Source organism: Bradyrhizobium sp. B025 (assembly GCF_042257955.1).
Taxonomy (GTDB): domain Bacteria; phylum Pseudomonadota; class Alphaproteobacteria; order Rhizobiales; family Xanthobacteraceae; genus Bradyrhizobium; species Bradyrhizobium diazoefficiens.
The window spans coordinates 7,404,169-7,458,201 of record NZ_CP170150.1; the positions used below are offsets into that span (position 1 = coordinate 7,404,169).

Below are 54,033 nucleotides of genomic sequence, written 5' to 3' on the forward strand. Positions count from 1 at the left end.
ATTTCATGCCTCCGGATTCAAGCGACGGATACACCGCGCAGGAAATCAACGCGTGGAAAACGGAATACGACGTGGTGAGCACCTTGCGCGCGGCCGGCCACGAGGTTCGCGCCCTCGGCGCGCAGGACGAAATCAAGCCGGTGCGCGAGGCGATCGAGGAGTTCAAGCCGCACGTGGTTTTCACGTTGCTGGAGGAATTCCACAACAACGTCGCCTACGACCAGCACATCGCCAGCTATCTCGAGCTGATGAAGGTCCCTTATACCGGGTGCAATCCGCGCGGCCTGATCCTGGCGCGCGGCAAGGATTTGTCCAAGACGCTGGTGCATCACCGCCGGATCGCGGCGCCGGCCTTCGCCGTCTTCCCGATGCGCCGCAAGGTGAAACGCCCGACGCGCCTTGCGCTGCCGCTGATCGTCAAGAGCCTGAACATGGACGGGTCCTTCGGCATCTCGCAGGCATCGATCGTCGATACCGACGAGAAGCTCGCGGAACGGGTCGCCTTCATCCACGAGCGGGTCGAATCCGCCGCGATCGCCGAGCAGTTCATCGAGGGGCGCGAGCTTTACGTCGGCGTGCTCGGCAACAACCGGCTGCGCGTCCTGCCGATCTGGGAACTGAAATTCGGCAGCATGGGCGGGCGCAGGTCACGGCACATCGCCACGGAGAAAGCCAAGCACGACACCGACTATCAGGAGAAGGTCGGCATCGTCGACGGGCCGGCGAAGGACCTCGCGCCCGAAGTCACCGCGCGCATCCAGCGCGCCGCGAAACGCATCTACCGAGCGCTTGGCCTCGACGGCTACGCGCGTATCGATTTTCGTCTCGCCGCCGACGGCACGCCGTATTTCATCGAGGCCAATCCCAACCCCGAGATCGCCAAGAGCCAGGAGTTCGCCACGGCGGCTCAACATGCCGGGCTCAAATATCCGGATCTCCTGCAGCGCATCCTGGCTCTCGGAATAAGCCGGGCCAAGGCGGGGGTGTCGCTGGGGTGATGCAAGATGGCAGCGATCATAGAGTAACCCCTCATCCTTCGAGACGCGCTACGCGCTCCCTGGGATGAGGGGTGATGGTCGTTGCGTTGGGTTAGGCAATTCCCGCCGCGACCTGGCCGCGCAAACGCTCCAGGCCTAGCAGCGTGTTGGCGCAGGCTTCCGCGACCTCGACGCCCTTGATCGCAAAATGCCTGCGGAAGAAATCGTAGTGCACTTCGGTCTCGTGGAATTGCTGCGGCGTCAGCACCGCCGAGAACACCGGCACCTCGGTGCGCAGCTGCACGTCCATCAGCGCCTTGATCACGGTGTCGGCGACGAACTCGTGGCGATAGATGCCACCGTCGACGACGAGGCCGGCCGCGACGATCGCGGTGTAGCGCCGCGTCTTGGCGAGGATCTGCGCGTGCAGCGGGATCTCGAACGAGCCCGGCACCTCGAATACGTCGACATGGGTGAGGTGGCGCGCCTCGGCCTCCTTCATGAAGGCGATGCGGGCCTCCTCGACCACGTCGCGGTGCCAGCAGGCCTGCACGAAGGCCACCCGCTGCGGCTTTGCAAAACGCGGATGCTCGATTGCCGGCGGGTCCACGGGAACCGGCGGCTGGGTCGTCTCGGCAGTTTCGGCTTGGGAAGTTTGGACTTGGGAAGTTTGGACTTGGGGATCTTGCAACATCTGATTCATGGCTTTCCTCAGTTAAGGACCAGAATCAGGGCACACGGAACGACAAACAGCCGCACCTTGCGATGCGTCTGCCACCGACCGTTCTCTTTCATCCGGACTTTAACCGTCGGCTTCGGAGTTGCACCGAATCTGCTGACCCTTCCCTCCGAGGGGTCCCCGAGGGAATCCCTATCAAGGAGAAGGCGCTCGCGGGCTTAGGCCTTTCGGCCCTTACCGCCGGTGGGGACTTTCACCCCGCCCTGAGAACTTATCCACCCGATATGGGTGGACTATTTCGAATTATGACGAACAGGGAGGCGGCCAGCAAGAACCTTCCTTATGGGTACTACGCATGTGCCTATGACGTCAGGGCGAAACTCTGCGAAAATCCTGCGGGGCAGAAGGTCGAACAGGGCGGGACCGATCCGGACCCGCAAGGAGGGCACCGGCACATGGAACGCAGCAGGCGCCGGCCGATCCGATTCCGGTTTGTTCTCCTCCGTTAAGAATTGTGGCGGAGATGAGCTGTGGACGAACGAGTCCTGACTTGTGGACGGACTCGGCAGCCAGTTGCGCAGATTCCGCAAATCACATCAGTTGATCCGCGACAAGCCCGCGCTGATCCCGGGATCGCGAGAGCGACGCCAAGGGGATCGCCTTAGCAACATTAAGGGAGCGCGCGCCGGACCAACCGCGTGCGTATCAAAGACAACAAGAAGGCAAGAGGTCGAGACGGCATGTCCCTGCTCGAAGGCGCTATCGATTCCAGAAATCACCCGCTCGCGGTGGTCGAGGATATCGCTGCCAGCAACAACTGGCCGTTCGAACGCTCCGGCGAAGACGAACTCACGATTGTCTCGAAGGGACAATGGACCGACTACCAGCTCTCCTTCACCTGGATGGGCGGGATCGAGGCGCTGCATCTGGCCTGCGCGTTCGACATGAAGATTCCGGTCGCGCGGCGGAGCGAAGTGCAGCGGCTCGTCGCCGCCGTCAACGAGCAGTTGTGGGTCGGCCATTTCGACCTGTGGACCAACACCGGCATGGTCATGCACCGCCAGGCCCTGGTGCTGCCGGGCGGGCTTACCGCCTCGACCGCGCAATGCGAAGCCATGCTCGCCGGCGCCATCCACGCCTGCGAGCGCTACTTCCCGGCGTTCCAGTTCGTGGTGTGGGCGGGCAAGACCACGACGGAAGCGATGGACGCGGCGATGTTCGACACGGTGGGAGAGGCGTAGGGCCTCTCGTGACGTAACGCCGCTCCCTCCCCACGTCATCCCGGACAAGCGCGCCCAAAGCGCGCGCAGATCCGGGATCCATACCGCGTGATTTCGTTTGTGGCACGCGGCTTGTTGCCAACAGCTGCATCCACTAGAAACATTCGTGGTTATGGGTCCCGGCCTTCGCCGGGACGACACCGAATTTGTGGTGACCACAGTGGCGAACAGCACTCTTCAAAACATCACAGGCACCATCCTTCTCGCCGGCGCCGGCAAGATGGGCGGCGCGATGCTGACCGGATGGCTGGCGGGCGGACTCGATCCGCGCCGCGTCGCGGTGGTCGACCCCCACATCGCACCTGAGATCAGCGCGCTTGCCGCCAAGGGCGTGGCGCTCAATCCCGATGCGAAGGCGGCAGGCCAAGTCGAGACGATGGTCGTCGCGGTGAAGCCGCAGATGTTCCGCGAGGCCGGCGCGAAGCTGAAGTCCTTCGTCTCGGAGAAGACCTCCGTGGTCTCGATCATGGCGGGAACTACGATCGCCTCGCTTCAGGAGGTCTGCGGCGGCGCTGTCGTGCGCGCGATGCCGAACACGCCGGCCGCGATCGGCCGCGGCATCACGGTGGCGGTTGCGGCGAACAACGTCAGCACCGCGCAGCGCGCGGTGGCCGATGCGCTGCTGCGCGCCACCGGCTCGGTCGAATGGGTCGAGGATGAGAGCCTGATGGATGCGGTGACCGCGGTGTCCGGCTCGGGGCCGGCCTACGTGTTCCTGCTCGCCGAGGAACTTGCGCGCGCCGGTGTCGAAGCGGGATTGCCCGAGGCGCTGGCGACGAAGCTCGCGCGCGAAACGGTGGCAGGCTCGGGCGAGCTGCTGCATCAATCCGAGCTGCCCTCCGGCACGCTGCGCCAGAACGTCACCTCGCCCGGCGGCACCACGGCCGCAGCGCTCGGCGTGCTGATGGGCGAGCCCGGCCTGCGCGACCTGATGATCCGTGCAATCGCAGCGGCGACGCAGCGGTCGAAGGAATTGGCGAAGTAGCAAGATGCCGTAGGGTGGGCAAAGCGAAGCGTGCCCACCACATCTCTGTCTCGCACGCTGAGCAATGGTGGGCACGGCGCTCCGCGCCTTTGCCCACCCTACGATTTCGAGCCTGCCCCGAGCCGCTTGTTGAACATCTCGACATTGACAAGGCCGCGCGCGTGGCGGCCCTCGCCGAGCTTGCGCGTGCCCTCGAACGCCTCGACTTCGAAACGGATGACGCGGCGCTCGACCGCGACCACCTTCGCGGTGGTCCGCACCGTCGCGCCGACCAGGGCGGCTGCGAGATGGCGGATGTCGACCTCGGTGCCGACCGTGACCCAGCCCGGCTGAAGCGCAGGGCGGATCGCATCGCCCGACGTCATCTCCATCTCGAGGATCATCATCGGCGTCGCATAGACAAAAGGCATGCCCGGCACGAAGTGCCCGACCGTGCGCTCCACTGGGACCACCAGCGTGCGCTCCGCGCTCATGCCTGTCGTGATGAAGTCGCGTGCGTCCATGGTGCTTGCTCGTCATTCCGGGGCGAGCGAAGCGCGAACCCGGAATCCAGAAGTTTGTGGCTCGAGATTCCGGGTTCAGCCCTGACGGGCTGCCCCGGAATGACGCTAACGCGTCACTTCTTCGCAGCCGCCGCGCGCTCCACGAACGTCTTGCCGCCCTTCATCTTGTGGCGGAGCGGGGCTTCGTTGATCTGGATGACGACGGCATCGGCGTCGACGCCGAGATTCTTCACCAGTGCCTGCGTGATGTCACGCATCATGCCGGCCTTCTGTTCATCGGTGCGGCCTTCGGCCATGCTGACGGTGATCTCAGGCATCGTTTTCTCCCTGCTGCTGTCGTCATGATCGGGCTTGTCCCGATCATTCAAAGTCGTGTGCATCAAACAGGACGTGGATGCCCGGGACAAGCCCGGGCATCAGGCGATGCGCGAATAGCTAGCCCCAGCTCACGTCATGGCGCGCCAGCACCTCGCGCACCTTTGCGACGAGATCGGCTTCGCTGCACGAGAACTGCGCCGGGCGGGTCTCGCGCCATTCCTGGTTGGAAGCAATCGCAGCGGCCGCTTTCGCGCCTTCGATCAGGTCCTTGATCTGCAGCTCGCCGCGCGCCTTTTCGTCCGAGCCCTGGATGATGACGCAAGGGCTGTTGCGGCGGTCGGCATATTTGAGCTGGTTGCCCATGTTCTTGGGATTGCCGAGATAGAGCTCGGCGCGGATGCCGGCGGTGCGCAGGCTTGCCACCATCTTCTGGTAGTCGGCGACGCGGTCGCGGTCGAACACGGTGACGACGACGGGACCGAACTCGGGCCGCGTGTCGAGCTTGCCGAGCAGCGTCAGCGCGGCCTGAAGCCGCGAGACGCCGATCGAGAATCCGGTCGCCGGCACCGGCTCGCCGCGGAAGCGCGAGACGAGGCCGTCGTAGCGGCCACCGCCGCCGACGGAGCCGAAGCGTACCGGGCGGCCCTTTTCGTCCTTGGTGTCGAGCAGGAGTTCGACCTCGTAGACGGGGCCGGTGTAGTATTCGAGGCCGCGCACGACGGAGGGGTCGATCTTGATACGGTCCGCACCGTAACCCGACGCCATGACCAGCTTGGCGATCTCTTCCAGCTCGCTCACGCCGGCCTGACCGACTTCGCTCTTGGCGAGGTAAGTTTCCGCCGCGGCAATGGCTTCTTTCCAATCGTCGCGCGGTTTGGTGATGGCCAGAACAACCTCGGCCTCCGCCGCGCTCAAATTGGCGCCTTTCGTGAAGTCGCCCTTGCCCTCTTCGCCACCATCCCACCTGCCGGGACCGAGCAATTTACGCACCTCATCGGCGGGAAACTTGTCGAGCTTGTCGATTGCGCGCAGCACAGTCAGCCGGCGTGCGGCATTCTCGTCGCCGGCAAGTCCAATGGCTTCCAGAACACCGTCGAGCACTTTTCGGTTGTTCACCTTCACCACGTACTGGCCGCGCTGAACGCCAAGCGCCTCCATCGTGTCCGCGGCCATCATGCAGATCTCGGCATCCGCCGCCGGCGTTGCCGAGCCGACCGTGTCGGCATCGAACTGCATGAACTGGCGGAAGCGGCCGGGGCCGGGCTTCTCGTTGCGGAAGACGTAGCCGACGCGGTAGCTGCGGTAGGGCAAGACCAGACCGTCCGTCCCGTAGCGCTCGCCGACATAGCGGGCGAGCGGCGCGGTCAGATCGTAACGCAAGCTAATCCACTGCTCGTCGTCGTCCTGGAACGAGAACACGCCCTCGTTCGGGCGGTCCTGGTCGGGCAGGAACTTGCCGAGCGCGTCGGTGTATTCCATCGCCGGCGTCTCCACCGGCTCGAAGCCGTAGAGCTCGTAGACGGCGCGGATCTTCTCGACCATCTCGCGCGTCGCCCGGATCGCGGCGGGATCGCGATCCTCGAGCCCGCGCGGCAGGCGCGCCTTCAGTTTCTGGGGTTTTTTGGGTTTTTCGGCCATGCGCGGCGTTTACCAGCCGACGCGCGAGGCGGCAACCGGGGCGGCAAGCCGGGGGGCCCCAAGTCCACCCGCCTCGGCGTCATTCCGGGGCGATGCGCAGCATCGAGCCCGGAATCTCGAGATTCCCCGGTGCGCAACTGCGCACCTCGGGTCTGGTCCTTCGGACCATCCCGGAATGACGACTGCTTCCCTACGGCTGCTCCATGCGCGCCCGGAGGGCGTCCGCATCCGCCTTCGGCAGCGACTTCAGCGTCGGCTTGATGGTTTCGCCGCCGACGATCTTGCCGTTGCGCATGAACATCCAGTCCGAGATGTCGGCTTCGCTGAATGTGACCTTGTCGCCTGCCCGCTTGCCGGGCAGATCACGCGGTTCGTTGGCGAACACGCCCGAATAGGCCCCGTTCGGCAGTTTCTTCACCTCGGCGATCCAGATGTGCTCGCCGCCTTTGCGGGTGAAAAAGCGCACTTTCAGGGCGTGCCCGGTTTCCGACGGCTTGGGCGCCTCATAGGACGCCCAGAAAGTCGGGAGGGTGCCGCGGGCGCGTGCGATCGCGGTGTTCATCTCGGGGTCGGTGGTGCGCACATCGACAACGGGCGAGCGGTCTTCGGCTGCGACCTCCGGCTTGGGGCCGATGGTCAGGATGCCGAAGACGGTGATGCCGGTGATTGCGGCGAGGACGACCCATTTCAGGGGCTGGGAAAGCGTGGATGCCATGATCGCGATGTCCGGATGCGTCAATATCTCCGGGCTTTGTCGCGGGATCGTGGCGGGGCGTTCATGATGTCCGCTCTTCGCCTCTCCCCGCTTGCGGGGAGAGGCCGGAATGCGCGCAGAACGCGCGGATTCCGGGTGAGGGGACTCTCCGCGAGTCCAACTGCCAGCGTCCCCGTGGAGACTCCCCCTCACCCCGACCCTCTCCCCGCAAGCGGGGAGAGGGAGAAAAATCAAAACACCTTGCGGATCCAGTTGTGGGGATCGTTGGTGCGGCCGTACTGGATGTCGACGAGCTGCTTGCGCAGGCCCATGGCGACCGGGCCGGCGACGCCGCCGCTGATCTCGAAATCGCCGCTCACCGAGCGCACCTTGCCGATCGGCGAGATCACCGCCGCGGTGCCGCAGGCGAAGGCTTCCTTCAGCTTGCCGCTGGCCGCATCCTTGCGCCACTGGTCGAGCGAGTACGGCTCCTCGCGCACCGTCTTGCCGGCATCCTTCGCCAGCGCGATGATGGAGTCGCGGGTGATGCCGGGCAGGATCGTGCCGAGCGGCGGCGTCGACAACGAGCCGTCCTCGAACACGAAGAAGATGTTCATGCCGCCGAGCTCCTCGACGTAGCGGCGCTCGATCGCATCGAGGAAGACCACCTGATCGCAGCCGTGCTGAATGGCTTCCGCCTGCGCACGCAGACTCGCGGCGTAATTGCCACCGCACTTGACGGCGCCGGTGCCGCCGACCGCGGCGCGCGTGTAGTTCTCCGAGACCCAGATCGACACCGGCGCAGGCCCGCCCTTGAAATAGGAGCCGACCGGTGAGGCGATCACCGCGAAGATGTATTCGGACGACGGCTTGACGCCGAGGAAGGTCTCGCTCGCGATCATGAAGGGGCGCAGGTAAAGGCTGCCCTCGCCGCCCGGCATCCAGGCGCGATCGATGCGCACGACCTGCTCGACCGCCTCGATGAAGACGTCTTCGGGCAGCTGCGCCATCGCCATGCGATCGGCCGAGTCCCTGAAACGCCGCGCATTGGCGTCGGGGCGGAACAGGTTCACGCCGCCGTCGTCGCGCTTGTAGGCCTTGAGGCCCTCGAAAATTTCCTGGGCGTAGTGCAGGACGGCGCCGGCCGGATCGAGCTGGAAGTTGGCGCGCGCCTCGATGCGCGCCTCGTACCAGCCGCCCTTGGCCTGGTTGTAACGGACGATCGCCATGTGGTCGGTGAAGACCCGCCCGAAGCCGGGGTCCACCAGCTTGGCGACGCGGTCCTTTTCTGGAGTAGGATTGGATGCGGGCTGGATGTCGAATTTCATGCTCATGTCCTTGGCTCCCGCTGCCGGTAGCGGCGCTGTTCTGGCGCCCGCCTGCCCTGTTTCGGGTCCGGCTGGCTTGATTAGAGTTGTGGCCGGGCCACCGCCAGCCTTGTTACGGCCGGTTTCCGTGGCCAGCATGTCGCCGAGGACATGCTTTTGCGGAAGGCGGAAGTCCAGTATGTTTTGTCGAAATGCCGCTCGACAATCGCACGGTAGATCTGATCCGGCCGTCGCTGCCTGTCCGACTCTCTCCGGCCGCCTCAGCTTCGATGCCACCCGACGCGAAACGATCTAAAATTTCGTGCGGGCTGATCGTTTTGTAACATTGAACCCAAGATACGTCAATATGCCTGACATAAATTTCGCGACTCCCCCTCAAGACGCTGCCGAGCCCCGGCCGGCGGCAGGCGATGGAGGCAATTTGCGCTGGGATATCATCGAGCTGCTGTTCTTCGCCTATCGCGACTTCGTCGGCGATCCCGACCAGGAGCTGGAGGCGTTCGGCTTCGGCCGGGCCCATCACCGCGTCATGCACTTCGTCTACCGCTATCCCGGGCTCAAGGTCGCCGATCTCCTCGACGTCCTGCGCATTACAAAACAGTCGCTCGGCCGGGTGCTCAAGCAGCTCCTGGACGAGGGCTATATCGTGCAGAAGACCGGCGACAATGACCGCCGCCAGCGCCTGCTCTACGCAACGCCGAAGGGCGAGGCGCTGGTGCAGAAGCTCGCCGGGCTCCAGACCACGCGGATCACCAAGGCGCTCGCCGAGATGGCGCCGCAGGATGCGGAGACCGTCAAGCGCTTCCTGCGCGCGATGATCGACCGCGACGATCCGGACAAGGTGCTGGAGACGATCTTCGCCTCCGTCAATCAAGACGCAAAGGAGTGACCGTGCCACTCGCTGCCACGCTCGCCCGTCCGCCGGTGCAACCGGCCGACGACGCCCCGCATCTCCTGCTGGTCGACGACGACCGCCGCATCCGCGATCTGCTGTCGCGCTTCCTCGCCGGCGAAGGCTATCGCGTCTCGACCGCGGCGAGCGCCAGCGATGCGCGTTCGAAGCTCATGGGCCTGCATTTCGACCTCCTGATCCTCGACGTCATGATGCCTGGCGAGACCGGCTTCGACCTCGCCCGCTTCATCCGGACGTCCTCCTCGGTGCCGATCGTGATGCTGACGGCGCGCCACGAAGCGGAAGCCCGCATCGAAGGCCTTCAGATCGGCGCCGACGACTACGTGGCAAAGCCGTTCGAGCCACGCGAGCTCGCGCTGCGCATCAACAACATCCTCAAGCGCGCCGCCCCGCCGCCGCAGGCAGCGGTGGTGGAGAAGATCGCGTTCGGCCCCTACGTCTACCATCTCGATCGCGGCGAATTGCGCCAGGGCGAAGAGGTCATTCACCTCACCGACCGCGAGCGCGAGATGCTGCGGATTCTCTCTGAGACGCCGGGCGAGACCGTGCCGCGCAGCGCACTGACCGGCAATGGCAGCGTCAACGAGCGCGCCGTCGACGTGCAGATCAACCGCCTCAGGCGCAAGATCGAGACCGATCCCGCCAATCCGCTGTTCCTCCAGGCGGTGCGCGGCATCGGCTATCGCCTGGTGGCCTCGCCTTAAACCGCAGTGAAACGCGACCGATGAGCACGATCGATACCGGCCTGACGCTGCTGAAGAGCGCCGCCGGCCGCGTCTCCGCCGCCAATGGCTGGATGGGCAATGCGTTCAAGGGCTGGATGCCGACCGGCCTCTATGCCCGCGCGCTCCTCATCATGATCGTGCCGATGGTGATCCTGCAATCGGTCGTCGCCTTCGTGTTCATGGAGCGGCACTGGAACACGGTGACGCGCCGCCTGTCGGCCGCAGTGGTGCAGGACATCGCCGCGCTGATCGACATCTACAAGGGCTATCCGCAGGACAAGGACCGCGACCAGATCCGCCGCATCGCGCAGCAACGCCTCGGACTCGTGGTCGACTTCCTGCCCGCCGGCGACATGCCGCCGCCAGGACCAAAGCCGTTCTTCTCGCTGCTCGACCAGACGCTGTCGGTGCAGCTCGGCCGCCAGATCGGGCGCTCGTTCTGGATCGACACGGTCGGCCGCTCCAACCTCGTCGAGATCCGCATCCAGCTCGACGACGCCGTGATGCGCGTGTTCGCGCAGCGCAGTGCCGCTTACGCTTCGAACTCGGAGATCTTCCTGTTCTGGATGGTCGGCACGTCCTCGATCCTCTTGATCGTCGCAGTGCTGTTCCTGCGCAACCAGATCAAGCCGATCCTGCGCCTTGCCGATGCCGCCGAAAGCTTCGGCAAGGGCCGCGAGGCGCCGAACTTCAGGCCGCGCGGCGCGCGCGAAGTGCGGCGCGCGGCGGTCGCCTTCCTCGAGATGAAATCGCGCATCGAGCGCACGATGGAGCAGCGCACCGCGATGCTGGCCGGCGTCAGCCACGACCTGCGCACCATCCTGACCCGTTTCAAGCTCGAGCTGGCGCTGATCGGCGACAGCCCGGAGCTCGAAGGCATGCGCAAGGACGTCGACGAGATGTCGATGATGCTGGAGGACTACCTTGCGTTTGCCCGTGGCGATTCCGGCGAGCAGTCGCAGCCGACCGACATGGCGCAGGCGCTCGAGGAGCTGCGCAGCGATGCCGAACGCCACGGCCACGCTGCAACCGTCGCATTCAACGGATTGCCGGTGGTGACGGTGAAGCCGGCCTCGTTCAAGCGCTGCCTCGCCAACCTCGTCACCAATGCGGCGCGCTACGGCAAGAGCATCGCCATCACCGGCCAGCGCGATCACCGTTATCTGACCGTCACGGTCGACGACGACGGCCCGGGCATCCCCGCGCATCTGCGCGAAGAGGTGTTCAAGCCGTTCCTGCGGCTGGACAACGCCCGCAACCAGGACGAAGGCGGCACGGGCCTTGGCCTCGCCATCGCCCGCGACATCGCCCGCTCGCATGGCGGCGACATCACGCTGGGCGATAGCCCGATGGGCGGATTAAGGGCGAGCGTGCGGATACCGGTGTAACTGCCGTAGCCCGGATTTCGCTACGCTCCATCCGGGCTACAATCTCGCCTACTTCGGCAGCAGCGCCTTCAGCTTGTCCATGTCGCGCACGTTCATCTTGAAGCCGCCGGGCATCACGATGTCGCCGGGCTTCTGGTCCGGCTTGCAGGCGCCGAGCCATTTCGCTTCGAGCGTCATGGTGGTGTCGCGCCCCGCGGCGCCGGCGGCGCCGCCTTGCGCGTGTGACGACGTCTTCACCGTGTAGGCCGAGTTGAAATCGCCGGTGATCTCGGCGTGCGAGGTGGTGCTGATGCCGGCGACGCTGCACTCGGAATCGCTGACATAACCGGTCGCGGTCTTCTTGATGTCCTGCTTGGCGCAGATCTGCTTGGCCATCGGGGAGACGTTGTTGTTCATCTCCTTGTCGACGGTCTCGTCGGTGCAGTGCTGCATGGTCATTTCCGGCATCTGCGAGCCGGTCCTGACCATCTTCAATTCCCACAGGCCGGCCTTGCGCACCGGCAGATCGTCGGCACTGGCGCCGCCTGCCGACACCACAAGGCAAAGGGCCGAGCCGAGCAAAGCAAGTTTGCGCGTCATGTGGGAAGCTCCCGGCTGAGAGATCGCTGCGTTACGAAAACGCCTCAGTACAGCGTGCGGATCGGCTGGTTGGCGGCGCCATAGGGCACCCAGCGGCAGGAGAACGAGATGTAGCCGCCCTCATAGGCCTGCACGCCGAGGAATTTGACGACCTTGCCGTACCGCGCGCAATGATCGACCGCGACCTGCCGCGCATCGACCTGATTGGCCATCGAATAGGCGATGATGCCGCCGGTGTCGTTGCCCTTGAACGGGGGCACAGGAAGGATATCGGCGCGCGCCGACTGGCCCGCCATCATACCCAGGGCAAGAAGGCCCGCGGCCGCAATGATTCGCATTCCCGTTACTCCAATTGGTTGGCGCCAGTTTACGGTGCCGGGACGGAAGTGAAAAGAACTGAAGCCCTGTCGGATGCGACGTTCTGGTCAACTCCTGGCCAAGTGTTGCCGCGCTGCACTTGACCTCACCCGCCCTTCGCGGCACCGTCCGACCTCCGCAGATCATCTGTCTGGATTGCCCATGCGCGCCTCGACCTCCCTGAAATCGCTCCGCTTTGCCGCCGTGCTCGGCCTCATGTTCGGGGCGCTGTCGCTCGGTGAGGCCAGGGCCGCCAATCCGCTGGAGCTGAATTTCTGGCTGAGCGGACCGCGCTATGACGGCAATGTCGCCGATTGCGACAAGGCGCTGCCGACGATCGCCACCCAGTTCTGGGAGAAGGAAAGCGCCTTCTGGAATTCCTCGTTGAAGATCACCGGCTTCTCCGCCGTACACGAGACCGCGTTCCGGCCCTGGCAGTCGGACAATATTCCGCGCCGTTATTGCACCGGCGAGGCCATGCTCAACGACGGCAAGGTGCGCAAGGTGCATTTCTCGATCATCGAGGATGGCGGCTTCGCCGGTTACGGCAATGGTGTCGAATGGTGCGTGGTCGGGCTCGACCGCAACTGGGCCTACAATCCGGCCTGCCGCGCCGCCAAGCAGTAATTCGACAGCCCTGATTCGGACCGAGCCAGCGGCCCGACACGGGCGCCGCCCGAATTTTGTTCTTGAAATGTTCTCATCGCCTGCTAGGCTCGATTGCACAGTCTAGTTGAGGGGCGTCGCCATGTTTCATTCCAGATTGCATTCGTTCTCCCGCCTGATGATCTCGCTGACCTTGGCCTTGACCTTTGCCCTGCCCCTTGCCGCCGGGCTGGTCTTGCCGGCGGGCGTCGCGAAAGCCCAGGACAGGCGGCAGAACGCGCCCGGCGAATTCGATTTCTATGTGCTGTCGCTCTCGTGGTCGCCCTCCTTCTGCGAGGAGGCGGCGGAGCGCGGCGGCCGCTCCCAGATCCAGTGCAGCGGCCGGCCCTATTCCTTCGTGGTGCACGGGCTGTGGCCGCAATATGAGAACGGCTTCCCGGAATATTGCCAGCGGCCGGCGCCGCGGCTGAACCGCAGCATCGTCTCCTCGATGCTCGACCTGATGCCGGCGCCGGGCCTGATCTTCAACGAGTGGGACAAGCACGGCACCTGCTCGGGGCTCGCCGACCGCAGCTATTTCGAGACGATCAGGAAAGCGCGCGCCGCCATCAAGATTCCGGCCGAATATCTCGAATTGTCGCAGGCCAAGACCGTGGCGCCTGCCGAGGTCGAGGAGGCCTTCATCAAGGCCAATCCGGGCCTCGGCAGCGCCGCCGTCTCGGTCACCTGCAACCGGACGCGGCTGTCCGAGGTCCGCATCTGCCTCAGCAAGGACCTGCAATTCCGCGCCTGCGAGGAGATGGACCGCCGCGCCTGCCGCCGCGACCAGGTGACGATGCCGCCGATCAGGGGTGGGTAGCTGCTAAATCAGCTCCGTCATTCCGGGGCACGCGAAGCGTGAACTATGGTGCGCAGTTCGGTGCTACGTACCGCCCCGGAATGACGGGAGTTACTTTCATCGCGCGATGTCGTAACTCTCCGCCATGAACTACCGTCACGCCTTTCATGCCGGCAACTTTGCCGATGTCATCAAGCACATCGTGCTGGCGCGCATCCTCACTTATTTGCAGGACAAGCCGGGGGCGTTCCGCGTCATCGACACCCATGCCGGCGCCGGCCTCTACGATCTCGAAAGCGACGAGGCGCGGCGCGGTGGCGAATGGCTAACCGGCATCGCGCGACTGATGCAGGCGCGCCTGTCGAACGAGACCGCGGCGCTGACAAAGCCTTATCTCGACATCGTCCGCGCCTTCAATCCGAAGGGCGAGCTCAAGGCCTATCCGGGTTCGCCGCTGATCGCGCGCGGCCTGCTCAGGCCGCAGGACCGCCTCGTCGCCTGCGAACTCGAGCCGAAGGCACGCAAGGCGCTGATCGACGTGCTGCGCCGCGACGAGCAGGCACGCGTGGTCGATCTCGACGGCTGGGTGGCACTGCCGGCCTTCGTGCCGCCGAAGGAGCGGCGCGGGCTCGTGCTGATCGACCCGCCGTTCGAGGCAAAGAACGAGTTCGAACGGCTGGGCGAAGCCTTCTCGGAGGCTTTCGCAAAATGGCCGACCGGTATCTATGTAATCTGGTATCCGGCCAAGAGCCGGCGCGCCACCGATGCGCTGGCACAGCTCGTGGCGCGGCTCGCAGCCGCAGCAAAGCCACCGGGCAAATGCCTGCGCCTCGAGTTCAGCGCCGCGCCGCAAGCCGACGGCGCGGCCCTCACCTCCGCCGGGCTGCTGATCGTCAATCCCCCTTACACGCTGCACGGCGAGCTCAAGACGATCCTGCCCGAACTCGAAATGCCGCTCGGCCAGGGCGGCGCTGCCAGATTCCGATTAGAGGTGCCGAGGCCGTAACACTCCGGCATTCTTGGGAAAAATATGCAGGAGCGGTAGTCAATCTGCAAAGAACCGTATTATGCTATTTCCGTGACTGGCTTTACGTTCCGCTTCCGCGAATGGTTGCGGCGGAGTGAAGGCCTAAGAAAGATCCGGCCGGACCGAAAGGTCCGCCCAAGGATGGCCAGCTCCCGGGCTCCGTACGGCCCGGTCATGTCGTGACGTGAGTCTGCGTCACGACGGAGGAGCAATGAGGGGGAGTTTCCCGATGGCCATGACGGGAACGGTCAAGTTCTTCAACGGCGAGCGCGGCTACGGCTTTATCAAGCCGGATGACGGCGGTCGCGATGTCTTCGTTCACATCACTGCTGTGGAGCGAGCGGGACTGAAGGACCTTGCCGAAGGACAGCGTATTACTTTCGAAGTCGAACCGGACAAGAAGGGGAAGGGACCGAAGGCGGTCAATTTGGTCATCCTCTCCTAGCGGGCCTGACGCAAAAAAACCTGGCGCAAAAAAAGTCCCGGCCGCGAGCGGCCGGGAGGTTATTGTCCGGTATTTTCTTATTTGGCTATCAGAAGTGATAGTTGACGCCTGCGCGCACAACGCTGGCGGTATAGCCGTTTGACACGCCTGTAATTGCGAACTGACTCGTCGACAGATCGATGTAGAGATATTCGAGCTTGGCGCTCCAGTTCGGCGCGAGGCCGACTTCCGCACCGGCACCGATGGTCCAGCCGGCGCTGGTGTGCGACTCCGTCCAGCCGAAGGTCTGCGCGCGCAGTTCGCCGAAGGCGAGGCCGGCGGTGCCGTAGAACAGCACGTTGCTGAAGGCATAGCCGGCGCGGCCGCGCAGGGTGCCGAACCACGGATTGGAGAACTTCCAGGGCGCGAAGGTGTCGTCGGCGCCAGCGGCCTGGATGTCGCCCTCGACGCCGAACACCCACGGGCCGTTCTGGAAATTGTAGCCGGCCTGAATGCCGCCGACGAAGCCGGACGGCTTTGAGGGATTGTTGTCGACCGAGCCCCACTCATAGCCGATGTTGCCGCCGAGATACGGACCGGCCCAGCTATACGCGTTCAGCGGCTGGTTGACGGTATAGGGGGCACGCTGCCCGTAACTGAGATCGGCGGCCTCTGCCGAAGCTGTCCAGCCGGCGGCAACCAACGCGGCTGCGCCCACAACGAGCCTCTTCATCACACACTCCAACGCAACTGCCGCAACCGGTGCGATGCCGGCGCCGCCGCGCCATGTCGCATGGTTACGGAACCAAGACTTTTCGCGTAAGATTTATCGAGAGTTTTAAGTTAAAGGGCTGTTAAGACCCGTTACCGCGCGCTTAACAGACTTAAGGAAGCGTTACCGGGAACTGCGCCGCCATCCTGTGCGTGCAGCATGGCCGGAACTTCAAATCGGTCCCCCCAGCGCCTAAATTCGTCCCATGGTTCACGATTCCACCGACGATCCGGACGACACCCGCGTTCGCAAATCAAGGCGCGGCACGGCACCGGACGCCCCGTCCCAGGAGACGGCACCGCCCGACCTCGATCCCGCCACCACGGGCGGCGACGACGAGGACGACGCGCTTCTGCCTGACATCCTGGAAGAGAGCGGCGCAGTCGGCGAAGAGCCGCTGGCGAGCGGCCATGAGGCGATCGAGCGCGCGGTCCGGCTCGCGCCGACCTCGCCCGGCGTCTATCGCATGCTCAACGCGAATGCCGACGTGCTCTATGTCGGCAAGGCCAAGAACGTCAAAAAGCGCCTGTCCAACTACGCGCGCCAGAGTGCGCCGCAACCGGCGCGCATCCTGCGCATGATCGCCGCCACGGTGACCGTGGAGATCGTCTCGACCAACACCGAGACCGAAGCGCTGCTGCTGGAAGCCAACCTCATCAAGCAGCTCCGGCCGCGCTTCAACGTGCAGCTGCGCGACGACAAGTCGTTTCCCTATATCCTGATCACCGGCGACCACTGGGCGCCGCAGATCCTGAAGCACCGCGGAGCGCAGACCCGGCCCGGACGCTATTTCGGCCCGTTCGCCTCCGCAGGCGCCGTCAACCGCACCATCACGGCGCTGCAGCGCGCGTTTCTGATCCGCTCCTGCACCGATTCCTTCTTCGAGAGCCGCAGCAGGCCCTGCCTGCTCTACCAGATCCGCCGCTGCGCCGGTCCCTGCACCCGCGAGATTGATTTCCCCGGCTATACGACCCTGGTGCGCGAGGCGACCGACTTCCTCTCCGGCAAGAGCCATGCGGTGAAGCAGGAGCTCGCCGGCGAGATGGAGAAGGCGGCCAATGAGCTCGAATTCGAGACCGCCGCGCTCTACCGCGACCGCCTAGCCGCGCTGTCGGCGATCCAGTCGCAGCAGGGCATCAATCCGCGCACGGTGGAGGAAGCCGACGTGTTCGCCATCCACCAGGAGGGCGGCTTCTCCTGCGTCGAGGTGTTCTTCTTCCGCACCGGCCAGAACTGGGGCAACCGCGCCTATTTCCCGCGCGCGGAGAAGACCTTTACGCCCGAAGAAGTGCTCGGCTCCTTCCTCGCCCAGTTCTACGACGACAAGCCGCCGCCGAAGAACATCCTGCTTTCGCATGAGATCGAGGAGAGCGAGCTGCTTGCCAACGCGCTGTCGATCAAGGCCGGCCACAAGATCGAGGTCACCGCGCCGAAGCGCGGCGAGAAGAAGGAGCTCGTCGCCCATGCGCTGACCAATGCGCGCGAGGCGCTGGGCCGGAAGCTCGCGGACACCGCGACGCAGGGCCGCCTGCTCGATGCCATGGCGACGACGTTGAGCCTGCCGCATGCTCCCAAGCGCATCGAAGTCTACGACAACAGCCACATCCAGGGCACCAATGCGGTCGGCGCCATGATCGTCGCCGGCCCGGACGGCTTCGTGAAGAACCAGTACCGCAAGTTCAACATCAAGTCGGAAGGGGTCACGCCCGGCGACGACTACGGCATGATGCGCGAGGTGCTGGAGCGCCGCTTCAAGCGCCTCATCAATCCGCCCGAGGAGGGCGCCAAGGTCAAGGACGACGATTTTCCGCAATGGCCCGACCTTGTCATCATCGACGGCGGCCGCGGCCAGCTCAACGCCGTCCGGGAGATCTTTGCAAATCTCGGCCTGACCCAGGTGTCGCTGATGTCGGTCGCCAAGGGGCCGGACCGGGATGCCGGCCGCGAGACCCTGTTCATGCCGGAGCGCGAGGCGATCAAGCTCGAGCCGCGCGACCCCGTGCTCTATTTCATCCAGCGCCTGCGCGACGAGGCCCACCGCTTCGTCATCGGCTCGCACCGCAAGCTGCGCAAGAAGGACATCCGCGAGGCCGGTTTGCAGGAGATTCCGGGCATCGGCCCGTCACGCAAACGTGCCTTGCTGCATCATTTCGGAACCCTGAAGGAGATCGAACGGGCCTCGATCGCCGATCTCGGCAAGGTTCCGGGGGTGAGCGCCGAAAGCGCCCGCAGGATTTTCGAGTATTTCCATCCCCAGCCGGGGTGAACTAAGGGGTCCGCAGTCATATGGTCGTCGCATCCTGCACCCCATTTGGGAGCGGGACGGTTGACCTTCAGGCTTGAGCGGTATTGGTAGGACGGATGAACATCGCCACGACACGAGGGACGACCAGCCGCGCGATGTCCCTCCCGAACATCCTGACCTATGGCCGGATCGCCGCGATCCCGGTCGTGGTCGGGTGCATCTACGCGCAGTCGATTCTGGATCAGCCGTTGTGGCTGCGCTGGGTCGCGGTCGCCATTTTCATCGCGGCGGCAGTCACCGATTACCTCGACGGCTATTACGCGCGGATCTGGAATCAACAATCGGCGTTCGGCCGGATGCTCGATCCGATCGCCGACAAGCTGCTGGTCGCCTCCTGCCTACTGATGCTGGCCGCCGACGGTATCATCCATGGCTGGTCGCTGTGGGCCGCCATCGTGATCCTGTGCCGCGAGATCCTGGTCTCGGGCCTGCGCGAATATCTCGCCGCGCTGCGCGTCAGCGTGCCCGTCACCAAGCTTGCCAAGTGGAAGACCACGGTCCAGCTCGTCGCCATCGGCTTCCTGCTCGCGGGCGAGGCCGGCGACCAGGTCGTGCCCGTCGTAACCCAGATCGGCCTCTTGCTGCTGTGGGCCTCGGCGATCCTCACCATGTACACCGGCTACGATTATTTCCGCTCCGGCATCCATCACCTCATCAAGGAGGATGAGGTATGAAGGTGAAATATTTTGCCTGGGTGCGCGAACGCGTCGGCAAGGCCGAGGAAACCATCGAGCCGCCCGCGACCGTGCGCACCGTCGAGGAGCTGATCGCCTGGCTGTCCGGCCGGAGCGAGGCCTATGCCTATGCGTTCGAGAAGCCGAAGGTCATCCGCGCCGCGATCGACCATGCCCATGTCAAGTCGGACGCCGCAATCGCGGGCGCCCGCGAGATCGCGTTCTTCCCGCCGATGACCGGCGGCTAGGCCCATGACTTCCCCTGCGACCACCGGCCCCGTCACCATCCGTATTCAAGAGGACGATTTCGACATTGCGCGCGAGATCGCGCTCCTGACCAGGAGCCGGACCGACATCGGCGCGGTCGTGAGCTTCTCCGGCATCTGCCGCGGCGACGAGGATAGCGCGAAGATCGCCGCGCTGACGCTCGAACATTATCCCGGCATGGCCGAGGAAGAGATCAAGCGTCATGTCGACGAGGCAACCACGCGCTGGCCGCTCAACGGCGTCACGGTCATCCATCGCGTCGGGCGGTTCGTGCCCGGCCAGAACATCGTGCTGGTGCTGACCGCCTCGCAGCATCGTCAGGCCGCATTCCAGGCGGCCGAGTTCCTGATGGACTATCTCAAGACCAGCGCGCCGTTCTGGAAGAAGGAAGAGAGCGCCACCGGCACCGGCTGGGTCGAGGCCCACGCCCGTGATGACGAGGCCGCCGCACGCTGGACGAAATCCTGATGGCAAGAGCTTCGAAAAAGACCGCGCGCGGCCGCGCCGCGCCAAAACTTGCGAAGGTCGGCCGCGGCGAGCTTGTCACGCTCATCGACTACGTCCGCTATGCCGTGAGCCGCTTCAATGAAGCCAAGCTCGCCTTCGCGCACGGCACCACCGATCCGGTGGCGGAAGCGGCCTTCCTGGTCTGCGAGGCCCTGCATCTTCATCCCGACCAGTTCGAGGCCTTTGCCCACGCCCGCGTCGCCGCCGCGGAAGGCAAGACCCTCCTCGACCTGATTCATCAGCGCGTGACCACGCGCAAACCGGCCGCCTATCTCGTCAACAAGATCTACATGCGCGGCCTGCCCTTCTATGTCGACGAGCGCGTCATCGTCCCGCGCTCCTACATCGGCGAACTGCTGGATTCGCATTTCGGCGGCGACGGCGAGGCCGGCTCGCTGATCGACGACCCCACGGCCGTCGAGCGCGTGCTCGACCTCTGCACGGGTTCGGGATGCCTTGCCATCCTCGCCGCGTATCACTTCCCGAATGCAACGGTCGATGCCGTCGACATCTCCAAGGGGGCGCTCGAAGTCGCCGCGCGCAATGTCGGTGAGCACGGGCTCGATGAGCGGGTCACGCTCCATCGCGGCGACCTGTTCGCCCCGCTCGGCGATAACAGATACGACCTTATCATCACCAACCCGCCTTACGTCGATGCGGAAGGCATGGCGGCCTTGCCGCCGGAATGCCGAGCCGAGCCGAAGCTTGCCTTCGACGGCGGCGTCGACGGTCTCGACGTGGTGCGCCGGATCCTGCGCGACGCCCCTGAGCACCTGACGCCGGACGGCGGGTTGATCTGCGAGATTGGCCGCGGCCGCGAATTGGTCGACGAGGCCTTCCCGGAACTGCCGCTGCTCTGGCTGGACACCGAAGACTCCGAAGGCGAGGTATTCTGGATCGCGGCCGCCGATCTCGACTGATCGGCCGCCGCGGCGGCACTCCGCGCGGAACAAGTCAAATCCCGTCACGTTCATCCCCGACGAATGTCTCGCTCTCGGAGGATGTCCGCATGCTCGCGCCATCGGGCGAATTGCTGCGCGTCGGCGTGGCGCTGAAACTCAACCATCTCAAGCGTGCCGCCCGGTCCTACTTGCGTGACCGCACCAGCCAGGCCACGGGACGGGCGACGTCCTATGCGGTCGCGGCCGGCCTGTTCGCAGTGGCCGGGCTGTTCCTGATCGCGGCCTTCTTTGTCGGCCTGGTCGCCCTGTACCGCTGGATCGCGATCACCTACGGACAGTTCTGGGGCTTCGGTGCCGTCGGCGCCGTGCTGTTGGTCCTGGCTGCATGCTGCGGCGGCGCGGCTCTGGCCCAGATGAACCGTCGGGACAAGCCGATCGTGCCGCTGGCCAGCCGCCTGCGCGTTGCGATCGCCACCCCGCGGATTCCGCGCGGAACGGTCAAGCAGGCGGTGAAAGAGGTCGCGACGACGATTCCCCTGGCGCCGCTCGCACCCGGCGAACGCAGCCATGGCGGCAACACCCGGCCCGTGCGCGCCAACCGTCCCGTGCAGCTGGGTCTGATGCTCGCAGCCGTCGGGCTGCTGGGCTTCACGGCCGCGCGTCGGAGACGGCACGGGCACGGATTGGACGCTTGAGATGCCCGCGCGGCGCTCAGGGCAGCTCGACTCCTGGCTACTGATCGCCACCACGGCCGTCTTCGTGCTGACCGCCGAGCGCTACTTCCAGGACCCCGGCGTGGTCCGGCCGGGGCCTCCGCAAGACCACCACAATGGCGAGGCGAATGCACCGGAAACGAGCCCGGCGCGTGCGGCCGTCCAGCCCGGCCATGGCCGCGGTGCGAAGAGTCCCCTCGCTATCCCCTGGGCCGGCTGGAAGGATATCTTCTGGCGTACCTATCAGCGCATCGACGACGATCGCCTGCTCGCCACGGCGGGCGGTGTCGTGTTCTTCGGGCTGCTCGCGATCTTCCCCGCAGTCACCGCGCTGGTCTCATCGTACGGCCTGTTCGCCGATCCCTCGACGATCAGCGCCAACCTGCAAACGCTTGCGACGATGCTGCCCGAGGGCTCGTTCCAGATCGTCGAGGACCAGGTCGCGCGCGTGGTGTCGAAGGGCAATACAACGCTTGGTGTCACCTTCCTGCTCGGCCTCCTGCTTGCGATCTGGAGCGCCAATGCCGGCGTCAAATCGATCTTCGATGCCCTCAATGTCGCCTATGAGGAGCGCGAGAAGCGCAGCTTCATCCGGCTGAACTTGGTGTCGCTGGCCTTCACGGCCGGCGGCATCGTGGCACTGCTGCTGATGGTGGGCGCCGTCGTCGCCTTCCCGCTCGCGCTCGATCATCTCGGCCTGGCGCCCGAAAGCAAGCTGATCGTGGCGCTGGCACGATGGCCGCTCCTGTTCCTCATCCTGCTCGTGGCGCTTGCCATCCTCTACCGCTTCGCACCCAGCCGCGATGCGCCGCGCTGGCAATGGCTGAGCCTCGGCGCGGTGGCGGCCGCCCTGCTCTGGATTGCCGGCTCTGCCTTGCTGTCCTGGTATCTGTCCGAGTTCACCAATTACAACGCCACCTACGGCTCGCTCGGCGCGGCGATCGGCCTGATGATGTGGATGTGGATGTCCGCGATCGTTATCATGTTCGGCGCCGAGCTGAACTCGGAGATCGAACGGCAGACCCTGCGCGACACGACCACCGGGCAACCGAGGCCGCTCGGAAGCCGCGAGGCGGTCTCTGCGGATACGGTCGGCGCCGCCGCTCCGGCCTGACCTCGCCGCGAACGGACCGCTATCCCCTAGAATCAACAATGATGTTAGGGTCACGCGGCTTGGGGGAGCATGAGGCGTGACGGGTTCGCACAGTAACCCGTGTTTTCCCGGGTGAGGCAGTCAGCTCTTGAGGCGTAACGCGCGGCATGATTCGCATTTCGACGATCTTCATCGCCATCTGCATGGTTCTGGTCGCGGCCTCGCTCGGGCTGGCGCTCTACGCGGTCGCCGGCATCAGCGGAACCGAATCCGCGATCGTGGCGCTGACCGCGCTGACCTTCCTGATCCTCTACAACGCGGTATCGATGCGGCTGCGCGACCGCAGCGACGTCGGCGGCCAGATCGCCGACCTCTCGCGCGGCACCGCCGACCTCGCCCGCCAGGTGGCCGAATTCGGCCGCCGGTTGGCTGCGATCGAAGGGCGCATCGCCTCGTCCAATTCGACCAATTCCGACCGCATCCAGTCGGTGGTCGGCGAGATCAACGAGCTCGGCGGGCTGGTCAAGCAGCTCGCGTCCACCGTGTCGACCCATGAGGACCTGCTGGCCGGCGCGACGCCGCCCTCTCCCGCTCCGGTCGCAAGGGCGGAACCGGAAGCACCGATCGACCTGATCGCGCCGCTCGGGGAGCGGCCGGTGGCGCCGCCACCGCTTCCCGCGGCTCCCCCGCCTCCCGCAGCGCAGCCGCGGCCGGCACCGTCAGTTCAGGCCCAAGCCGCCCATCCGGTTCAGACTCCCAACGGACGCAACCAGACCCAATTGCTGGCGACGCTGCGCAGCGCGATCGACGAGAACCGCGTCGACATCTTCCTCCAGCCGATGGTGACGCTGCCGCAGCGCAAGGTGCGGTTCTACGAGGCGGTGACACGGGTCCGCGACGAGCGCGACCAGTTGATCGCCGCCGAGGAGTTCATCAGCATCGCGGAGGCCTCGGGCCTGATCGGGCGTGTCGACAACATGGTGATGCTGCGCTGTGTGCAGGTGCTGCGCCGCCTGATGGTCCGCAACAAGGACGTCGGCGTGTTCTGCAACGTCGCGGCCTCCACGCTCGGCAATTCCACCACCTTCGCGCAATGCCTCGACTTCCTCGAAGCCAACCGGGCGCTGGCGCCGTCGCTGGTGCTGGAGTTCAAGCAGTCGACCTTCCGCAATCTCGGCCCGGCCGAGTCCGAGAACCTCGCCGCGCTCGCCCAGCGCGGCTTCCGCTTCTCGATCGACCATGTCACGGATCTGCGCATCGAGCCGCGCGAGCTCGCCGACCGCGGCGTGCGCTTCATCAAGGTGCCGGCCACGCTGTTGCTCGATCCGAGGCAGGCCTCGACCTCCGACATCCACCCGTCCGACCTCTCCGACCTGCTCGGCCGCTTCGGTATCGACCTGATCGCCGAGCGGATCGAAGGCGAGCGCGCCGTGGTCGATCTGCTCGACTATGACGTGCGGTTCGGCCAGGGGTTCCTGTTCGCGCCGCCCCGGCCATTGCGGCCGGAGGGGGCATCTGCTACCGGCGGGGCCTCGCCGAACCAGGCGCAGGACATTCAGGGATCCAATGTCTCCGGCACACCCAGCCCAGGCGCGACGTCAGCCGCTCCTCCAGCACAACGCATCACCGGCAACGCGGCGCTCGCGCGCCGTATCTGATCGGCCGTGCGCATCATGACCACGCTGCATTTCGCCGAAAGCCTGCGCGAGCTCGTGGGCGATGTGGACGTCGTGCTCAGCGACATCTGGGGCGTGGTTCACAACGGCCTGGAATCTTTCCCCGAAGCCTGCGAAGCGCTGCACACCTATCGCAGCCGCGGCGGTACAGTAATCCTGATCACCAATGCACCGCGCCCCGCCGACTCCGTGCAGCGGCAATTGCGCAAGCTCGGCGTCGCCGACGAGACCTATGACGCGATCGTCTCGTCGGGCGACCTGACCCGGCTCTATGTCGCCGAGCATCCCGGCCGCAAGATGTTCTGGCTGGGCCCCGAGCGCGACAACTCGATCTATCGCGGCCTCGATGCGGTGACCGCACCGCTGGAAGAGGCCGACTACATCGTCTGCACCGGCCTCTATGACGACGAGACCGAGACGGCGGAAGACTATCGCGGCATGATGCTGAAGGCGCGCGAGCGCAAGCTGACGCTGGTCTGCGCCAACCCGGACATCGTGGTGGAACGCGGCGACCGGCTGATCTATTGCGCCGGCGCGATCGCCGAGCTCTATCGCGAGCTCGGCGGCGAGGTGATCTTCTACGGCAAGCCGCACCGGCCGATCTACGAGCGCGCGATGGCGCTCTCCGGCGAACGCCAGGGCCACCAGATCGACCGCAGGCGCGTGCTGGCGATCGGCGATTCCGTCCGTACCGACCTCACCGGCGCGCGCGAATTCGGCATCGACTGCCTGTTCGTCACCCGCGGCATCCATGCCGAGGAGTTCGAAGGTCTCGACCAGCTCGACCCGGCTTCCGTGATGGAATTGTTCGGCCACCCGCCGAAGGCGCTGATGCGTGAATTGAAGTGGTGACGGCATAGCCGTCATCCCGGGATGGTCCGAAGGACCAGACCTCAGATGCGCAATTGCGCATCGGGGGATCTCGAGATTCTCAGGTGCGCAATCGCGCACCATAGTTCGGTGCTGCGCACCGCCCCGGAATGACACTCGCAATGCAGAAGGCCCGGGACGAGCCCGGGCCTTGCGAATTCAACCGATAGCCCAGGCGCGCTTACGCGCTCGCCATGTCCGGGAAGACCGCCTCGATCTTGGTCTTCAGCGTCGCCGCGTTGAACGGCTTGACGATGTAGTTGTTCACGCCGGCCTTCTTGGCCGCGATCACGTTCTCGGTCTTCGATTCCGCCGTGATCATGATGAAAGGCGTGGTGGCGAGGTTCGGATCCGCGCGCACTTCGCGCAGCAGGTCGTAACCCGTCATCGGCTCCATGTTCCAGTCGGAGATCACGAGGCCGTACTTCTTGCCGCGCATCTTGTTCAGCGCCGCCGAACCATCGCTGGCATCGTCGATGTTCTCGAAGCCAAGCTGCTTCAGCAGATTCCTGATGATACGGATCATGGTGCTGTAGTCATCCACCACCAGAACCGGCATCGACAAATCAACCGCCATCTCGACTCCCCCAACGCAAACCCAGGAATATTACGATTGGAGCCGCCAGGCCGGAGGCCCGTGCAGTTCCACGTTTCAAGGACTAGCACCAAGGCGTTAAACAGCGCGTTAACTGCCGCCGCCCCCGAAGAATTGAAATGGCGTTCAATGCCGCCGCCTCCCCCCGCTTGACTTCGCCGGGCGGGTCACGCCACGGTCCCGGCCGGTCCCGCCGGCTCGAGAATTTCCCCTGATGGCCCCGCATTTTACCGTTATCCGCGACACCACGCCGGATTCCGCGATCCCCCGGGGCGCCGTGGTCGCCATGGGCAATTTCGACGGGGTTCATCTCGGCCATCGCGCGGTGATCGCAGCGGCCCTGGAAATGGGCCGGGCGCATGGCCGCCCTGCGCTGGCGTTGACCTTCGAGCCGCACCCACGGCGGTTTTTCAGCCCCAACACCCCGCAATTCCGCCTGACGGACGAGCGGGCCAAGCTGCGGCTTCTGGCCGGGACCGGGCTCTCCGGCGCCGTGGTCATGACCTTCGACAAGGCGAGAGCCGGCACCAGCGCGCAAGATTTCATTCACCATGACCTGATCGGGCGTCTCGGCGTCAGCGCAATCGCGGTCGGCTACGACTTCCATTTCGGCAAGGGACGGGTCGGCTCGCCGAGCCTGCTGGTCAACGAGGCGCCCCGGCTCGGCATCGAGGTCGACGTGCAGCCGCATGTCGATTTCGACGAGCGGCCGGTTTCCTCCAGCGCCATCCGGATTGCGCTCGCCGAGGGCCAGCTTGACGAAGCCACCACCATGCTCGGCGCCCCCTGGTTCATCACCGGCGAGGTGATCCATGGCGAAAAGCGCGGCCGCGACCTCGGCTACCCCACCGCCAATATCCGCCTCGACGCCAATTGCGGCCTCAAGCATGGCATCTATGCGGTGCGGGTCGGCCGCGGCGCCGAGCGCCTGGACGGCGTGGCGAGCTTCGGCCGCCGCCCGACCTTTGACAATGGCGCCCCGCTGCTGGAAATCTTCCTGTTCGACTTCAAGGGCGACCTCTATGGGCAGGCGCTCGACTGCGCCTTCGTCGGCTTCATCCGCGAGGAGCTGAAGTTCGACAGCCTGGAGGTCCTGATCCGCCAGATGGACGACGATTCCGCCCGCGCCCGCGCCATGCTGGCCACCGCGCCGGACGCATTTCCGCGGCTGGGCGTCATCGATTGAGGCCGAAAACCGGCCTGCCGGACCTTTGCGCTTCCTCCGCCCGGCTGCTATGGAGTGCCCATGTTTGCGCGGCGCATCATAGGGATTAGCGGCCCGGCTTCCGCCTGAGCCTGAAGGCTCGGCGCAAGACCGGGATTTCGTCGTTTCACCCCGCGATTCCGCATCGCCATCCGTTTTCCCGCGCCCTTCCGAGCCAGTCAGCCTCATGTCCGAAAAGCCGCAAAAGTCCCAAAAGTCCGAAGTCAAAGACTATTCGAAAACCCTGTTCCTGCCGCAGACCGAATTCCCGATGCGCGCCGGCCTGCCGCAGCGCGAGCCGGAGATCCTGAAATACTGGAACGACATCGGCCTCTACGACAGGCTGCGCCAGGAAGCCGAGGGCCGCACCAAATTCGTGCTGCATGACGGCCCGCCCTACGCCAACGGCAACATCCATATCGGCCACGCGCTGAACAAGATTCTCAAGGACGTCGTGACCAAGAGCCAGCAGATGCTCGGCTTCGACTCCAACTACGTGCCCGGCTGGGACTGCCACGGCCTGCCGATCGAATGGAAGATCGAGGAGGAGAACTACCGCAAGAAGGGCAAGCAGAAGCCCGACTTCCGCGACTCCGCCGCGATGGTCGCGTTTCGAAAAGAGTGCCGCGCCTACGCGACGCACTGGATCAACGTGCAGCGCGAGGAATTCAAGCGCCTCGGCATCATCGGCGACTGGGATCATCCCTATCAGACGATGAGCTATCCAGCCGAAGCGCAGATCGCGCGCGAGCTGATGAAGTTCGCCGCGAACGGCACGCTCTATCGCGGCTCCAAGCCGGTGATGTGGAGCGTGGTCGAGAAGACCGCGCTTGCGGAAGCCGAGGTCGAGTACGAGGACTACACCTCCGACATGGTCTGGGTGAAATTCCCGGTCACCTCGCCAGCGCACGGCGCGCTCGCCTCGGCCAGCGTCGTGATCTGGACCACCACGCCGTGGACGCTGCCCGGCAACCGCGCCATCTCGTTCTCACCGAAGATCGCCTACGGCCTCTACAAGGTGACGGATGCGCCTGCGGACAATTGGGCGAAGACCGGTGATCTGCTGATCCTGGCCGACGCGCTGGCCGCAGAAGTGTTCAAGCAGGCCCGCGTCACGACCTATGAGAAGGTGCGCGAGTTGCCGGCGGACACGCTCGACGCGGTGGAATGCGCACATCCGCTGAAGGGCTTTAGCGGCGGCTACGAATTCACGGTGCCGCTGCTGCCGGGCGATCACGTCACCGACGATACCGGCACCGGCTTCGTGCACACCGCGCCCGGCCACGGCCGCGAGGACTTTGACGTCTGGATGGCGAATGCGCGCGAACTGGAAGCGCGCGGCATCAACACAACGATCCCCTACACCGTCGATGAGAACGGCGCTTTCACCGACCACGCGCCGGGCTTTGTCGGCAAACGCGTCATCAACGACAAGGGCGAGAAGGGCGATGCCAACGAGGCCGTGATCAAGGCGCTGATCAACGCCGGCAAGCTGCTGGCCCGCGGCCGCCTCAAGCACCAATATCCGCATTCCTGGCGCTCGAAGAAGCCGGTGATCTTCCGCAACACGCCGCAATGGTTCATCGCGATGGACAAGGACATCAGCGCGAACGGCCATGCGAAGAAGGGCGACACGCTGCGCGCCCGCGCGCTGCACGCGATCTCGGTCACACAATGGGTGCCCCCGTCGGGCGAGAACCGCATCAACGGCATGATCGCCAACCGTCCGGACTGGGTGATCTCGCGCCAGCGCGCCTGGGGCGTGCCGATCGCCGTGTTCGTGCGCGAGAAGAGCGACGGCTCGGCCGAGATCCTGCAGGACGAGATCGTCAACCAGCGCATCGCCGAGGCCTTCATGGAGGAAGGCGCCGACGCCTGGTACATGGACGGCGCCCGCGAGCGCTTCCTCGGCTCCCGCGCGAGCGAAGACTGGAAGAAGGTCGACGACATCTGCGACGTCTGGTTCGATTCCGGCTCCACGCATGCCTTCGTGCTCGAGGATCGCCAAAACTTCCCGCAGCTCGGCAACATCGTCCGCAAGGTCGACGGCGGCAGCGACACCGTGATGTATCTCGAAGGCAGCGACCAGCATCGCGGCTGGTTTCATTCCTCGCTGCTGGAGAGCGCGGGCACGCGGGGCCGCGCGCCCTACGACATCGTGCTCACCCACGGCTTCACGCTCGACGAGAACGGCCGCAAGATGTCGAAGTCGCTCGGCAACACGGTCGAGCCGCAGAAGGTGATCAAGGATTCGGGCGCGGACATTCTGCGCCTGTGGGTCTGCGCGACCGACTATGCCGACGACCAGCGCATCGGGCCCGAGATCCTGAAGAACACCATCGAGACCTATCGCAAGCTGCGCAACTCGATCCGCTGGATGCTTGGAACGCTGCATCACTTCAAGCCGAGCGAGAAGGTCGCCTATGCCGAGATGCCCGAGCTCGAGCGGCTGATGCTGCACGAATTGGCCGGCCATGCCGAGACCGTTCGCAACGCCTATGCCGCCTTCGACTACAAGACCGTGGTCGCAAGCCTCGCGGCCTTCATGAACTCGGAGCTGTCGGCGTTCTATTTCGATATCCGCAAGGACACGCTCTATTGCGATCCGCCGTCCTCGCCGGCGCGCAAGGCCGCGCTCACCACGATCGACCTGTTGTGCGACGCCATCCTGAAATGGCTCGCGCCGATTCTGAGCTTCACGACCGACGAAGCCTGGCGGATGTTCCGCCCCAACGCGGAGCCCTCGGTCCATTTGACCCTGTTCCCGGCGGACATCGAAAAGCTCCGCGACGACAAGCTCGCCGCGAAATGGGAGACGATCCGCAACGTCCGCCGCGTCGTCACCGGCGCGCTCGAGCTCGAACGCGCCGCCAAGAACATCGGCTCGTCGCTGGAGGCATCGCCCGTGATCTATGTCGCCGACCGCGACATGCTGGCGACGCTGTTCGACATCGACCTCGCCGAAGTCTGCATCACCTCGAACTACGAGGTGCGCGAGGGCGAGGCGCCGGCTTCGGCGTTCCGTCTCGATGCGGTGCCAGGCGTTGCCGTCGTGGTCGAGAAGGCGGTCGGCACCAAATGCGCCCGCTCCTGGAAGATCTCGCAGACGGTCGGCGAAGACCCTGAGTATCCCGACGTCACCCCGCGCGACGCCCAGGCGCTACGCGAATGGAAGGCGCTGGGGGTGGGGGTCTGATAGTCGTCCCGGCGAAAGCCAGGACCCATCACCACCGCCGTCAAAGGTGAACAGAGATCGATGACCCCGAGTCTTTCAAACGATTACCGCGTGGGGTTATGGGTCCTGGCATTCGCCAGGACGACGGCGGAGTATGCCGCGGCGGCGTTGGGTCACGCACGATGACCCCCCTCCGCGCCGGCATCCTCTCGGCCATCGCCACGGTCATCCTCGACCAGGCCTCGAAACTCTGGCTGCTGAACGGGTTCGACCTCGCCCATCGCGGCGCGGTGCGGGTGACGCCGTTCTTCGACCTGGTGCTGGCCTGGAACATCGGCATCAGCTTCGGCTGGCTCCAGAACGACAGCCAGGCGGCGCAGCTCGCGCTGATGGCGGTCAAGGCCATCGCGGTGGTCGCGCTGGCGATCTGGATGGCCCGCTCCCACACCCTGCTTGCGACCGTCGCGCTCGGGCTGATCATCGGGGGCGCCATCGGCAACGGCATCGACCGACTGGCCTATGGCGCGGTGGTCGATTTCGCCCTGTTTCATCTCGATATCGGCGGAAATACCTATAATTGGTACGTGTTTAACCTCGCGGACGTAGCCATCGTTGCTGGGGTGGCGGGGCTATTGTATGATTCCTTCCTGGGGGTACCCGCCGCAAAAGCGCCCTGATCCCGGCCGATACGGACCGGCAGGTGGAACCCGGCCTTTTGCGAGGGTTGGCCGCGCGCGAGCGGCAATCTGCCACAATATGGAACAGGTACAGTGATGCGCAGCTCGAAGACCAGCGGTTCGATGGTTCGAGACCCCAAATGGGGGTTCGTGCGGGCATTGAAATTGTCCGCTGTCGCGCTCGGCATCGGTCTCGTCATGTCGGCAGGCCCGGTCCGCGCCGGTGACGACGGCGACGATGATGACGACATGACCTTCGAAGAGAAGCTCATCGACAATCTGATGTCCGGTATCGGCGCCAAGAGCATGGAGAAGAAAGGCATCGAGTACCGCGAGCGGTCGCCGCTGGTGGTGCCGCCCAAGCTCGACCTGCCGCCGCCCGCCGGCACCGAAGCCAAGAACGCGCCGAACTGGCCGAAGGACCCCGACGAGAAGCGCCGCAAGGAGGCCATCGCTCAGAGGAAAAAGGCCGTCAAGGCGACGGAGAACTGGCAGGCGGCCCAGCCGCTGACGCCCGCCGAGATGAGAGCCGGCACGGCAGCTGCCCCGGAGCGCACCAGCAACGATCCGATTCAGCCGGGCACCAACGGCAACCCGTCGCTCAGCCCCGCCCAGCTCGGTTTCTCCGGTGGCCTGTGGAACATGATGAAGGGCGGCAACAGCTCCGAGGAAAAGCAATTCACGAGCGAACCCCCGCGCCAGTCGCTGGTCGAGCCCCCGCCGGGCTATCAGACGCCGTCGCCGAACTACGCCTATGGCGCCGGTCCGGACAAGTCGCGGCGGACCTATTTCGACATCATGTCGGGCAAGGACAAGGAGCAATAGCCCCCCTCGCTCGCCGCGACGTCCTGACATTAGCGAACCTGGCGCCGGCGGCTCATGCGCGCCGGACGCGGCCCTTGAATTGCTTATCAGTAACTTGCCTACGCGTTGAGTTCTCTGCTTCGTGACGCGAAGCCTCAGCCGCACGGTGTAGCATGCCGTGCCTCCGAGCCGGACATCCGGGCTCGGCCTTTTACCAGGGATCATGATGTCCGCAAACCGATCGGTTGCCTGCCTTTTTACCGCGCTGCTTTCGACGAGTGTCCTGACAGCCAACGCCGCCCTCGCCCAGACCACGGTGACATCGGCCCCGCCCGCCAGCTTCACGCTCAGCAACGGCCTCCAGGTCGTGGTGATCCCGGACCACCGCACGCCCGTGGTCACGGAGATGATCTGGTACAAGGTCGGCTCGGCCGACGAGACGCCGGGCAAGTCCGGGCTCGCGCACTTCCTCGAGCACCTGATGTTCAAGGGCACCGAGAAGCATCCGGTCGGCGAATTCTCGCAGACCGTGCTCCGTGTCGGCGGCAACGAGAACGCCTCGACCTCGGTCGACTACACCAACTACTACCAGCGCGTGCCGAAAGAGCAGCTGCCGACCATGATGGAGTTCGAGGCCGATCGCATGACCGGCCTGATCCTCAAGGACGAGAACGTGCTGCCCGAACGCGACGTCGTGCTCGAAGAGTACAACATGCGCGTCGCCAACAATCCGGACGCGCGGCTCAACGAGCAGATCATGGCCGCGCTCTATCTCAACCATCCCTACGGCCGGCCGGTGATCGGCTGGCATCAGGAGATCGAGAAGCTCGATCGCGAGGATGCGCTGGCCTTCTACCGCCGCTTCTACGCGCCGAACAACGCGATCCTGGTGATCGCCGGCGACGTAGAGGCCGCCGACATCCGCCCGCTGGTCGAGCGCAATTTCGCCTCCATCCCGGCCCAGCCCGCGATCCCGGCACGCCGCGTCCGTCCGCAGGAGCCGGACCCGGCGGCGCCGCGCACCGTCACGCTGTCCGACCCGCGCGTCGAGCAACCGAGCCTGCGTCGCTATTATCTCGTGCCCTCCGCCACGACGGCCGCGGCCGGCGAGAGTGCGGCCCTCGACGTGATGGCCCAGCTGATGGGCAGCGGCAGCAATTCCTATCTCTACCGCGCGCTCGTCGTCGACAAGCCGCTCGCGGTCTCCGCCAGCGCCAGCTATTCGAGCGTCTCGCTCGACCCGACCCAATTCGCGATCTCGGCCGCGCCGAAACCGGGCGTCGGCTTCGCCGAGGTCGAGCAGGTGATCGACGGCGTCATCGCCGACATCGCGCAGAACCCGATCCGCGCCGAGGATCTCGAGCGGGTCAAGACGCAGCTCATCGCGGAAGCGATCTACGCCCAGGACAACCAGGCGGTGCTGGCGCGCTGGTATGGCGGCGCGCTAACCACGGGCCTGTCGATCGAGGACATCAGGAGCTGGCCCGACCGCATTCGCGCGGTCACCGCCGACCAGGTTCGCGCTGTTGCGCAGAAATGGCTGGAGAAGAAGCGTTCGGTGACGGGCTATCTGATCAAGGACACCACCGCCACCAAGCGCGAGGAGAAGCGTTCGTGACCTATCCCTTCCTTCGCACGCGTCGTTTCGCGTTGTCCTTCGTCACCGGCGCTGCGCTCGCGCTCGCCGCGGTCCAGCCGTCGCAGGCCGCCGCAAAGATCCAGCGCCTGGTCTCGCCCGGCGGCATCGAGGCCTGGTTCGTGCAGGACGCGACCGTGCCGCTGATCGCCATGGAATATTCCTTTGCCGGCGGCTCGGCCCAGGACCCCAAGGACAAGTCGGGCGTCGCCAATCTCGTCGGTGATCTCCTCGACGAAGGCTCCGGCGATCTCGACTCCAAGACCTTCCACGAGCGGCTCGACCGCCGCGCCATCGAGCTTTCCTTCAGCGCGACCCGCGACACCTTCCGCGGCAGCCTGCGCATGCTGCGCGACAACAAGGACGAGGCCTTCGACCTGCTCAGGATGGCATTGACCTCGCCGCATTTCGACACCGCCGACGTCGAGCGCATCCGCTCGCAAGTGATCTCGGGCCTGCGCCGCGAGACCACCAACCCGACGTCGCTCGCGAGCCGCAAATTCCTGGAGGTCGCCTTCGGCGATCATCCCTACGGCCGGCAGACCAACGGCACGCTGGACAGCGTGCCGACCGTCACGGTTGCCGACATGAAGGACTATGTCGGCCGCGTGCTCGCCAAGGACGGGCTGAAAGTCGCAGTGGTCGGCGACGTCGATCCGGCGACCCTCGGCAAGCTGCTCGACCATACCTTCGGCAGCCTGCCCGCCAAGGCCAATCTCGTGCCGGTGCCCGACGTCGAGGCAGCCAAGCCGCCGCAGCGCGCCTTCGTGCCGCTCGACGTGCCGCAGACTGTCATCACCTTCGGCGGCCCCGGCGTGAAGCGCAGCGACCCGAACTTCATGGCGGCCTATGTCGTCAACCACATCCTCGGCGGCGGCGGACTGTCCTCGCGGCTCTATCGCGAGGTCCGCGAGAAGCGTGGCCTCGCCTATTCGGTGTTTGAATCGCTGCTCTGGATGGAGCATTCGGCGGTCTTCATCGGCAATACCGGCACCCGGGCCGACCGTGCCGGCGACACCATCGACGCCATCGAGAAGGAGGTGCGCCGCATCGCCGAGGAGGGCCCGACGCAGAAGGAGCTCGACGAGGCCAAGTCCTACCTCAAGGGCTCGCAGATGCTGGCGCTGGATACGTCCTCCAAGCTCGCGCAGGCGCTGCTGCAATACCAGCAGGACAAGCTGCCGATCGACTATATCGAGAAGCGCAACGCGATCGTCGACGCGGTGACGCTGGATGACGCCAAGGCGGCCGCCAAGCGCCTCTGGGGCCAGGGCCTCCTGACCGTCGTCGTCGGGCGCGCCCCGCAGGCCGCCGCGCAGCCGGCGGCAGCAGCGCCCAAGTCGAACTGAGGTCTTCCGTACGTTTTCTGAAATGGCCGGGCTCGCCCGGCCATTTGCGTTTCCACGATGCGCCATTGCCGAACGTGGACGTCCGGGATATGTCCGGACATCACGAATGGTGCCATCATGCTGCGGATATCCCGCGATCTCGTCATCGACGAGGACGACATCGAGATCGGCTTCGTCCGCGCCTCCGGCCCCGGCGGGCAGAACGTCAACAAGGTCGCGACCTCGGCCCAGCTGCGCTTCGACACGCGCAAGCTGACTCTGCCGGAGGATGCAGCGATCCGGCTCGCCCGCATCGCCGGCCAGCGCATGACCAAGGACGGCGTGATCGTGATCCACGCCCAGCGCTTCCGCACCCAGGAACGCAACCGCCAGGACGCGATCGACCGGCTCGTCGAGATCCTGAGCGAGGCGATGATACGGCCGAAGCCACGGCGCGCGACACGGCCGACCTTTGGCTCCAAGCAGCGCCGGCTCGAAGGCAAGAAGCGTCGCAGCGACGTCAAGGCCGGACGCGGCCGGAGTTTCGACGATTGAATGGGCAAAAACCTCCGGCCGCCGAGCGGCCGGAGGTTTGCAGGTTCACGTTCCGGCGTCAGTAACGCTTGCCGGTGGCGGGGCTGCCCGAAGCGGAATCGTCGACCGTCCCCTTGTGCGCTGCGCTTCCCGTTGTGCCGACCGTGCCCTTCGTCCCCTTGGTCGACTTCATGCCCGTCTTCTCACCAGCAGCTCCCGGCTGCGTAGCGAGATCCTCATCTTCGCCGACTGACGCGCCCCCCTGCATGGGTTTGCTTTGCACGGTGCCGCCAGGCTTGATGCCAGATGACGTGCCTTGCGCGAAAACGGGCGTCGCAATGAGGGCCGCAAGAGCGCATGCGATTGCAGAAGTCTTCACCAACTTCATCCATTTCTCCTGGATTTTTCGCGATGAACGGGTCGGCTGCGTCCTGCGCCGCCCGCCTGCACCGGACCGGTTCATCGCATAGAGAGTTCGAGCGGCGCGATCGCGATGCAATCCGCCTCGTGTGGTCATCGTTTAGGGATTTCGAGGCGGTTTCGCGGAATTGTGCTCCGCATATGCGGCAGCGCGGAACACGCTCCCCGCGAGCATCTCCGCTTGCAGCGAAACAGCCCGCTACTACCACCGCATGTTTGGCGGCGCCTAGAGTTTGCGCACGTTGAATTTGACGTGGATGGGCGAGCTCTTGGCGATGCGCGCAGTCGTGCTGGGATTGTGCACCGCAGTGGTGCTGGTGGTGCGGGTTGCCGACGCGCAGATGCCCTTGCCGGCCGCAAAGCCGCCGGACGGCGCGACACTGTTCAAGCAGCAATGCGCGGTATGTCACACTTTGAGCCTGTCGGAACCGTTGCGGCAAGGTCCGCCGCTGGTCAAGATCGTGGGCCGGACCGCCGGCAAGGTCGACGGCTTCCGCTATTCGGACGGCCTCGCCAAAGCCGACTTCGCCTGGGACGAGACCCGGCTCGATGCGTGGCTGACCAATCCGCAAGCCGTCATTCCCGGCGTGGTCATGGCCTACCGGCAGGGTAAGCCGGAGACGCGCGCCGCCATCATCACCTACCTCAAGGAGCTGAACTGAATGGCCAAGCCCGTCCATTCCATGATCCGCGTGCTGAATGAGGCGCGCTCGCTCGACTTCTACCAGCGCGCCTTCGGCCTCGAAGTCACCGATCACCTGAAGTTCTCGGACTTCGCCCTGATCTATCTGCGTCACCCCTCCTCACCTTTCGAGGTGGAGCTGACGGTGAATTTCGATCGCAAGGAGCCGTACGCGCTCGGCGACGGCTACGGCCATCTCGCCGTGGTAGTCGACGATCTCGATGCCGAGCATGCCCGCTTCGAGCGCGAGAAGCTCGCACCGGGCCCCTTGCGAGACTTCAAGCACGACGGCAGGACGCTGGCGCGCTTCTTCTTCGTCAGTGATCCCGATGGCTACAAGATCGAGGTGATCCAGCGGGGCGGACGTTTCAACTGATCAACTCACAAAGATCCAAATCACAAAAATACGGAGGAATGCCATGAGAGAAGTCGATCGTCGAAGCAAGCACAGCCGCCGCGTCTTTCTCAAGGGCGCGGCGACCGCCGTGCCGGTCGTCGCTGTCGCGACCAGCGTCGCCGTCAGCATCGAGGACGCATGGGCCGATGATTCCAGCGCGTTGTCCCCGGCGACGATGAAGACGCTGCTGAAGGTCGCGCGCGACATCTATCCGCACGATATTCTCGGCGACAGCTACTACATCACCGCGATCAAGCCATGGGACGGCAAGGCGGCCAAGGACCTTGCCGTCAAGTCGCTGATCAGCGACGGCATCGCGCGGCTCGATCAGAACGCGCGGGATCGCCACAAGGTGGCTTACGCCGAAGTCCCCTGGGAAGCCGACCGCGTGGTGCTGCTGAAGGAGATCGAGCAGAGCGACTTCTTCCAGAAGGTGCGCGGCGACCTCATCGTCTCGCTCTACAACCAGAAAGAGGTCTGGCCGCGGTTCGGCTACGAGGGCTCCTCCGCCGAGCACGGCGGCTACATCAACCGCGGCTTCGCCGACATCGACTGGCTGCCGAAGGCTTAAATCGCCACCCAACGGTTCAGGAGAACGCATATGGCAAAATTCGATCTGAACGACTCCAGCGTTGTGGTGATCGTCGGCTCCGGTGCCGGCGGCGGCACGCTGGGCAACGAGCTCGCGCAGAAGGGCGTCAAGGTGGTCATTCTCGAAGCAGGGCCCCGCATCGAGAACCAGGACTTCATCAACGACGAGTGGGAGAGCTTTTCCCAGCTCGCCTGGACCGATGCCCGCACCACGTCGGGGACGTGGCGCGTCGCCAAGGACTTTTCGGGCCTCCCCGCCTGGATCGTCAAGGCGGTCGGCGGCTCGACCGTGCATTGGGCCGGCGCCTCGCTGCGCTTTGACGAGCACGAGTTCAGGGTGAAGACCGCCTACGGCAATATTCCCGGCGCCAATTTGCTCGACTGGCCGGTGACGCTGGCGGAGATGGAGCCATGGTACGCCAAGGCCGAGAACAAGATGGGCGTAACCCGCACCAACGGCATTCCCGGACTTCCCGGCAACAATAACTTCAAGGTGCTGGAGGCCGGCGCGAAGAAGCTCGGCTACAAGACCGTGCACACCGGCAACATGGCGATCAACAGCCAGCCGCGCGATGGCCGCGGCTCCTGCCAGCAGATCGGCTTCTGCTTCCAGGGCTGCAAGTCCGGCGCGAAATGGTCGACGCTCTACACCGAGATCCCCAAGGGTGAGGCCACCGGCAATCTCGAGGTGCGGCCGAGCAGCATGGCGGTCAAGATCGAGCACGACGCCGGCGGCAAGGTCACCGGTGTCGTCTACGCCGACGAGGCAGGCGCAATGCAACGCCAGAAGGCGCGCATCGTCGCAGTCGCCGGCAATTCGATCGAGAGCCCACGGCTGCTGCTCAACAGCGCCTCGACCATGTTCCCGGATGGCCTCGCCAATTCGTCGGGACAGGTCGGCCGCAACTACATGCGTCACATGACCGGCAGCGTCTACGCCGTGTTCGAGAAGTCGGTGCACATGTATCGCGGCACCACCATGGCCGGCATCATTCGCGACGAGGCCGCCAACAATCCGAAACGCGGCTTCGTCGGCGGCTATGAGATGGAGACGCTGTCGATCGGCCTGCCGTTCATGGCGGCCTTCCTTAATCCCGGCGCCTGGGGCCGTCCGTTCACGTCAGCGCTCGACGGTTATCCCAGGATGGCCGGCATGTGGCTGGTCGGCGAGGACATGCCGCAGGAGACCAACCGCATCACGCTCGACCCGGTCGTGAAGGACAAGTTCGGCCAGCCGGTCGCGAGCGTGCATTTCGACGACCATCCCAACGACGTCGCGATGCGCGCACACGCCTACAAGCAGGGCGCCGCGGTCTACGACGCCGTCGGCGCCACCGTGACCTATCCCACGCCGCCCTATCCGAGCACGCACAATCTCGGGACCAACCGGATGAGCGAGAAGCCGCGCGACGGCGTGGTCAACAAGTTCGGGCAGAGCCACGACGTCAAGAACCTGTTCGTCTCCGACGGCAGCCAATTCACCAGCGGCGCGGCCTGCAACCCGACCCTGACAATCGTCGCGCTCGCGATCCGGCAGGCGGATTACATCGCCGGCGCGATGCAGAAGAAGGAGATCTGAGGTCAGATAGGCAACCGCTCTCTCCCCCGTCATTGCGAGCGGAGCGAAGCAGTCCAGACTGCCGACGCCGAAAGATTCTGGATTGCTTCGTCGCAAGCGCTCCTCGCAATGATGATGTGGAGGCAGTTGCGAAGCCCGGATGGAATCTCGTAGCCCGGATGGAGCGAAGCGTAATCCGGGGCGCGGACGGATGACCAGAACCCGGATTGCGCTACGCTCCATCCGGGCTACGCACTTTTGTTGGGACAGCTATTCGGCCGCATCGAGGATCGGCGCCACCGTGGCCTTGAACTCCTGCACCGTCGCCATGTTCCTCGACCGGTAGATCAAACATGAGCAGCGCAGCAGCGAGGCGAAATTGTTGACCTCGCCGTGATGGTCGAGCACCTCGTTGTAGAGCGTGGTCAGGAACTTCCCGAGGCTCATGTTCTCCCTGGCCGCGATCTCCTCCAACGTGTCCCAGAACGCCATTTCCAGCCGGATCGAGGTGCAGTGGCCATCGATCCGCAAGGAGCGGGTCTGGGATTCGTAGTCGCGTTGGGGCTGGTGCGCGAAGAGATGGCACATGGCGTCCTCCCGTCCTGTTGCCGTTTTTTCACGATGCTACACCGCGGCCCGGCACCCCACAATCAGGACTGCAGCCGGAGATCGGTCCGTCCCGCCTGCGCGATTTTCTCGAACGTCCAATGTCTTCAATGTGATAGATATCCCTCTTCCCCAACCCGCCACGTTCCTGTTGCTCAACACATGCTTTTGACGCAACACGGCTTAAGATAACGCCGTTCGCGAACCCAAGACCCGAGCCCATGCCCGTCCGCCAACTGCCAGAGCAAGTCGTCAACCGCATCGCCGCCGGCGAGGTGGTCGAACGGCCCGCGAGCGTGGTCAAGGAGCTGGTCGAGAACGCGATCGATGCCGGCGCGAGCCGGATCGACGTCTTCACCGACGGCGGCGGCCGGCGGCGGATCGGCATCACCGACGACGGCAGCGGGATGACGGCGAAGGACCTCGCGCTCGCGGTGGAGCGCCACGCCACCTCCAAGCTCGACGACGAGGACCTGCTCCAGATCCGGACGCTCGGGTTCCGCGGCGAGGCCCTGCCCTCGATCGGCTCGGTGGCGCGTCTGTCGATCACCACGCGCCATGCCAGCGAGCCGCACGCCTGGGCACTCACCGTCGAGGGCGGCGAGAAATCGGAAATCATGCCGGCGGCGCTGGCCCACGGCACGCGCGTCGAGGTCAACGACCTCTTCTACGCGACGCCGGCGCGGCTAAAGTTCTTGAAGACCGACCGCACCGAGGCCGAGGCGATCCGCGAGGTGGTGCGGCGGCTCGCAATGGCGCGACCGGACGTCGCCTTCACGCTTGCGGGCGAAGAGCGCGCGCCCGTGACCTGGGCCGCGGCGCTACCCGGCGCCGCCGGACGGCTGACGCGGCTCGGCGACATCCTCGGCGCGGAGTTTCGCAGCCACGCCATCGAGGTCCATGCCGAACGCGAGGGCATCGTCGTTTCCGGCTATGCCGCAGCCCCCGCGCTGACCAAAGCCAATGCGCTCGGGCAGTATCTCTTCGTCAACGGCCGCCCGGTGCGCGACAAGCTGATCCTAGGGGCCGTGCGCGCGGCCTATTCCGACTATCTGCCGCGTGACCGCCACCCCGTGCTGGCGCTGTTCGTCACGCTCGATCCGCGCGAGGTCGACGCCAACGTGCATCCGGCCAAGACCGAGGTCCGCTTCCGCAACGCGGGCCTCGTGCGCGCGCTGATCGTCCATGGATTGAAGGAGGCGCTCGCGCGCGAGGGCCGCCGCACCGCCGCCAACAGCGGCGAGAGTGCATTGTCCTCGTTCCGGCCCGCCTTCACGCCGCGCCCGGCGAGCTGGGACTGGCGGGCCTCGCCGTCCGCGCCGGTCGCACCGATGCCGTCATTCGATGGCGCGGCGGCGCCCGCCTTCACGGAGCGCGCCCAGGCGGCGTTCGATGTCGGCGCGCCCAGTGCAGACGTGCGGTTCGAGACGCAGCCCGTCAGCGACCTCGTCGACCGCCCGCTCGGCGCGGCGCGCACGCAGATCCACGAGACCTACATCGTCTCGCAGACCCGCGACGGCCTGATCATCGTCGATCAGCATGCCGCGCATGAGCGCATCGTCTATGAGCGGCTGAAGGCCTCGCTCGCCGCCAACGGCGTGCAGCGGCAGATCCTCTTGATCCCCGAGATCGTCGAGATGGACGAGGCCACGGTGGAGCGCCTGCTCGAGCGCAGCGACGAGCTGGCCTCGTTCGGGCTTGCGATCGAATCCTTTGGCCCGGGCGCGGTCGCCGTGCGCGAGACGCCGTCGCTGCTCGGCAAGACCAATGCGGGCGGGCTCTTGCGCGACCTCTCCGAGCATATGGCCGAATGGGACGAAGCGCTGCCGCTCGAGCGCCGCCTGATGCACGTCGCCGCCACCATGGCCTGCCACGGCTCGGTGCGCGCCGGCCGCAGGCTGCGGCCCGAGGAGATGAACGCCCTGCTCCGCGAGATGGAGGAGACGCCGAACTCCGGCCAGTGCAATCACGGCCGGCCGACCTATGTCGAGCTGAAGCTCTCGGATGTGGAGAAGCTGTTCGGGCGGCGGTAATTTAAGCGTTGCGCTTCAAAAACACGAACTCCGTGTCGTCATAGGCGCGCCGCTCCAGCTCCTCGAAACCTTCAGGCGCCGTAAACTGCGCGGCCTTGGCCTCTTCCACCACCAGCAGCGCGCCCGGTGTCAGCCAGCCGCCGTCGCGCAAGCTCACAAGCGCCTTCTCCGCAAGTCCCCTGCCATAGGGCGGATCGAGGAACACCAGCGAGAACGGCTCGACGGGATGCGCCAGGCCGAGATCGGTCGCATCGCGGCGATAGACTTTTGTCACCCCGCCGAGGCCGAGCGATTCTACATTGTTGCGCAACAACGCCCGCGCCTCCGCACCGTTGTCGACGAACAGCACGAACTTCGCGCCGCGCGAAGACGCCTCGATGCCGAGCGCGCCGGTGCCCGCGAAGAGATCGAGCACGCGCGCGTCCTCGATCGGATCGTCATAGGCGTGCACGAGGATGTTGAACACGGACTCGCGCAGGCGGTCCGCCGTGGGGCGGATGTCGCGCGAGGACGGTGAGGCGAGATTACGCCCCTTCAAGCGACCGCCGACGACGCGCAATTAGTCCTCCCGCGGCGTCAAATCGCGCTTACCGTGATAGCCGCGCTTGGGACGGCGCGGGGGGCCATAGCCGCTCGCCTCCGCCTCGTTGCGCTCGCGCGCCTCCTCGCTGCCGGTGCGCTGCACCAGCACGCGGCGGCCCTTGCGGTCGTTGATCACGGCGCGCTTGCTGGCGGGCTTCTTCTCGTGCGGCGCGCCGTCATCGGTCGCAGCGGCCTTCTGCGGCACGTCGAACTGCGCACCCGACTTCTCGATCACCTTGTCGCCGAGCTGCTCGCGCAGCACGCGCGACTTGATCTCCTCGACCTGGCCTTCGGGGACCTCGCCGAGCTGGAACGGGCCGTAGGACACGCGGATCAGCCGGTTCACCTCGAGCCCGAGATGGGCGCAGACGTTGCGCACCTCGCGGTTCTTGCCTTCACGGATCGCGAACACCAGCCAGACATTGGCGCCCTGGTCGCGCTCGAGTGTCGCATCGATCGGGCCGTATTTGACGCCCTCGACCTCGATGCCAGCCTTCAGCTCGTCGAGCTGGGCCTGGGTGACGTCGCCATGGGCGCGGACGCGGTAGCGGCGCAGCCAGCCGGTGTCCGGCAGCTCGAGCGTGCGCGCGAGGCCGCCGTCATTGGTGAGCAGCAACAGGCCTTCGGTGTTGAAGTCGAGCCGGCCGACGCTGATCAGGCGCGGCAGACCTTCGGGCAGATTGTCGAACACGGTCGGACGACCCTCGGGATCGTCATGCGTGGTCATGAGGCCGCGCGGCTTGTGATAGAGGAACAGCCGCGTGCGCTCGCGCGGCGGCAACGGCTTACCATCGACAGTGACGACGTCGTTCGGTGTGATGTCGAGCGCCGGCGAATTGATGACGCGGCCGTTGACGGCGACGCGGCCCTGCGTGACCATCTCCTCGGCGTCGCGGCGCGAGGCAAGCCCCGCGCGCGCCAGCGCCTTGGCGATGCGCTCGCCGGCCTTCTTCGGCTTCGGCGCTTCTTCGCGGCGCGGCCGCCCCTCGAAATCCCGATCGCGCTCGCGATAGGCGCCGCGGCCGCCGAAGGCCGGGCGCTTCTCGAAGATCCGGCTCTGGTCCTCGTTTTCGCGGCGCGGACGATCACCGAACCGGCCTTCGCTGCGCGGATGCTCGTGCCAGTCGGAGCGGCCTTCCGAGCGCTCGCGCGGGCGATTGAATTTCGGGCGGTCGCCGCCGCGCTCGCCATCGCCGTCACGACGGGGACGATCGAATTTTGGACGATCATCGCGCGGGCGATCGAACTTGGGACGATCAAACTTGGGACTATCGAATTTGGGCCGCTCGCGGAACGGACGATCGCCCGACGGACGATCGTCGCGCGAACGCGAGAACCGCGGACGGTCGTCGCCGCCTTCGCGCTTCTGCCAGGGCTTGTCTTCGCTGCGATCGCGGCCGCCAAAATCCTTGCGCGGACCCTTGCTCGGCGGCCGGTCGCCGCGCGGACCCGCATCGCGCTTCTGCCACGGCTTCGAATCGCTGCGCTCGCCACGATCGCGCGGCCGGTCGCTGCGGTCCGGTGCGCCGCGCGAGAATTTCCGCTCGCCGTCGAACTTGCGTTCCGGGCGGTCGCCACGCGGCGCGTAGGGCCGCTTGTCGCCAAACTTCTTGTCACCGGTCCGGCCGGCGGGGCGGGAGTCGTCGCGATCCCGGCTGCGCGGCGGACGGTCGTCACGGCCATAGGACGGGCGATCGCCGCGCGGCTTGAACGGCCGCTTCTCGCCGTCGCGCGCGCCGCGATCCGAAAACGGGCGGTCGCCACGCGGCTTGAAGCTGCGCTCACCGCGCTCCTCACCACCGCGGTCGTCGCGCTTGAAGCGCGGGCGGTCGCTGAAATCGCGGCGCGGGGCATCGCCCTCTTCGCGGCGGCGGAACGGACGGCCCTCCCGGTCGCCGCGGGGCGGACGGCTGTCGCCCTTGCCCTCAAAGCCGCGCTTGGCGAACTTCTTCTCGGGGCCGCGCGCCTTGCCGGAACGGCCCTTGGCCGGGCCTCGATCACGCCGGCCGCGGGAATCGTTGTCTTTGTCGCTGTCGCGAGGCATGAATAATCTCACTCAGGGGGTGGCCAGAGGGCAGTGTGCGCGCTCGTTCCGAGCCGCATGCTCAGGCAAAACCGGTATTCACTCTTGCTGAAGGCGGAGCTACTAGCAGGTTTCTGGCGATGATACGAGGCTTGAAAGCCCCCTCTTTCATGGATTTGGCGCTCAAAACGGCCGAAAATGCCGGAAAGGCGGGCGAAGTTCCGATCGGGTGCGTCGTGGTCCGCAATTACGAGGTCATCGCCACGGCCGCCAACCGGACGCTGACCGATTACGACCCCACGGCCCATGCCGAGATCGTCGCGCTGCGCGAGGCCGCGAAAAAGATCGGCAGCGAGCGCCTGGTCGACTGCGACCTCTACGTGACGCTGGAGCCCTGCACCATGTGTGCGGGCGCGATCTCTTTTGCAAGGGTCAGGCGACTCTATTACGGCGCCGCCGACCCCAAGGGCGGCGCGGTGGAATCAGGCGTGCGCTTCTTTGCCTCGCCGACCTGCCATCACGCGCCGGACGTCTATTCCGGGGTCGGCGAGAGCGAAGCGGCGCGGCTGCTCAGGGAGTTCTTTCGGGAGCGGCGCTAGCTGCCTGCGAAGAACTCGCGCAGCGCCTTTGCGGTGACGTCGGGGTTCTCCTCGGTGAGGAAGTGCCCCGAGTCCACCGGCATTCCGTCGACGTTCGTGGCCCATTGCTTCCAGGTATCCAGCGGTGTCGCTGCCGCCTGCGCGACGCCGGCGTTGCCCCACAGCGCCAGCATGGGAATGGTGATCTTCTTGCCAGCCTCGAAATCGGCCTTGTCGAGGTCGTAGTCGAAATAGGCGCCGGCGCGGTAGTCTTCGCACATCGCGTGCACGCGGGCGGGATCGCGGAACGGGGCGATGTAGTGTTCGAGCGCGCGCTCGTCGATGGCCTCCAGCGTCTTCGATTTGGTCTGGCTCGCCATCTTGAAGCGCAGGAAGAACTCGCCATTGCCCGAGATCAGCGTCTCCGGCAGCGGGGCGGGCTGTGCCAGGAAGGTCCAGTGATAGATCTTCAGCGCGTAGGCGCGGTTCATCCGCTCCCAGTAGTTATAGGTCGGCAGGATATCGAGCACGGCAAGGCGCGACAGCCGGCCGGGATGGTCGAGCGCGAGGCGGTAGGAGACGCGGCCACCGCGGTCGTGGCCGGCGAGCGCGAAGTGCACGTGGCCGAGGCGCTCCATCGCCTCCACCATGGCCTTGGCCATCGCGCGCTTGCTGTAGGGCATGTGCAGCGCGTCGCTCTCGGGCATGTCGGACCAGCCATAGCCCGGCAGGTCGGCGATGATCAGCGTGAACTTGTCGGCGAGCTCAGGCGCCACGCGGTGCCACATCACATGCGTCTCGGAGAAGCCGTGCAGGAGCAGGAGCGGCGGTCCCTTACCGCCGACGCGGGCAAAGATGCGGCCGAGGGAGGTGTTGATCCACTCGGAGGCGAAGCCGGAATAGAGGTCGGCGAGATCGGACATCTTTCTGCATCCTTGTCTGGTCAGTCCTGGAGCTGCTCCCAACAAAAATGTCGAAAACAACCCCATGCACAGTAGCACGCGTCCTCGGCGAAGGGCGCTAAGCCCAACAGCCGACTAGGCATTTTTGAAATGTCGATGTGGCGGCGCGATGGCGCAAGGTTTTTTGCGCGCGCAGCGGAAAAACCGCTGTCAGCCCCTGGCCTTCTCGGCTTCCACCGCCTGCCAGCCGATGTCGCGGCGGCAGAAGCCTTCCGGCCAGTTGATGCGGTCCACGGCCTGATAGGCGCGGCCTTGCGCCTCCGTCACGGTCGCCCCCAGCGCGCAGACGTTGAGCACGCGGCCGCCATTGGCGAGGATCGCGCCGTCCTTTGCAACCGTACCGGCATGGAAGATCTCGACGGTGTCGACCTTGGCGGCCTCCTCCAGCCCCTCGATGCGCGTGCCCTTCTGGTAGTCGCCGGGATAGCCCTTCGCCGCCATCACCACGGTGAGCGCGGATTCCGGATGCCAGCGCAGATCGAAATGCTTCAACTCCCCGTCGCAGGCGGCAATGAACGCCGGCACGATGTCCGACATCATGCGCAGCATCAGGACCTGGCACTCGGGATCGCCGAAGCGGACGTTGAACTCGAACAGCTTCGGCCCCTGCGTCGTCAGCATGATCCCGGCATAGAGGATGCCGCGGAACGGCGTGCCGCGCTGCTTCATGCCCGCGACCGTCGGCAGGATGATCTTCGCCATGATCGCGTCATGGATCGCCGGCGTCACCAGCGGCGTCGGCGAATAGGCGCCCATGCCGCCGGTGTTTGGGCCGACGTCATGATCGAACACGCGCTTGTGGTCCTGCGCGGAGGCCAGCGGAATGGCGGTCTCGCCGTCGCACAGCGCAAAGAAGCTGATCTCGCGGCCCGGCAAAAATTCCTCGATCACGACCTCAGTGCCGGCTTCGCCAAAGGCGCCCTCGAACATCATGGCGATGGCGTCCTCGGCCTCGCGCACGGTCTTGGCAACGACCACGCCCTTGCCGGCGGCAAGGCCGTCGGCCTTCACCACGATCGGCGCGCCCTGGCTCTGGACATAGTCGCGCGCGTCCTTGGCGTTGGTGAAGCGCTTGTAGGCGCCGGTCGGAATGCCGAATTCGGTGCACAGCGCCTTGGTAAAACCCTTGGAGCTTTCGAGCTGGGCGGCCGCCCCGCTCGGCCCGAACGCCTTGATGCCGGCGGCGGTGAGGTCATCGACGATGCCGGCCGCCAGCGGCGTCTCCGGCCCGACCACCACCAGCTCGACCGCGTTGGTCTTGCAGAAGTCGATCACGGCCGCATGGTCGGCAACGTCGAGCGCCACGCACTCCGCCTCGCGCGCGATGCCGGCATTGCCGGGCGCGCACCAGAATTTGGTCACCAGGGGGGAGGCTGCGATCTTCCACGCCAGGGCATGTTCGCGGCCGCCGGAACCGAGCAGGAGAATGTGCATCGAAGGCTCGAAAAGAGGGGTTAGCTGGGGGCGGAGGTCGCACGAATCGCGGCGGGCCTCAAGGGGAAACGGCCCGCACTCCCCGTCATTCCGGGGGCCACTGAGCATCGCGGTGCCGATTGCTATGCCTTCTCCCGTTGAGGGAAGGGCTTGGTCACCGAGAGCCACCGGCTCGCTCGGGTGAAGGGTCTGTCTCCGTGAATGGGGACCCATCCTATCATGCAGCGCTTCGCGCTACCTTATCCCACAAGCATAGAATTTGCGTTTTATAGGCTTCTCTACGCTTCCACAGGTCTTACGACGAACTTAACGCCTCGCTCGCCATGCTGGTTTGCTTGGCGTGGAACGATCTGGTTGAACGTGTCGAGCAGCAAATCTTCGAGAATTCCGACGACAAGGCCGCGCGTCGTTTCGATCAGACGACCGCGGCCTGCTGAGTGAGCCGCGACCAGTTCTTCTCACTATACTGTGCCAACTGTAGTAGCTGCGTGAGCGCAGCCCAAGCGTTCAATTCGCCTATCTCGGATATTCGGCCGTGCGCAGCCTCATCTCTCCAATAGCTCATGATCGAAAGGGCTGAAGAAAATTGGATATCTGGAGTAATGGCCTTTAGAAGCTCCGAACGGCCCTGCGGCCGCCGATACCTCTTTAAGGTATCAGTTTCGCCGAGTTTAGCGAAACCAATCGAAAGTAAGACAGCTTCGGCGGCTGCACCGCTCATGGCGCATGACGCCAAGTAATTGCGGGTCCGGTACGTCCCTACTGCCTCTGTGGCTCGCTGGCCGAAGGCATCGCCGAACTTCGTGAACTCGTCGAACAGTGCTGCCATCCGGCCTATTTCAATAACTTGTCGATCACCGGCGCTCTCGACCCAACGAATGCCGTTGGCCGTCAACGAGAATTTGCAATCAATATCGCCGCCAGATGCCACTCCGGCCCGTGAGGGGTTCCTGTATCCCATACGGAGTACACCGAGACGGCATAACTCGGCGACAGCATCGTAGAACGCACTAACGTGCGCATCGGTTTGTTGATTAGAACCCACGCCTTGTAAAGACCAATACCGGTCCAACTGATGGGGAACATATAGGTCGGCTCCGTGGCTCTGCCGCCTAGCTTGATCGTCGTGAGCGACACGAGCCAAGTACTCGACGAGAAACTCGAAGATTGTGTCGACGTGAATAGTCATTTTGAGTTCCTGTCACGAACGGCGTTCATCGACCAGCCGTCGCGTATTTCAGAGCTTAGTGACTTGCTGAGGAGGCCGCGGTCCTATGGACCCTTAACGTCCAGTTCGTCTGGCTCAGAAAACTCGGTCGAAACCAAATCCAGAGAAACCGCGCGATCGAATGCATCGAAATCTGCGGCGGTCCTCAAATAAAACCGCAGCCCGCGCTTATCATTCACTTCCTTCACATTAGGCGTCGAAAGCCGCGTTTTCCAAAATTGCTCGTCACCATCAAATCTACCAAGCTGCCAAACGTACCCAAATGCCGGCCGGCACGTCACCCACAAGCGTCGTTTACCACCCATGCGATACATCACTTGCCGCCGATAAAGCCGCGTTTCCTGATTGCTTGCAAGGGCGGCTCTTATGAAGTCGGCGACGGCAGGATTTTCGATAGCCTTCAGTGCCTCGTCCCAATCCTTCCACGAGGCGGAGGAACGAGCAGTTCTTTCGGAGCCGCGAGTGAGAGCCGCTATCTCAATAGGCGGATACACACACGTACATGTTAAATAGTCATTCCCGCCCTCCTGAGACAGCGACAGCCGGTAGCATCGAATGTCGACCTCAAAGATTTCATGAAGCCATTCGGCTCCGATCAGGAGTGCGGGGTCGAAGTCCTCCGCAACAAGTATTATTCGCTGATCTTGATTGATCGCTGAAACGTCCGAGCCAATGTGTTCTTCAATTTCGGCCCGCGCATCGTCGTACGATTGCTTGTAGTTCGTCGCCAGAGTTTGAACAAATCGGTCAGACGGCCATTTAGAAATCATTCCGGCGTAGCTTATGGCCTGCAGCAACTGGAGTTTGTGTGTGCCGCGTTTAAGTTCGATGACCACAGTCGTTCCATCTTCGTCCGTTGCAAGAATATCGATCCTGTCGGGTACAGCATCGGATGGACGAACTTCTTGGCCAATCACCCAAAGATTTTCACCCATCTCTTCGCAGAAGCTGTCGGGGTCGGTGCAGATCATTGCCTGCAAGTCCCTTTCCCAGTGATCGGCGTCCACAAAAGTAGACTTCGTCAGTCGGACCAATTTTTTCCCGGTTCTATCGATACGGAGCATGTACTTCTCCACTGCCTACGATGTGACGCTCGAGCTATTATGCCAAGTTCTTCAAGGCTGCGGGAAGGGCCGACGGTGCGCGGGAAACGCAGGGACCAGATCATCCGGCGGAGGGGCGGCCAGCAAACCACAGGGAGGCCGCCGGCCCTTCTTGCCAGACATCGGCCGAGCCTTCCGGCGCATCAACGTTTTCTGAGAGCGGCTCGGCCGATCGGGACGCAACGGCGACAGACGCAGACCCCTTAAATTTCATTAGAGAATTTTCCCTCCCCTCGTTCCAACAGGAGGAAAAGGTATAGCAACGGAGCTTGGAGGCATTTCTTCGACCCCCTGCGTAATGGCGGGAGGAGGTTAGACCTGCTTCCCCGCAATGATCTCCTGCAACGTCGCCACATGCCGCGCGAAGGCGCCGCGGCCGGCCGCGGTCGCGGTCACCGTGGTCTGCGGCTTCTTGCCGACGAAGGCCTTCTCCACGGACACGTAGCCGGCCTTCGCCAGCGTCTCGATATGCGCGCCGAGATTGCCGTCGGTGGCGCCGGTGAGCTTCTTCAGCCGCGAAAACTCCAGGCCAGCGGAGACCGGTAGCGCGTTCAGCGCCGCCATGATCTTGAGCCGCAGCGGCTGGTGGATGATGTCGTCGAGCTCGGCCATTGGCTAGATCCGCCGCATCCAGAGGCCGCCGAGGATCAGCCCGCCGCCGTTGACGAAAGCCATCCAGAGCGGGAACGCCTCGCCGATGGTGAAGAAGCCGATCAGCGTCAGCGCGGAGATACCGAGACCGATCGCCACGAAGGCATAGCCGAACCAGAGTCCGGCCAGGGTGTAGAACAGCATGAAGTAGAGCGGCCAGAACGCACCCAGCTGGCGCGGGCCGAAATGACCGATCACGTTGGTGCAGAGATAGCCGAAGGCGAAGAACAGCACGAACACCAGCAGCAGCCTGATGTCGAAAGCGGCGCCATGAGGGTGATGCGGCGGATTGAGCAGGCGGAGCGCAACCAGACCGATGACGCCGACAACATCCACGACAACCCAGGCGTAAACCGCGTAGACCGGCCAGAGCCAGGTCACGAGATTGCCTGCGAACACCAGCACGCCCCACCAGACGGCCGCATAGCTCGCCAGCTCGTAGAGCTGCGATTGCTTCACGCGCTGGACGATGTCGTCGATATCGGCCAGCGCTGCGGACGCCTCCTTGCTGTCGATCATGACTGCCCTGCCCCGCGCGTTGCCACGTCCTCGGCGATCGCCGAGATCGCCTTCGGGCTGGTGACGATGCCTATGTGGTTGATGCCGTCGATGATCTTGACGTCGACCGACGGTTTGATCGCCTGCACCGTCTCCGCATATTTATCCGAGATCATCATCTCGTCCTCGGCACCGCCGAAGATCGTGACGGGGCGTGTCGTCGCCGCGAGATCGAGACGATAGCCGCGCGTCGCGAAATTGCGCATCAGGCGGTCGGAATAGGTGGAGACGAGATACTTCGCCGAATTCGCAGGCACGGCCAGAGCAAGCACCGGCAGCTGCGAGCAACAGTCGATGCCGAGCTTGCGCAGCGCGGTGAGGCCGAGGAGGCGGGGAACGTCGGCATTGGCCCAGCCGCCGGAATGCGGCTTGTTGGTCGGCGCGTCGTAGCCGAGATAGGGCGCGAGCAGCACGGTGCGCACGAACATGTCCTGCATGATCGGCGTCGCGGCAACGCGCAGCGAGAAGCCGGCGCCGGCGGAATGGCCGATCAGGGTCAGCGGCAGATCGGGCGCAGCCTTGCGGACATGAGCGACGAAGTCGACGAGATCGTCCTCGAGCTGACCGACATAGCCGATATCGCCGCGCGTGCCCGAGGCGCCGTGGCCGCGCATGTCGAGCGCCCAGGTCTCGACGCCGCGCAAGGCGATCGCATGGGTCAGCGCGTGGTTGACGGTGCCGCTGGAGCCGGAGGAGCCGTGGATGAAGATCGCGCCACGGCCGCTCGCGGGTCCGTTCGGGACGTAGTGGCGAAAGCCGAGCCAGGTGCCGTCACGGGCCTGAAAACGCTCGAGCGGCGGCATGGTCGAGAAGTCGACAAGCTTCACCGACTCCGAGACCGACCGCATCTCGGGCGGCCGCTCCAGTGGCGCGGCGATCATCGCGACCAGGATCAGCGCCACGGCGCCGACTGCGCACAGGGCCCATTTCAGTCCGTTCAACACGCCGCGCAGCAGCTGCTTCGCCATGGCTCAACTCCATTGAACTCAAAATCAATAGAGAACTCTATAATACAGAGTACTCTCCCGATCAATCCCCGGATTGGCGCCGCGCGGCGAAAATCCTTAACGTCGGGTCTGACCCCAAAATGCCGAATCGTTTGCCGATGCCGCCCGCGGAACCCCTGCTCAACGCCCCCGAATTCACCGTCTCCGAGCTTTCACAGTCCCTGAAGCGGACGGTGGAGGATGCCTTTGGCCATGTCCGGGTCCGCGGCGAGATCTCGGGCTTTCGCGGCGCCCACTCCTCCGGCCACTGCTATTTCGCGCTCAAGGACGAGAGCGCCAAGATCGAGGCGGTGATCTGGAAGGGCGTGCACGGCCGGATGCGCTTCAAGCCGCAGGAGGGGCTCGAGGTCATCGCCACCGGCAAGCTCACGACCTATCCGGGCTCCTCGAAATACCAGATCGTCATTGAAGCGCTGGAGCCGGCCGGCATCGGCGCGCTGATGGCGCTGATGGAGGAGCGCAAGAAGAAGCTTGCCGCCGAGGGCCTGTTCGACGAGGCGCGCAAGCAGCTGCTGCCTTGGCTGCCGGAGGTGATCGGCGTCGTGACCTCGCCGACCGGCGCTGTCATCCGCGACATCCTGCACCGGCTGGAGGACCGCTTCCCACGCCATGTGCTGGTGTGGCCGGTCAAGGTGCAGGGCGAAGGCTCGGCCGAGCAGGTCGCGGCCGCGATCCGCGGCTTCAACGCGCTGCCGGAGGGCGGCAAGATTCCGCGCCCTGATGTGCTGATCGTCGCGCGCGGCGGCGGCTCGCTGGAGGATCTCTGGTCGTTCAACGAGGAGATCGTGGTGCGGGCGGCGGCCGAGAGCATGATCCCGCTGATCTCCGCCGTGGGCCACGAGACCGACATCACGCTGATCGATTTCGTCGCCGACAAGCGCGCGCCGACGCCGACGGCGGCGGCCGAGATGGCCGTCCCGGTGCGCAGCGATCTGTTCGTCGAGGTCGCCGATCTCGCACGGCGCACCCGCGCCTATTGGCAGCGCGCCCACGAAAGCCGCCGCAGCGAATTGCGTGCGGCCGCGCGTGCGCTGCCGGCGGCCGGAGATCTGCTGGCGATCCCGCGGCAGCGGCTGGATTCGGCGGGCGCCGCCCTGCCCCGCGGCTTGAAAGCCAACACGCATGCGCATTTCCGCAGGTTTACTGCGGCGGGCGCAAAGCTGACGCTGCGGGTGCTGCACGGGCAGATCTCGCAGGCCGACCACCGGCTCACCGTGTGCGGCGAGCGGCTCGGTCTCTCCGCGCGGTCGCTGTTGCGGCAGCGGCGCGACCGCTTTGCCGGTCTCGAGGTGCGGCTGCGCGCCTCAAAACTCTCCAACGCGCAGGCGCAGCGCAACGCGATTGCCCGCCAGCGCGAGCGCACGCATCGCCTGGCCGAGCGTGCCAACCGCGCGCTGGTGACGCTGCTGCAACGGCTCGACGCCCGCGTCGAGGCCAGCGGCAAGCTGCTCTCGGCGTTGTCCTATCGCGGCGTGCTCGCGCGCGGCTTTGCGCTGGTGCGGGACGAGGCCGGCCATCCCCTGCATTCGGCCGACAGCGTCGGTCCCGGCGCACGCGTCGAGATCGAGTTCGCGGACGGACGTGTCGGCGCGACAACGGATGCGGATCGCCCTGCCGCCAAACGCGCACAGCAACCGAAGCCCGCCGCGCAGGAGACCAAGCCCGCGCCGAAGCGCGTCGGCAAGCCGGTGGATCAGGGCAGTTTGTTCTGAGTTGGCGGCTCACTCTCCGTGTCGTCCTGGCGAAAGCCAGGACCCATTACCCCAGGAAGTGGTTTGGCGAAGACTGATCGTTCGGGACTAATGCCGCGTACAATCGATAGATTCCGCGGTATGGGTCCTGGCTTTCGCCAGGACGACGTCGGGGAGAGTTGGTCGCCCTCTCAATACATATCAGCGCGGAAGGGTAGGAGTCGCAACAGCCCGCCTAGCGGCAGGACAATCCCGCGTCGATCGTGGTCCAGAAGCCGCAATGTTCCGGCGCGAGCATTGGCGCGCCGGCGTGGGCTTCGAACAGGAAGATCGCGACGGTGAAGACGATCAGTGCGGAGGAAAAGAGGACGATGCGGTTGCGCATACGGGATGCGTTTAACCGACATCGTGGTCGAATGATGGCACCGTCCCGTGCTGAAACCGCAGCCATGCGCGATCCGTAGATTCACGGTCGGCCACTATCCGTGCAGGGCGGTGGTCGATGCGGGGCTGTCCGCCTCAAATTGTTCCTCGGGCGGCCCCGCTTGGGAATCCGTAGCCCCCCAGCCCGCATGAGCGCAGCGATATCCGGGTTTCTGGATCTTCATCACCGCGCCAGCCACTCCGCGACGTCCTTCTGCGACTCCGCGCGCGCGACCGCATCGGTGCCGAGATGGCCGTGCTCGGGCGCGGCGGCGTCGCTGCTGCCGCTAGCTGCGTGCAGCGGCGTGTTGGCGCGGTCGAAGTCGTGATAGGCGCCGGGATAGACCACGATGCGCGCGAGCGCGCTGCGGCCATGCGCACCCTCGACCATCTGGCGGCAGGCCGGCGGCGACGACACGTCGTCATTGGCGCCGATCAAAACCAGCGTCGGCACCCGCGTGCTCCAGCCGAGGCCGGCGGAGATGCGGCAATCCGGATAGAACGCGATCGCCGCG

Annotated in this window: 56 protein-coding genes and 1 riboswitch (2 of these 57 cut by a window edge); of the genes, 33 read left to right on the forward strand and 23 right to left on the reverse strand. The window is 65.2% G+C overall.

Features of this window, described 5'->3' with window-relative positions; translation table 11 throughout:
* Window positions 1-998: the 3' portion of an ATP-grasp domain-containing protein gene (locus ACE10W_RS34985; protein ID WP_028174672.1), read on the forward strand. It extends 37 nt beyond the left edge of the window; 998 of the gene's 1,035 nt are visible here — the last part of the coding sequence; its start codon lies off the left edge, out of view; its stop codon occupies window positions 996-998.
* A 91-nt stretch (window positions 999-1,089) separates the two neighbouring features.
* Here the strand turns inward: ACE10W_RS34985 and ACE10W_RS34990 are convergent, their stop codons facing one another.
* Window positions 1,090-1,680 (reverse strand): 6,7-dimethyl-8-ribityllumazine synthase, encoded by a 591-nt coding sequence (locus ACE10W_RS34990; RefSeq protein ID WP_304548441.1) that lies wholly within the window; start codon window positions 1,678-1,680, stop codon window positions 1,090-1,092.
* Window positions 1,681-1,756: 76 nt separating this feature from the next.
* Window positions 1,757-1,931: riboswitch (FMN riboswitch) on the reverse strand.
* A gap of 465 nt (window positions 1,932-2,396) precedes the next feature.
* On the opposite strand from ACE10W_RS34990, the gene ACE10W_RS34995 reads away from it, so the two are divergent.
* Together ACE10W_RS34995 and proC are read left to right on the forward strand one after the other, a co-directional pair.
* Window positions 2,397-2,897, forward strand: coding sequence for a YbjN domain-containing protein (locus ACE10W_RS34995; RefSeq protein ID WP_028174670.1), 501 nt, complete (start codon window positions 2,397-2,399; stop codon window positions 2,895-2,897).
* A 151-nt stretch (window positions 2,898-3,048) separates the two neighbouring features.
* On the forward strand, window positions 3,049-3,921 hold the full coding sequence (gene proC, locus ACE10W_RS35000) for a pyrroline-5-carboxylate reductase (RefSeq protein ID WP_304553905.1): 873 nt from the start codon (window positions 3,049-3,051) through the stop codon (window positions 3,919-3,921).
* Between the two features lie 98 nt (window positions 3,922-4,019).
* On the opposite strand, the gene ACE10W_RS35005 is transcribed toward proC, so the two are convergent.
* The 5 genes from ACE10W_RS35005 to ACE10W_RS35025 all read right to left on the reverse strand — a co-directional run bounded on the left by ACE10W_RS35005 (window position 4,020) and on the right by ACE10W_RS35025 (window position 8,408).
* A complete protein-coding gene (locus ACE10W_RS35005; RefSeq protein ID WP_011090189.1) occupies window positions 4,020-4,424 on the reverse strand; it encodes a thioesterase family protein in 405 nt (134 codons plus the stop codon).
* Between the two features lie 113 nt (window positions 4,425-4,537).
* Window positions 4,538-4,741 carry a tautomerase family protein gene (locus ACE10W_RS35010; RefSeq protein WP_008144861.1) on the reverse strand — a complete coding sequence of 68 codons (204 nt, stop codon included), beginning with the start codon at window positions 4,739-4,741 and terminating at the stop codon, window positions 4,538-4,540.
* Window positions 4,742-4,859: 118 nt separating this feature from the next.
* A complete protein-coding gene (gene hisS, locus ACE10W_RS35015; RefSeq protein ID WP_304548458.1) occupies window positions 4,860-6,380 on the reverse strand; it encodes a histidine--tRNA ligase in 1,521 nt (506 codons plus the stop codon).
* 190 nt (window positions 6,381-6,570) lie between these two features.
* Window positions 6,571-7,095, reverse strand: a complete 525-nt coding sequence (locus ACE10W_RS35020) for a YegJ family protein (RefSeq protein ID WP_011090192.1) — start codon at window positions 7,093-7,095, stop codon at window positions 6,571-6,573.
* A gap of 230 nt (window positions 7,096-7,325) precedes the next feature.
* Window positions 7,326-8,408 carry a branched-chain amino acid aminotransferase gene (locus tag ACE10W_RS35025; RefSeq protein WP_011090193.1) on the reverse strand — a complete coding sequence of 361 codons (1,083 nt, stop codon included), beginning with the start codon at window positions 8,406-8,408 and terminating at the stop codon, window positions 7,326-7,328.
* Between the two features lie 340 nt (window positions 8,409-8,748).
* On the opposite strand from ACE10W_RS35025, the gene ACE10W_RS35030 reads away from it, so the two are divergent.
* Genes ACE10W_RS35030 through ACE10W_RS35040 form a run of 3 tightly spaced genes read left to right on the forward strand, consistent with a single transcriptional unit; the run spans window position 8,749 to window position 11,428 of the window.
* A complete protein-coding gene (locus ACE10W_RS35030; protein ID WP_051000365.1) occupies window positions 8,749-9,291 on the forward strand; it encodes a MarR family winged helix-turn-helix transcriptional regulator in 543 nt (180 codons plus the stop codon).
* Window positions 9,288-10,019, forward strand: a complete 732-nt coding sequence (locus ACE10W_RS35035; RefSeq protein WP_028174665.1) for a response regulator — start codon at window positions 9,288-9,290, stop codon at window positions 10,017-10,019. The genes ACE10W_RS35030 and ACE10W_RS35035 overlap by 4 nt, the downstream gene beginning before the upstream one ends.
* Before the next feature lie 20 nt (window positions 10,020-10,039).
* Window positions 10,040-11,428, forward strand: a complete 1,389-nt coding sequence (locus tag ACE10W_RS35040; RefSeq protein ID WP_011090196.1) for an ATP-binding protein — start codon at window positions 10,040-10,042, stop codon at window positions 11,426-11,428.
* Between the two features lie 48 nt (window positions 11,429-11,476).
* On the opposite strand, the gene ACE10W_RS35045 is transcribed toward ACE10W_RS35040, so the two are convergent.
* Together ACE10W_RS35045 and ACE10W_RS35050 are read right to left on the reverse strand one after the other, a co-directional pair.
* Complete coding sequence (locus tag ACE10W_RS35045) at window positions 11,477-12,007, reverse strand: DUF3617 family protein (RefSeq protein ID WP_060910451.1); 531 nt, start codon at window positions 12,005-12,007, stop codon at window positions 11,477-11,479.
* Window positions 12,008-12,051: 44 nt separating this feature from the next.
* Window positions 12,052-12,345 (reverse strand): hypothetical protein, encoded by a 294-nt coding sequence (locus tag ACE10W_RS35050; RefSeq protein WP_011090198.1) that lies wholly within the window; start codon window positions 12,343-12,345, stop codon window positions 12,052-12,054.
* 181 nt (window positions 12,346-12,526) lie between these two features.
* On the opposite strand from ACE10W_RS35050, the gene ACE10W_RS35055 reads away from it, so the two are divergent.
* From ACE10W_RS35055 to ACE10W_RS35070, 4 genes are all read left to right on the forward strand, one after another.
* Entirely contained in the window at window positions 12,527-12,991 is a 465-nt protein-coding gene (locus ACE10W_RS35055; RefSeq protein WP_028174664.1) for a hypothetical protein, read from the forward strand.
* Between the two features lie 121 nt (window positions 12,992-13,112).
* Window positions 13,113-13,829: a ribonuclease T2 gene (locus tag ACE10W_RS35060; RefSeq protein WP_304548463.1), complete on the forward strand. Its 717-nt coding sequence runs from the start codon at window positions 13,113-13,115 to the stop codon at window positions 13,827-13,829.
* Between the two features lie 124 nt (window positions 13,830-13,953).
* Window positions 13,954-14,814 carry a 23S rRNA (adenine(2030)-N(6))-methyltransferase RlmJ gene (locus ACE10W_RS35065; RefSeq protein ID WP_304548466.1) on the forward strand — a complete coding sequence of 287 codons (861 nt, stop codon included), beginning with the start codon at window positions 13,954-13,956 and terminating at the stop codon, window positions 14,812-14,814.
* Window positions 14,815-15,064: 250 nt separating this feature from the next.
* The gene (locus ACE10W_RS35070) at window positions 15,065-15,280 is read left to right on the forward strand and encodes a cold-shock protein (protein WP_008544396.1); all 216 of its coding nucleotides are present in this window, start codon (window positions 15,065-15,067) and stop codon (window positions 15,278-15,280) included.
* Window positions 15,281-15,368: 88 nt separating this feature from the next.
* On the opposite strand, the gene ACE10W_RS35075 is transcribed toward ACE10W_RS35070, so the two are convergent.
* A complete protein-coding gene (locus tag ACE10W_RS35075) occupies window positions 15,369-15,992 on the reverse strand; it encodes an outer membrane protein (protein WP_028174662.1) in 624 nt (207 codons plus the stop codon).
* 244 nt (window positions 15,993-16,236) lie between these two features.
* On the opposite strand from ACE10W_RS35075, the gene uvrC reads away from it, so the two are divergent.
* From uvrC to ACE10W_RS35120, 9 genes are all read left to right on the forward strand, one after another.
* Window positions 16,237-18,297, forward strand: coding sequence for an excinuclease ABC subunit UvrC (uvrC, locus tag ACE10W_RS35080; protein ID WP_271555210.1), 2,061 nt, complete (start codon window positions 16,237-16,239; stop codon window positions 18,295-18,297).
* 95 nt (window positions 18,298-18,392) lie between these two features.
* On the forward strand, window positions 18,393-19,010 hold the full coding sequence (gene pgsA / locus ACE10W_RS35085) for a CDP-diacylglycerol--glycerol-3-phosphate 3-phosphatidyltransferase (RefSeq protein ID WP_011090204.1): 618 nt from the start codon (window positions 18,393-18,395) through the stop codon (window positions 19,008-19,010).
* Entirely contained in the window at window positions 19,007-19,258 is a 252-nt protein-coding gene (gene moaD, locus ACE10W_RS35090; RefSeq protein ID WP_011090205.1) for a molybdopterin converting factor subunit 1, read from the forward strand. Before pgsA ends, moaD begins: the two co-directional genes overlap by 4 nt.
* Window positions 19,259-19,262: 4 nt before the next feature.
* Window positions 19,263-19,745, forward strand: a complete 483-nt coding sequence (locus ACE10W_RS35095; protein ID WP_304548489.1) for a molybdenum cofactor biosynthesis protein MoaE — start codon at window positions 19,263-19,265, stop codon at window positions 19,743-19,745.
* Window positions 19,745-20,704, forward strand: a complete 960-nt coding sequence (prmB, locus tag ACE10W_RS35100; RefSeq protein WP_304548491.1) for a 50S ribosomal protein L3 N(5)-glutamine methyltransferase — start codon at window positions 19,745-19,747, stop codon at window positions 20,702-20,704. Before ACE10W_RS35095 ends, prmB begins: the two co-directional genes overlap by 1 nt.
* A gap of 89 nt (window positions 20,705-20,793) precedes the next feature.
* On the forward strand, window positions 20,794-21,381 hold the full coding sequence (locus tag ACE10W_RS35105; RefSeq protein ID WP_011090208.1) for a phage holin family protein: 588 nt from the start codon (window positions 20,794-20,796) through the stop codon (window positions 21,379-21,381).
* A gap of 1 nt (window position 21,382) precedes the next feature.
* Entirely contained in the window at window positions 21,383-22,513 is a 1,131-nt protein-coding gene (locus tag ACE10W_RS35110; protein WP_304548493.1) for a YihY/virulence factor BrkB family protein, read from the forward strand.
* A gap of 146 nt (window positions 22,514-22,659) precedes the next feature.
* Window positions 22,660-24,150: an EAL domain-containing protein gene (locus tag ACE10W_RS35115; RefSeq protein ID WP_161536721.1), complete on the forward strand. Its 1,491-nt coding sequence runs from the start codon at window positions 22,660-22,662 to the stop codon at window positions 24,148-24,150.
* Between the two features lie 15 nt (window positions 24,151-24,165).
* Complete coding sequence (locus ACE10W_RS35120) at window positions 24,166-25,020, forward strand: TIGR01459 family HAD-type hydrolase (protein ID WP_304548496.1); 855 nt, start codon at window positions 24,166-24,168, stop codon at window positions 25,018-25,020.
* A gap of 199 nt (window positions 25,021-25,219) precedes the next feature.
* Here the strand turns inward: ACE10W_RS35120 and ACE10W_RS35125 are convergent, their stop codons facing one another.
* Window positions 25,220-25,615 (reverse strand): response regulator, encoded by a 396-nt coding sequence (locus tag ACE10W_RS35125; protein WP_008567674.1) that lies wholly within the window; start codon window positions 25,613-25,615, stop codon window positions 25,220-25,222.
* A gap of 232 nt (window positions 25,616-25,847) precedes the next feature.
* On the opposite strand from ACE10W_RS35125, the gene ACE10W_RS35130 reads away from it, so the two are divergent.
* The 7 genes from ACE10W_RS35130 to arfB all read left to right on the forward strand — a co-directional run bounded on the left by ACE10W_RS35130 (window position 25,848) and on the right by arfB (window position 35,012).
* Window positions 25,848-26,819, forward strand: a complete 972-nt coding sequence (locus ACE10W_RS35130; protein WP_304548509.1) for a bifunctional riboflavin kinase/FAD synthetase — start codon at window positions 25,848-25,850, stop codon at window positions 26,817-26,819.
* Window positions 26,820-27,024: 205 nt separating this feature from the next.
* Window positions 27,025-30,033: an isoleucine--tRNA ligase gene (ileS, locus tag ACE10W_RS35135; RefSeq protein ID WP_304548511.1), complete on the forward strand. Its 3,009-nt coding sequence runs from the start codon at window positions 27,025-27,027 to the stop codon at window positions 30,031-30,033.
* 161 nt (window positions 30,034-30,194) lie between these two features.
* On the forward strand, window positions 30,195-30,689 hold the full coding sequence (gene lspA, locus ACE10W_RS35140) for a signal peptidase II (RefSeq protein WP_060910439.1): 495 nt from the start codon (window positions 30,195-30,197) through the stop codon (window positions 30,687-30,689).
* 96 nt (window positions 30,690-30,785) lie between these two features.
* Complete coding sequence (locus ACE10W_RS35145) at window positions 30,786-31,514, forward strand: hypothetical protein (protein WP_304548513.1); 729 nt, start codon at window positions 30,786-30,788, stop codon at window positions 31,512-31,514.
* Between the two features lie 205 nt (window positions 31,515-31,719).
* Complete coding sequence (locus ACE10W_RS35150; protein ID WP_370205805.1) at window positions 31,720-33,111, forward strand: M16 family metallopeptidase; 1,392 nt, start codon at window positions 31,720-31,722, stop codon at window positions 33,109-33,111.
* A complete protein-coding gene (locus ACE10W_RS35155; protein WP_304548517.1) occupies window positions 33,108-34,478 on the forward strand; it encodes a pitrilysin family protein in 1,371 nt (456 codons plus the stop codon). Before ACE10W_RS35150 ends, ACE10W_RS35155 begins: the two co-directional genes overlap by 4 nt.
* 117 nt (window positions 34,479-34,595) lie before the next feature.
* On the forward strand, window positions 34,596-35,012 hold the full coding sequence (arfB, locus tag ACE10W_RS35160; RefSeq protein WP_028174650.1) for an alternative ribosome rescue aminoacyl-tRNA hydrolase ArfB: 417 nt from the start codon (window positions 34,596-34,598) through the stop codon (window positions 35,010-35,012).
* Window positions 35,013-35,070: 58 nt separating this feature from the next.
* On the opposite strand, the gene ACE10W_RS35165 is transcribed toward arfB, so the two are convergent.
* Window positions 35,071-35,379: a hypothetical protein gene (locus tag ACE10W_RS35165; protein WP_028174649.1), complete on the reverse strand. Its 309-nt coding sequence runs from the start codon at window positions 35,377-35,379 to the stop codon at window positions 35,071-35,073.
* A 373-nt stretch (window positions 35,380-35,752) separates the two neighbouring features.
* Here ACE10W_RS35165 and ACE10W_RS35170 point away from each other — a divergent pair, with 373 nt between their 5' ends.
* Genes ACE10W_RS35170 through ACE10W_RS35185 form a run of 4 tightly spaced genes read left to right on the forward strand, consistent with a single transcriptional unit; the run spans window position 35,753 to window position 38,660 of the window.
* A complete protein-coding gene (locus ACE10W_RS35170) occupies window positions 35,753-36,073 on the forward strand; it encodes a cytochrome c family protein (RefSeq protein WP_038967308.1) in 321 nt (106 codons plus the stop codon).
* On the forward strand, window positions 36,074-36,469 hold the full coding sequence (locus ACE10W_RS35175) for a VOC family protein (RefSeq protein ID WP_028174647.1): 396 nt from the start codon (window positions 36,074-36,076) through the stop codon (window positions 36,467-36,469).
* Between the two features lie 43 nt (window positions 36,470-36,512).
* Window positions 36,513-37,061: a hypothetical protein gene (locus ACE10W_RS35180; protein WP_028174646.1), complete on the forward strand. Its 549-nt coding sequence runs from the start codon at window positions 36,513-36,515 to the stop codon at window positions 37,059-37,061.
* A gap of 30 nt (window positions 37,062-37,091) precedes the next feature.
* Entirely contained in the window at window positions 37,092-38,660 is a 1,569-nt protein-coding gene (locus ACE10W_RS35185; protein WP_304548520.1) for a GMC family oxidoreductase, read from the forward strand.
* Between the two features lie 249 nt (window positions 38,661-38,909).
* Here the strand turns inward: ACE10W_RS35185 and ACE10W_RS35190 are convergent, their stop codons facing one another.
* Window positions 38,910-39,227, reverse strand: a complete 318-nt coding sequence (locus ACE10W_RS35190) for a ribbon-helix-helix domain-containing protein (protein ID WP_011090224.1) — start codon at window positions 39,225-39,227, stop codon at window positions 38,910-38,912.
* A 239-nt stretch (window positions 39,228-39,466) separates the two neighbouring features.
* On the opposite strand from ACE10W_RS35190, the gene mutL reads away from it, so the two are divergent.
* Window positions 39,467-41,278: a DNA mismatch repair endonuclease MutL gene (gene mutL, locus ACE10W_RS35195; protein WP_304548521.1), complete on the forward strand. Its 1,812-nt coding sequence runs from the start codon at window positions 39,467-39,469 to the stop codon at window positions 41,276-41,278.
* Window position 41,279: 1 nt separating this feature from the next.
* Here mutL and rsmD read toward each other — a convergent pair whose 3' ends face one another.
* Complete coding sequence (rsmD, locus tag ACE10W_RS35200; RefSeq protein ID WP_304548523.1) at window positions 41,280-41,837, reverse strand: 16S rRNA (guanine(966)-N(2))-methyltransferase RsmD; 558 nt, start codon at window positions 41,835-41,837, stop codon at window positions 41,280-41,282.
* Window positions 41,838-43,904: a pseudouridine synthase gene (locus ACE10W_RS35205; protein ID WP_304548524.1), complete on the reverse strand. Its 2,067-nt coding sequence runs from the start codon at window positions 43,902-43,904 to the stop codon at window positions 41,838-41,840.
* 119 nt (window positions 43,905-44,023) lie between these two features.
* Here ACE10W_RS35205 and ACE10W_RS35210 point away from each other — a divergent pair, with 119 nt between their 5' ends.
* Complete coding sequence (locus tag ACE10W_RS35210; protein WP_038955606.1) at window positions 44,024-44,482, forward strand: nucleoside deaminase; 459 nt, start codon at window positions 44,024-44,026, stop codon at window positions 44,480-44,482.
* Here ACE10W_RS35210 and ACE10W_RS35215 read toward each other — a convergent pair.
* The 7 genes from ACE10W_RS35215 to ACE10W_RS35245 all read right to left on the reverse strand — a co-directional run bounded on the left by ACE10W_RS35215 (window position 44,479) and on the right by ACE10W_RS35245 (window position 51,365).
* The gene (locus ACE10W_RS35215; protein WP_304548525.1) at window positions 44,479-45,384 is read right to left on the reverse strand and encodes an alpha/beta fold hydrolase; all 906 of its coding nucleotides are present in this window, start codon (window positions 45,382-45,384) and stop codon (window positions 44,479-44,481) included. The two genes, ACE10W_RS35210 and ACE10W_RS35215, sit on opposite strands and share 4 nt — an antisense overlap.
* Before the next feature lie 189 nt (window positions 45,385-45,573).
* Window positions 45,574-46,857: a phosphoribosylamine--glycine ligase gene (gene purD / locus ACE10W_RS35220; protein ID WP_304548526.1), complete on the reverse strand. Its 1,284-nt coding sequence runs from the start codon at window positions 46,855-46,857 to the stop codon at window positions 45,574-45,576.
* A 415-nt stretch (window positions 46,858-47,272) separates the two neighbouring features.
* Window positions 47,273-48,046, reverse strand: coding sequence for a hypothetical protein (locus tag ACE10W_RS35225; protein ID WP_304548528.1), 774 nt, complete (start codon window positions 48,044-48,046; stop codon window positions 47,273-47,275).
* 83 nt (window positions 48,047-48,129) lie between these two features.
* Window positions 48,130-49,149, reverse strand: coding sequence for a hypothetical protein (locus ACE10W_RS35230; protein ID WP_304548530.1), 1,020 nt, complete (start codon window positions 49,147-49,149; stop codon window positions 48,130-48,132).
* A 351-nt stretch (window positions 49,150-49,500) separates the two neighbouring features.
* Window positions 49,501-49,800, reverse strand: a complete 300-nt coding sequence (locus ACE10W_RS35235) for a transcriptional regulator (protein WP_200296180.1) — start codon at window positions 49,798-49,800, stop codon at window positions 49,501-49,503.
* A 3-nt stretch (window positions 49,801-49,803) separates the two neighbouring features.
* On the reverse strand, window positions 49,804-50,358 hold the full coding sequence (locus ACE10W_RS35240) for a hypothetical protein (protein WP_304548534.1): 555 nt from the start codon (window positions 50,356-50,358) through the stop codon (window positions 49,804-49,806).
* Window positions 50,355-51,365, reverse strand: coding sequence for an alpha/beta hydrolase (locus tag ACE10W_RS35245; RefSeq protein WP_304548536.1), 1,011 nt, complete (start codon window positions 51,363-51,365; stop codon window positions 50,355-50,357). Before ACE10W_RS35245 ends, ACE10W_RS35240 begins: the two co-directional genes overlap by 4 nt.
* Before the next feature lie 119 nt (window positions 51,366-51,484).
* Here ACE10W_RS35245 and xseA point away from each other — a divergent pair, with 119 nt between their 5' ends.
* Window positions 51,485-53,116, forward strand: a complete 1,632-nt coding sequence (gene xseA, locus ACE10W_RS35250) for an exodeoxyribonuclease VII large subunit (RefSeq protein ID WP_271555248.1) — start codon at window positions 51,485-51,487, stop codon at window positions 53,114-53,116.
* A 214-nt stretch (window positions 53,117-53,330) separates the two neighbouring features.
* Here xseA and ACE10W_RS35255 read toward each other — a convergent pair whose 3' ends face one another.
* Together ACE10W_RS35255 and ACE10W_RS35260 are read right to left on the reverse strand one after the other, a co-directional pair.
* Window positions 53,331-53,480 carry a hypothetical protein gene (locus ACE10W_RS35255; RefSeq protein ID WP_165448178.1) on the reverse strand — a complete coding sequence of 50 codons (150 nt, stop codon included), beginning with the start codon at window positions 53,478-53,480 and terminating at the stop codon, window positions 53,331-53,333.
* Between the two features lie 222 nt (window positions 53,481-53,702).
* Window positions 53,703-54,033, reverse strand: the 3' end of a protein-coding gene (locus tag ACE10W_RS35260) for a dienelactone hydrolase family protein (RefSeq protein ID WP_028174629.1). It continues 494 nt past the right edge of the window; 331 of the gene's 825 nt are visible here — the last part of the coding sequence; the start codon falls outside the window, past its right edge — the gene reads right to left on this strand; it ends in the stop codon at window positions 53,703-53,705.

Excerpts from the sequence above, each read along its gene's own strand:
- ACE10W_RS34990 (WP_304548441.1), bottom strand. The coding sequence starts at position 1,680 with ATGAATCAGATGTTGCAAGATCCCCAAGTCCAAACTTCCCAAGTCCAA.
- ACE10W_RS34995 (WP_028174670.1), top strand. The coding sequence starts at position 2,397 with ATGTCCCTGCTCGAAGGCGCTATCGATTCCAGAAATCACCCGCTCGCG.
- proC (WP_304553905.1), top strand. The coding sequence starts at position 3,049 with ATGGGTCCCGGCCTTCGCCGGGACGACACCGAATTTGTGGTGACCACA.
- ACE10W_RS35005 (WP_011090189.1), bottom strand. The coding sequence starts at position 4,424 with ATGGACGCACGCGACTTCATCACGACAGGCATGAGCGCGGAGCGCACG.
- ACE10W_RS35010 (WP_008144861.1), bottom strand. The coding sequence starts at position 4,741 with ATGCCTGAGATCACCGTCAGCATGGCCGAAGGCCGCACCGATGAACAG.
- hisS (WP_304548458.1), bottom strand. The coding sequence starts at position 6,380 with ATGGCCGAAAAACCCAAAAAACCCCAGAAACTGAAGGCGCGCCTGCCG.
- ACE10W_RS35020 (WP_011090192.1), bottom strand. The coding sequence starts at position 7,095 with ATGGCATCCACGCTTTCCCAGCCCCTGAAATGGGTCGTCCTCGCCGCA.
- ACE10W_RS35025 (WP_011090193.1), bottom strand. The coding sequence starts at position 8,408 with ATGAGCATGAAATTCGACATCCAGCCCGCATCCAATCCTACTCCAGAA.
- ACE10W_RS35030 (WP_051000365.1), top strand. The coding sequence starts at position 8,749 with ATGCCTGACATAAATTTCGCGACTCCCCCTCAAGACGCTGCCGAGCCC.
- ACE10W_RS35040 (WP_011090196.1), top strand. The coding sequence starts at position 10,040 with ATGAGCACGATCGATACCGGCCTGACGCTGCTGAAGAGCGCCGCCGGC.
- ACE10W_RS35045 (WP_060910451.1), bottom strand. The coding sequence starts at position 12,007 with ATGACGCGCAAACTTGCTTTGCTCGGCTCGGCCCTTTGCCTTGTGGTG.
- ACE10W_RS35050 (WP_011090198.1), bottom strand. The coding sequence starts at position 12,345 with ATGCGAATCATTGCGGCCGCGGGCCTTCTTGCCCTGGGTATGATGGCG.
- ACE10W_RS35055 (WP_028174664.1), top strand. The coding sequence starts at position 12,527 with ATGCGCGCCTCGACCTCCCTGAAATCGCTCCGCTTTGCCGCCGTGCTC.
- ACE10W_RS35060 (WP_304548463.1), top strand. The coding sequence starts at position 13,113 with ATGTTTCATTCCAGATTGCATTCGTTCTCCCGCCTGATGATCTCGCTG.
- ACE10W_RS35065 (WP_304548466.1), top strand. The coding sequence starts at position 13,954 with ATGAACTACCGTCACGCCTTTCATGCCGGCAACTTTGCCGATGTCATC.
- ACE10W_RS35070 (WP_008544396.1), top strand. The coding sequence starts at position 15,065 with ATGGCCATGACGGGAACGGTCAAGTTCTTCAACGGCGAGCGCGGCTAC.
- ACE10W_RS35075 (WP_028174662.1), bottom strand. The coding sequence starts at position 15,992 with ATGAAGAGGCTCGTTGTGGGCGCAGCCGCGTTGGTTGCCGCCGGCTGG.
- uvrC (WP_271555210.1), top strand. The coding sequence starts at position 16,237 with ATGGTTCACGATTCCACCGACGATCCGGACGACACCCGCGTTCGCAAA.
- pgsA (WP_011090204.1), top strand. The coding sequence starts at position 18,393 with ATGAACATCGCCACGACACGAGGGACGACCAGCCGCGCGATGTCCCTC.
- moaD (WP_011090205.1), top strand. The coding sequence starts at position 19,007 with ATGAAGGTGAAATATTTTGCCTGGGTGCGCGAACGCGTCGGCAAGGCC.
- ACE10W_RS35095 (WP_304548489.1), top strand. The coding sequence starts at position 19,263 with ATGACTTCCCCTGCGACCACCGGCCCCGTCACCATCCGTATTCAAGAG.
- prmB (WP_304548491.1), top strand. The coding sequence starts at position 19,745 with ATGGCAAGAGCTTCGAAAAAGACCGCGCGCGGCCGCGCCGCGCCAAAA.
- ACE10W_RS35105 (WP_011090208.1), top strand. The coding sequence starts at position 20,794 with ATGCTCGCGCCATCGGGCGAATTGCTGCGCGTCGGCGTGGCGCTGAAA.
- ACE10W_RS35110 (WP_304548493.1), top strand. The coding sequence starts at position 21,383 with ATGCCCGCGCGGCGCTCAGGGCAGCTCGACTCCTGGCTACTGATCGCC.
- ACE10W_RS35115 (WP_161536721.1), top strand. The coding sequence starts at position 22,660 with ATGATTCGCATTTCGACGATCTTCATCGCCATCTGCATGGTTCTGGTC.
- ACE10W_RS35120 (WP_304548496.1), top strand. The coding sequence starts at position 24,166 with ATGACCACGCTGCATTTCGCCGAAAGCCTGCGCGAGCTCGTGGGCGAT.
- ACE10W_RS35125 (WP_008567674.1), bottom strand. The coding sequence starts at position 25,615 with ATGGCGGTTGATTTGTCGATGCCGGTTCTGGTGGTGGATGACTACAGC.
- ACE10W_RS35130 (WP_304548509.1), top strand. The coding sequence starts at position 25,848 with ATGGCCCCGCATTTTACCGTTATCCGCGACACCACGCCGGATTCCGCG.
- ileS (WP_304548511.1), top strand. The coding sequence starts at position 27,025 with ATGTCCGAAAAGCCGCAAAAGTCCCAAAAGTCCGAAGTCAAAGACTAT.
- lspA (WP_060910439.1), top strand. The coding sequence starts at position 30,195 with ATGACCCCCCTCCGCGCCGGCATCCTCTCGGCCATCGCCACGGTCATC.
- ACE10W_RS35145 (WP_304548513.1), top strand. The coding sequence starts at position 30,786 with ATGCGCAGCTCGAAGACCAGCGGTTCGATGGTTCGAGACCCCAAATGG.
- ACE10W_RS35150 (WP_370205805.1), top strand. The coding sequence starts at position 31,720 with ATGTCCGCAAACCGATCGGTTGCCTGCCTTTTTACCGCGCTGCTTTCG.
- arfB (WP_028174650.1), top strand. The coding sequence starts at position 34,596 with ATGCTGCGGATATCCCGCGATCTCGTCATCGACGAGGACGACATCGAG.
- ACE10W_RS35165 (WP_028174649.1), bottom strand. The coding sequence starts at position 35,379 with ATGAAGTTGGTGAAGACTTCTGCAATCGCATGCGCTCTTGCGGCCCTC.
- ACE10W_RS35170 (WP_038967308.1), top strand. The coding sequence starts at position 35,753 with ATGCCCTTGCCGGCCGCAAAGCCGCCGGACGGCGCGACACTGTTCAAG.
- ACE10W_RS35175 (WP_028174647.1), top strand. The coding sequence starts at position 36,074 with ATGGCCAAGCCCGTCCATTCCATGATCCGCGTGCTGAATGAGGCGCGC.
- ACE10W_RS35180 (WP_028174646.1), top strand. The coding sequence starts at position 36,513 with ATGAGAGAAGTCGATCGTCGAAGCAAGCACAGCCGCCGCGTCTTTCTC.
- ACE10W_RS35185 (WP_304548520.1), top strand. The coding sequence starts at position 37,092 with ATGGCAAAATTCGATCTGAACGACTCCAGCGTTGTGGTGATCGTCGGC.
- ACE10W_RS35190 (WP_011090224.1), bottom strand. The coding sequence starts at position 39,227 with ATGTGCCATCTCTTCGCGCACCAGCCCCAACGCGACTACGAATCCCAG.
- mutL (WP_304548521.1), top strand. The coding sequence starts at position 39,467 with ATGCCCGTCCGCCAACTGCCAGAGCAAGTCGTCAACCGCATCGCCGCC.
- ACE10W_RS35205 (WP_304548524.1), bottom strand. The coding sequence starts at position 43,904 with ATGCCTCGCGACAGCGACAAAGACAACGATTCCCGCGGCCGGCGTGAT.
- ACE10W_RS35210 (WP_038955606.1), top strand. The coding sequence starts at position 44,024 with ATGATACGAGGCTTGAAAGCCCCCTCTTTCATGGATTTGGCGCTCAAA.
- ACE10W_RS35215 (WP_304548525.1), bottom strand. The coding sequence starts at position 45,384 with ATGTCCGATCTCGCCGACCTCTATTCCGGCTTCGCCTCCGAGTGGATC.
- purD (WP_304548526.1), bottom strand. The coding sequence starts at position 46,857 with ATGCACATTCTCCTGCTCGGTTCCGGCGGCCGCGAACATGCCCTGGCG.
- ACE10W_RS35225 (WP_304548528.1), bottom strand. The coding sequence starts at position 48,046 with ATGACTATTCACGTCGACACAATCTTCGAGTTTCTCGTCGAGTACTTG.
- ACE10W_RS35230 (WP_304548530.1), bottom strand. The coding sequence starts at position 49,149 with ATGCTCCGTATCGATAGAACCGGGAAAAAATTGGTCCGACTGACGAAG.
- ACE10W_RS35235 (WP_200296180.1), bottom strand. The coding sequence starts at position 49,800 with ATGGCCGAGCTCGACGACATCATCCACCAGCCGCTGCGGCTCAAGATC.
- ACE10W_RS35240 (WP_304548534.1), bottom strand. The coding sequence starts at position 50,358 with ATGATCGACAGCAAGGAGGCGTCCGCAGCGCTGGCCGATATCGACGAC.
- ACE10W_RS35245 (WP_304548536.1), bottom strand. The coding sequence starts at position 51,365 with ATGGCGAAGCAGCTGCTGCGCGGCGTGTTGAACGGACTGAAATGGGCC.
- xseA (WP_271555248.1), top strand. The coding sequence starts at position 51,485 with ATGCCGAATCGTTTGCCGATGCCGCCCGCGGAACCCCTGCTCAACGCC.
- ACE10W_RS35255 (WP_165448178.1), bottom strand. The coding sequence starts at position 53,480 with ATGCGCAACCGCATCGTCCTCTTTTCCTCCGCACTGATCGTCTTCACC.